Origin of the sequence: Streptomyces sp. TRM68416 (genome assembly GCF_014596915.1) — a bacterium.
In the GTDB taxonomy this organism is placed as follows: domain Bacteria; phylum Actinomycetota; class Actinomycetes; order Streptomycetales; family Streptomycetaceae; genus Streptomyces.
Window position 1 is genome coordinate 1 of record NZ_JACVWU010000033.1, and the last position, 56214, is coordinate 56214.

Annotated in this window: 51 protein-coding genes, 1 tRNA gene and 2 pseudogenes (1 of these 54 only partly in view); 26 read left to right on the forward strand and 28 right to left on the reverse strand. The window is 72.2% G+C overall.

The window, feature by feature from the left end; translation table 11 throughout:
• Nucleotides 1-222: pseudogene (locus tag ICC28_RS40880) on the reverse strand (ribonuclease BN); the annotation flags it as partial.
• Between the two features lie 160 nt (nt 223-382).
• On the opposite strand from ICC28_RS40880, the gene ICC28_RS35895 reads away from it, so the two are divergent.
• From ICC28_RS35895 to ICC28_RS35910, 4 genes are all read left to right on the forward strand, one after another.
• Nucleotides 383-739 (forward strand): PRC-barrel domain-containing protein, encoded by a 357-nt coding sequence (locus ICC28_RS35895; RefSeq protein WP_188293019.1) that lies wholly within the window; start codon nt 383-385, stop codon nt 737-739.
• 38 nt (nt 740-777) lie between these two features.
• Nucleotides 778-948 (forward strand): hypothetical protein, encoded by a 171-nt coding sequence (locus ICC28_RS35900; protein WP_188293020.1) that lies wholly within the window; start codon nt 778-780, stop codon nt 946-948.
• Between the two features lie 171 nt (nt 949-1119).
• A tRNA-Arg gene (locus ICC28_RS35905) sits at nt 1120-1195 on the forward strand.
• A gap of 65 nt (nt 1196-1260) precedes the next feature.
• The gene (locus ICC28_RS35910; protein WP_188293021.1) at nt 1261-2220 is read left to right on the forward strand and encodes a D-2-hydroxyacid dehydrogenase family protein; all 960 of its coding nucleotides are present in this window, start codon (nt 1261-1263) and stop codon (nt 2218-2220) included.
• A gap of 75 nt (nt 2221-2295) precedes the next feature.
• On the opposite strand, the gene ICC28_RS35915 is transcribed toward ICC28_RS35910, so the two are convergent.
• Entirely contained in the window at nt 2296-2829 is a 534-nt protein-coding gene (locus ICC28_RS35915) for a DUF2087 domain-containing protein (protein ID WP_188293022.1), read from the reverse strand.
• A gap of 203 nt (nt 2830-3032) precedes the next feature.
• Here ICC28_RS35915 and ICC28_RS35920 point away from each other — a divergent pair, with 203 nt between their 5' ends.
• Nucleotides 3033-3314 (forward strand): chaplin, encoded by a 282-nt coding sequence (locus ICC28_RS35920; protein WP_188293023.1) that lies wholly within the window; start codon nt 3033-3035, stop codon nt 3312-3314.
• A gap of 82 nt (nt 3315-3396) precedes the next feature.
• Here the strand turns inward: ICC28_RS35920 and ICC28_RS35925 are convergent, their stop codons facing one another.
• From ICC28_RS35925 to chpG, 8 genes are all read right to left on the reverse strand, one after another.
• Nucleotides 3397-4266 (reverse strand): tyrosinase family protein, encoded by an 870-nt coding sequence (locus tag ICC28_RS35925; protein ID WP_188293024.1) that lies wholly within the window; start codon nt 4264-4266, stop codon nt 3397-3399.
• On the reverse strand, nt 4250-4726 hold the full coding sequence (locus ICC28_RS35930) for a tyrosinase family oxidase copper chaperone (protein ID WP_188293025.1): 477 nt from the start codon (nt 4724-4726) through the stop codon (nt 4250-4252). Before ICC28_RS35930 ends, ICC28_RS35925 begins: the two co-directional genes overlap by 17 nt.
• Before the next feature lie 129 nt (nt 4727-4855).
• Nucleotides 4856-5368, reverse strand: coding sequence for a hypothetical protein (locus tag ICC28_RS35935; RefSeq protein WP_188293026.1), 513 nt, complete (start codon nt 5366-5368; stop codon nt 4856-4858).
• Nucleotides 5369-5484: 116 nt separating this feature from the next.
• Nucleotides 5485-6069 carry a vitamin K epoxide reductase family protein gene (locus ICC28_RS35940; RefSeq protein ID WP_188293027.1) on the reverse strand — a complete coding sequence of 195 codons (585 nt, stop codon included), beginning with the start codon at nt 6067-6069 and terminating at the stop codon, nt 5485-5487.
• Nucleotides 6069-6566 (reverse strand): DUF5949 family protein, encoded by a 498-nt coding sequence (locus tag ICC28_RS35945; RefSeq protein WP_188293028.1) that lies wholly within the window; start codon nt 6564-6566, stop codon nt 6069-6071. Before ICC28_RS35945 ends, ICC28_RS35940 begins: the two co-directional genes overlap by 1 nt.
• A 189-nt stretch (nt 6567-6755) precedes the next feature.
• Nucleotides 6756-7037, reverse strand: a complete 282-nt coding sequence (locus ICC28_RS35950) for a hypothetical protein (RefSeq protein WP_188293029.1) — start codon at nt 7035-7037, stop codon at nt 6756-6758.
• A gap of 168 nt (nt 7038-7205) precedes the next feature.
• Entirely contained in the window at nt 7206-8111 is a 906-nt protein-coding gene (locus ICC28_RS35955) for a hypothetical protein (RefSeq protein WP_188293030.1), read from the reverse strand.
• A 240-nt stretch (nt 8112-8351) separates the two neighbouring features.
• Nucleotides 8352-8591 carry a chaplin ChpG gene (chpG, locus tag ICC28_RS35960; protein WP_188293031.1) on the reverse strand — a complete coding sequence of 80 codons (240 nt, stop codon included), beginning with the start codon at nt 8589-8591 and terminating at the stop codon, nt 8352-8354.
• A gap of 260 nt (nt 8592-8851) precedes the next feature.
• On the opposite strand from chpG, the gene ICC28_RS35965 reads away from it, so the two are divergent.
• The 9 genes and pseudogenes from ICC28_RS35965 to ICC28_RS36000 all read left to right on the forward strand — a co-directional run bounded on the left by ICC28_RS35965 (nt 8852) and on the right by ICC28_RS36000 (nt 18456).
• Complete coding sequence (locus ICC28_RS35965) at nt 8852-9103, forward strand: hypothetical protein (RefSeq protein ID WP_188293032.1); 252 nt, start codon at nt 8852-8854, stop codon at nt 9101-9103.
• Between the two features lie 51 nt (nt 9104-9154).
• Nucleotides 9155-10315 (forward strand): glycosyltransferase, encoded by a 1161-nt coding sequence (locus ICC28_RS35970; RefSeq protein ID WP_188293033.1) that lies wholly within the window; start codon nt 9155-9157, stop codon nt 10313-10315.
• Nucleotides 10312-11727, forward strand: a complete 1416-nt coding sequence (locus tag ICC28_RS35975) for an exopolysaccharide biosynthesis polyprenyl glycosylphosphotransferase (RefSeq protein WP_188293034.1) — start codon at nt 10312-10314, stop codon at nt 11725-11727. The genes ICC28_RS35970 and ICC28_RS35975 overlap by 4 nt, the downstream gene beginning before the upstream one ends.
• Nucleotides 11728-11731: 4 nt before the next feature.
• On the forward strand, nt 11732-13030 hold the full coding sequence (locus ICC28_RS35980) for an O-antigen ligase family protein (RefSeq protein WP_188293035.1): 1299 nt from the start codon (nt 11732-11734) through the stop codon (nt 13028-13030).
• Nucleotides 13027-14685, forward strand: a pseudogene (murJ, locus tag ICC28_RS40885) (murein biosynthesis integral membrane protein MurJ); the annotation flags it as partial. The gene ICC28_RS35980 and the pseudogene murJ, both read left to right, overlap by 4 nt.
• A gap of 312 nt (nt 14686-14997) precedes the next feature.
• Complete coding sequence (locus ICC28_RS40890; protein WP_223190411.1) at nt 14998-15576, forward strand: polysaccharide deacetylase family protein; 579 nt, start codon at nt 14998-15000, stop codon at nt 15574-15576.
• Entirely contained in the window at nt 15573-16727 is a 1155-nt protein-coding gene (locus tag ICC28_RS35990; RefSeq protein WP_188293037.1) for a glycosyltransferase, read from the forward strand. Before ICC28_RS40890 ends, ICC28_RS35990 begins: the two co-directional genes overlap by 4 nt.
• Nucleotides 16724-17368, forward strand: coding sequence for a lipopolysaccharide biosynthesis protein (locus ICC28_RS35995; RefSeq protein ID WP_188293038.1), 645 nt, complete (start codon nt 16724-16726; stop codon nt 17366-17368). The genes ICC28_RS35990 and ICC28_RS35995 overlap by 4 nt, the downstream gene beginning before the upstream one ends.
• The gene (locus tag ICC28_RS36000; protein ID WP_188293039.1) at nt 17365-18456 is read left to right on the forward strand and encodes a GNAT family N-acetyltransferase; all 1092 of its coding nucleotides are present in this window, start codon (nt 17365-17367) and stop codon (nt 18454-18456) included. Before ICC28_RS35995 ends, ICC28_RS36000 begins: the two co-directional genes overlap by 4 nt.
• A gap of 22 nt (nt 18457-18478) precedes the next feature.
• On the opposite strand, the gene ICC28_RS36005 is transcribed toward ICC28_RS36000, so the two are convergent.
• Complete coding sequence (locus tag ICC28_RS36005) at nt 18479-19747, reverse strand: glycoside hydrolase family 26 protein (protein WP_188293040.1); 1269 nt, start codon at nt 19745-19747, stop codon at nt 18479-18481.
• A gap of 148 nt (nt 19748-19895) precedes the next feature.
• Here ICC28_RS36005 and ICC28_RS36010 point away from each other — a divergent pair, with 148 nt between their 5' ends.
• Complete coding sequence (locus tag ICC28_RS36010; RefSeq protein ID WP_188293041.1) at nt 19896-21170, forward strand: ATP-grasp domain-containing protein; 1275 nt, start codon at nt 19896-19898, stop codon at nt 21168-21170.
• Nucleotides 21171-21273: 103 nt separating this feature from the next.
• Here the strand turns inward: ICC28_RS36010 and ICC28_RS41375 are convergent, their stop codons facing one another.
• From ICC28_RS41375 to ICC28_RS36025, 3 genes are all read right to left on the reverse strand, one after another.
• A complete protein-coding gene (locus tag ICC28_RS41375; protein WP_188293103.1) occupies nt 21274-22089 on the reverse strand; it encodes a chaplin family protein in 816 nt (271 codons plus the stop codon).
• Between the two features lie 129 nt (nt 22090-22218).
• Nucleotides 22219-22446: a chaplin ChpD gene (gene chpD, locus ICC28_RS36020; RefSeq protein WP_188293104.1), complete on the reverse strand. Its 228-nt coding sequence runs from the start codon at nt 22444-22446 to the stop codon at nt 22219-22221.
• Between the two features lie 320 nt (nt 22447-22766).
• Entirely contained in the window at nt 22767-23180 is a 414-nt protein-coding gene (locus ICC28_RS36025; protein WP_188293042.1) for a rodlin, read from the reverse strand.
• A gap of 285 nt (nt 23181-23465) precedes the next feature.
• On the opposite strand from ICC28_RS36025, the gene ICC28_RS36030 reads away from it, so the two are divergent.
• The 3 genes from ICC28_RS36030 to ICC28_RS36040 all read left to right on the forward strand — a co-directional run bounded on the left by ICC28_RS36030 (nt 23466) and on the right by ICC28_RS36040 (nt 25504).
• On the forward strand, nt 23466-23867 hold the full coding sequence (locus ICC28_RS36030) for a rodlin (protein ID WP_188293043.1): 402 nt from the start codon (nt 23466-23468) through the stop codon (nt 23865-23867).
• Between the two features lie 76 nt (nt 23868-23943).
• Nucleotides 23944-24972 carry an LCP family protein gene (locus tag ICC28_RS36035; RefSeq protein WP_188293044.1) on the forward strand — a complete coding sequence of 343 codons (1029 nt, stop codon included), beginning with the start codon at nt 23944-23946 and terminating at the stop codon, nt 24970-24972.
• Nucleotides 24973-25093: 121 nt separating this feature from the next.
• Complete coding sequence (locus ICC28_RS36040; protein WP_188293045.1) at nt 25094-25504, forward strand: rodlin; 411 nt, start codon at nt 25094-25096, stop codon at nt 25502-25504.
• 77 nt (nt 25505-25581) lie between these two features.
• Here the strand turns inward: ICC28_RS36040 and ICC28_RS36045 are convergent, their stop codons facing one another.
• From ICC28_RS36045 to ICC28_RS36060, 4 genes are all read right to left on the reverse strand, one after another.
• Nucleotides 25582-27501 (reverse strand): AMP-dependent synthetase/ligase, encoded by a 1920-nt coding sequence (locus tag ICC28_RS36045; RefSeq protein ID WP_188293046.1) that lies wholly within the window; start codon nt 27499-27501, stop codon nt 25582-25584.
• Between the two features lie 244 nt (nt 27502-27745).
• A complete protein-coding gene (locus ICC28_RS36050) occupies nt 27746-29263 on the reverse strand; it encodes a vWA domain-containing protein (RefSeq protein WP_188293047.1) in 1518 nt (505 codons plus the stop codon).
• A 147-nt stretch (nt 29264-29410) separates the two neighbouring features.
• Complete coding sequence (locus ICC28_RS36055; RefSeq protein ID WP_188293048.1) at nt 29411-30265, reverse strand: ABC transporter permease; 855 nt, start codon at nt 30263-30265, stop codon at nt 29411-29413.
• Entirely contained in the window at nt 30262-32901 is a 2640-nt protein-coding gene (locus ICC28_RS36060; RefSeq protein WP_188293049.1) for an alpha/beta fold hydrolase, read from the reverse strand. Before ICC28_RS36060 ends, ICC28_RS36055 begins: the two co-directional genes overlap by 4 nt.
• 337 nt (nt 32902-33238) lie before the next feature.
• Here ICC28_RS36060 and ICC28_RS36065 point away from each other — a divergent pair, with 337 nt between their 5' ends.
• Nucleotides 33239-34612, forward strand: a complete 1374-nt coding sequence (locus ICC28_RS36065; RefSeq protein WP_188293050.1) for a condensation domain-containing protein — start codon at nt 33239-33241, stop codon at nt 34610-34612.
• 122 nt (nt 34613-34734) lie between these two features.
• Here the strand turns inward: ICC28_RS36065 and ICC28_RS36070 are convergent, their stop codons facing one another.
• The gene (locus ICC28_RS36070; RefSeq protein WP_188293051.1) at nt 34735-36165 is read right to left on the reverse strand and encodes an APC family permease; all 1431 of its coding nucleotides are present in this window, start codon (nt 36163-36165) and stop codon (nt 34735-34737) included.
• A gap of 353 nt (nt 36166-36518) precedes the next feature.
• Between ICC28_RS36070 and ICC28_RS36075 the strand changes: the two genes are divergently transcribed.
• The gene (locus tag ICC28_RS36075; protein WP_188293052.1) at nt 36519-37067 is read left to right on the forward strand and encodes a hypothetical protein; all 549 of its coding nucleotides are present in this window, start codon (nt 36519-36521) and stop codon (nt 37065-37067) included.
• 51 nt (nt 37068-37118) lie between these two features.
• Here the strand turns inward: ICC28_RS36075 and mmsA are convergent, their stop codons facing one another.
• The 5 genes from mmsA to iolC are packed head-to-tail and all read right to left on the reverse strand — an operon-like array spanning nt 37119 to nt 43324.
• On the reverse strand, nt 37119-38621 hold the full coding sequence (gene mmsA, locus ICC28_RS36080) for a CoA-acylating methylmalonate-semialdehyde dehydrogenase (protein WP_188293053.1): 1503 nt from the start codon (nt 38619-38621) through the stop codon (nt 37119-37121).
• A gap of 21 nt (nt 38622-38642) precedes the next feature.
• Entirely contained in the window at nt 38643-40520 is a 1878-nt protein-coding gene (iolD, locus tag ICC28_RS36085; RefSeq protein WP_188293054.1) for a 3D-(3,5/4)-trihydroxycyclohexane-1,2-dione acylhydrolase (decyclizing), read from the reverse strand.
• Nucleotides 40517-41329: a 5-deoxy-glucuronate isomerase gene (gene iolB, locus ICC28_RS36090; RefSeq protein ID WP_188293055.1), complete on the reverse strand. Its 813-nt coding sequence runs from the start codon at nt 41327-41329 to the stop codon at nt 40517-40519. The genes iolD and iolB overlap by 4 nt, the downstream gene beginning before the upstream one ends.
• Before the next feature lie 7 nt (nt 41330-41336).
• The gene (locus ICC28_RS36095; protein WP_188293056.1) at nt 41337-42218 is read right to left on the reverse strand and encodes a deoxyribose-phosphate aldolase; all 882 of its coding nucleotides are present in this window, start codon (nt 42216-42218) and stop codon (nt 41337-41339) included.
• The gene (iolC, locus tag ICC28_RS36100; protein ID WP_188293057.1) at nt 42215-43324 is read right to left on the reverse strand and encodes a 5-dehydro-2-deoxygluconokinase; all 1110 of its coding nucleotides are present in this window, start codon (nt 43322-43324) and stop codon (nt 42215-42217) included. The genes ICC28_RS36095 and iolC overlap by 4 nt, the downstream gene beginning before the upstream one ends.
• A 123-nt stretch (nt 43325-43447) precedes the next feature.
• On the opposite strand from iolC, the gene ICC28_RS36105 reads away from it, so the two are divergent.
• Together ICC28_RS36105 and ICC28_RS36110 are read left to right on the forward strand one after the other, a co-directional pair.
• On the forward strand, nt 43448-44374 hold the full coding sequence (locus ICC28_RS36105; RefSeq protein WP_188293105.1) for a sugar phosphate isomerase/epimerase family protein: 927 nt from the start codon (nt 43448-43450) through the stop codon (nt 44372-44374).
• Nucleotides 44375-44722: 348 nt separating this feature from the next.
• Complete coding sequence (locus ICC28_RS36110) at nt 44723-44923, forward strand: helix-turn-helix transcriptional regulator (RefSeq protein ID WP_188293058.1); 201 nt, start codon at nt 44723-44725, stop codon at nt 44921-44923.
• Between the two features lie 46 nt (nt 44924-44969).
• Here the strand turns inward: ICC28_RS36110 and ICC28_RS36115 are convergent, their stop codons facing one another.
• Nucleotides 44970-46013: a zinc-dependent alcohol dehydrogenase family protein gene (locus ICC28_RS36115; RefSeq protein WP_188293059.1), complete on the reverse strand. Its 1044-nt coding sequence runs from the start codon at nt 46011-46013 to the stop codon at nt 44970-44972.
• A 32-nt stretch (nt 46014-46045) separates the two neighbouring features.
• Nucleotides 46046-47245: a cation:proton antiporter gene (locus ICC28_RS36120; RefSeq protein ID WP_188293060.1), complete on the reverse strand. Its 1200-nt coding sequence runs from the start codon at nt 47243-47245 to the stop codon at nt 46046-46048.
• A 54-nt stretch (nt 47246-47299) separates the two neighbouring features.
• Here ICC28_RS36120 and ICC28_RS36125 point away from each other — a divergent pair, with 54 nt between their 5' ends.
• The 3 genes from ICC28_RS36125 (at nt 47300) to ICC28_RS36135 (ending at nt 50815) form a co-directional block, all read left to right on the forward strand.
• Complete coding sequence (locus ICC28_RS36125) at nt 47300-48277, forward strand: PrsW family intramembrane metalloprotease (RefSeq protein WP_188293061.1); 978 nt, start codon at nt 47300-47302, stop codon at nt 48275-48277.
• A 74-nt stretch (nt 48278-48351) separates the two neighbouring features.
• The gene (locus ICC28_RS36130; RefSeq protein WP_188293062.1) at nt 48352-48567 is read left to right on the forward strand and encodes a heavy-metal-associated domain-containing protein; all 216 of its coding nucleotides are present in this window, start codon (nt 48352-48354) and stop codon (nt 48565-48567) included.
• Between the two features lie 16 nt (nt 48568-48583).
• On the forward strand, nt 48584-50815 hold the full coding sequence (locus tag ICC28_RS36135; RefSeq protein WP_188293063.1) for a heavy metal translocating P-type ATPase: 2232 nt from the start codon (nt 48584-48586) through the stop codon (nt 50813-50815).
• A gap of 707 nt (nt 50816-51522) precedes the next feature.
• On the opposite strand, the gene ICC28_RS36140 is transcribed toward ICC28_RS36135, so the two are convergent.
• Together ICC28_RS36140 and ICC28_RS36145 are read right to left on the reverse strand one after the other, a co-directional pair.
• Nucleotides 51523-52812 carry a citrate synthase gene (locus ICC28_RS36140; protein WP_188293064.1) on the reverse strand — a complete coding sequence of 430 codons (1290 nt, stop codon included), beginning with the start codon at nt 52810-52812 and terminating at the stop codon, nt 51523-51525.
• Between the two features lie 344 nt (nt 52813-53156).
• Nucleotides 53157-55421, reverse strand: a complete 2265-nt coding sequence (locus ICC28_RS36145; RefSeq protein ID WP_188293065.1) for an ATP-dependent RecD-like DNA helicase — start codon at nt 55419-55421, stop codon at nt 53157-53159.
• 750 nt (nt 55422-56171) lie between these two features.
• Between ICC28_RS36145 and ICC28_RS36150 the strand changes: the two genes are divergently transcribed.
• On the forward strand, nt 56172-56214 hold the 5' portion of the coding sequence (locus ICC28_RS36150) for a LacI family DNA-binding transcriptional regulator (protein ID WP_188293066.1). Its footprint extends 995 nt past the window's final position; 43 of the gene's 1038 nt are visible here — the first part of the coding sequence; the start codon lies at nt 56172-56174; its stop codon lies beyond the right edge, outside the window.

The following is a 56214-nucleotide window of genomic DNA, read 5'->3' on the forward strand; positions in this document are numbered from 1 at the left end:
CCGAGCCGGGCCGGCCCGGGTGAACAACTGCTCGACCTGCCGCATGGAGGCCCTTGACACGCCGATCCCTTCCCCCAGCCACTGTGCGGACCCCCGCCCGTGCTCGGGATCGGCAGAGGAAACAATGATCAGCAGCGGCACCAGCGTGGAACGGCTGATCATATGGCGCAGCGGCCCGAACCGAGATGAACGGTCCGCGGCACCGGAAGGCTTGATCGGCATGCCTGTCGACTACCACGTTCGGAACCCTTGCCGTGCGAGGGTGCAACGCAGAGATTCCTGGATAACCTGGAAGAACAAAGGGCTACCGGGCTCAGCGGGCTGCGACTGCCCGAGGGGGCGGCTCGTACCGGCCCGGATCAACGGCTCAGGAGGCAAGGCCATGATCCATTCAGCCGATATCCGCGAGTGGCGCAACCGCAGCGTCGTCGACCCGAAGGGCCACAAGATCGGCGTGCTCGAAGCGGTCTACGTCGACACCACCACCGACGAACCGGCCATGGCCACGGTCCGCACCGGACTCCCCACCCGTCATCACCTGGCCTTCGTCCCCCTCGACGAGGCGACCCTCGGACCGGACTACGTCAAGGTCTGCTACACCAAGACGCTGGTGAAGAAGGCGCCCTCGGTCGGCACGGACGACATCCTGCCCGCCGAGTCGGAGGAAGCGATCTTCCAGCACTACGACATGCCCTACCAGACGGGCGCAGGCGGCGAGCGGCAACTCGCGCGCCGCTGATCGCCCACGCTCAGCCACCCAAGGGAGGCGTACGTGTCATGGCCCTCTTCCTGTTTCTCCTTCTGGTCGCCGTCGTGCTGGGAATCATCGGAGTGGCCGCAGAAGGGGTGGGATACCTGCTGATCATCGGCATCGTGATCCTTGTAGCTGCGCTGGGCCTCATCGCCGTCCGCTGGTCCCAGCGCACCGGTCACCGCCCCCTCCGATAACTGACGACACCCTGTTCCCCCGTGGGGGCCCAGCCGTCGGGAGCCGTTCGGGGCCGACCCGCTCCCCGAGCCCCCCACCGCACAAGACCCACCGAACTCAACGCCCTTTGGCCCGTTCCCGAGAACGCCGGAAAAGTACCCTGCCAACCGGTCAGGACAACGCGTAAGGGCAGGTCAGAGGCACAGCAGACGCGCCCCGACCAGGCGCCTTCTAAGCGCTTGGCCGCAGGTTCGAGTCCTGCCGGGGGCGCCCTACTCACGGGCCGTTCGGTCGCCCGGCGGTATTCGGCCCGTCCCGCGGAAAGGAACCCCGTGCCGCTGCGCTGTGCCGTGCTGGACGACTTCCAGAAGGTGGCGACGGAACTCGCCGACTGGACGCCGGTCGCGGACGACGTGGAGGTCGTCTCCTTCACCGAGCACATCGCCGACGAGGACGAGCTGGCCGCCGCGCTCGGCGGGTTCGACATCGTCGTCACCCTGCGCGAACGCGTCGCCTTCCCGGCCTCGCTCCTCACGCGCCTGCCCCGGCTGAAACTGATCGTCGCCTCCGGGATGCGCAACAGCGTCATCGACTACGCCGCCGCCGAGGCGCGCGGCATCACCGTCTGCGGTACGGCCAGTTCCTCGACCCCGCCCGTCGAACTGACCTGGGCCCTCCTGCTGGGCCTGGCCCGCGGCATCGCCCCGGAGAGCAACGCGCTGCGCGCGGGCGGCCCTTGGCAGTCCACCGTGGGCGCCGACCTGCACGGCCGCCGGCTCGGGCTGCTCGGTCTGGGGAAGATCGGCAGCCGGGTGGCGCGCGTCGGCCTCGCCTTCGGCATGGACGTCACGGCCTGGAGCCAGAACCTCACCGCGGAGCGTGCGCGGGAGGTCGGCGTCCACCTGGCCGCCACCAAGGAGGAGTTGCTCGCGGAGAGCGACTTCGTCTCCGTCCACCTCGCCCTCGGCGACCGCACCCGCGGCTTGCTGGGCGCCCCCGAACTCGCCCTCCTCAAGCATACGGCCTACCTGGTCAACACCTCGCGCGCGGCGATCGTCGACCAGGACGCGCTGCTCGCCGCCCTGCGCGAGGGACGCATCGCGGGCGCGGGCCTCGACGTGTTCGACATCGAACCGCTGCCCGCCGACCACCCGCTGCGCACGGCCCCCCGCCTCCTGGCCACCCCCCACCTCGGTTACGTCACCGAGGCCAACTACCGCACGTACTACGGCCAGGCGGTCGAGAACATCCGGGCCTACCTCGCCGGCACCCCCGTACGCCGGCTGCCCTGACACCTCAGAAGCATCCCGGGCGCCCCCGTACGCCCGCCGCCCCGCAGCGCAGACGGTGCAGGCCCGCCTACCGCCTCAAGCAGCCAGCGCAGTCCGATAGACCCCCGCGCTCCGATGCAGATGGTGCAGGTCCACGAGATAGCGCCGCAGCGTCACATGGTCGACCTCCCCGTCCTCCTCGCACCAGGCGCGCAGCCGGTCGTCGACGGCCCGCTCCGGGTACTCCACGCCCGGTTCGAAGCTCTGCTCGGCGATGTGCCGGAGCACGAGCTTCTTACGGGTCCACTGCCGGGGCAGTCGCACCAGCCGGCCGTCCCGCACGAAGGTCCGCAGGGTCGGATCGCCACCGGCGTCCGGGGCAGCCTCCTGCGCCGCCCGCGCCCTGACCCGCTCCCGGAACGCGTCGTAGGCGACGCCCAGGGCCCCGCCGTCCCCGTCGGTCACCACGCCCTGCTCGCGCAGCCGCCGCAGGGCCGTCGCGGCCTCCCGCACCGTCAGGCCGGCCGTCTCGGCGGCCTCGGCCGGGGTGGCCGCCCCGAGCGCCACGGCGGCGAAGACGCGCGCCCGCTTCTCGTCGGTGAACAGGCGGATGAGTTCGTCGGTTGCCATGGCGCGGAGGCTACGGGACACCGCCGCACGGCCTAAAACGAATTTCCGGCCCACCCGCCGCCACCGGCCCGTTGCCGCCCTTCGACGTCCGGCGAGGGTGATCCGCGACCGGCCGCCCGTGACCACCGCTGAGCGGCGGCGTTGAAGGGAAAGTGCGGCGGCACGTCCTGCCGTCGCGCTCACCGATTCAGAAGGAGAACGTGATGTCTCGCATCGCGAAGGCTGCCGCAGTCGCCGTCGGCACCGGTGCCATGGTGGTCGGCGGGGCCGGCCTGGCCCTGGCGGACGCGGGCGCCCAGGGCAAGGCCGTCGGCTCGCCCGGCGTGCTGTCGGGCAATGTCATCCAGGTCCCGATCCACATCCCCGTCAACGTGTGCGGGAACACCGTCAACGTGATCGGTCTGCTGAACCCGGCCTTCGGCAACACCTGCGCCAACGTCAGCGACGGCCAGGACAAGAGCGGCGGCTACGGCTACGGCGACTGACCCTCGTCGACCGCACCCGTGAGCCCCGGCACTCCCCGAGCGCCGGGGCTCACCCCTGTGCCGGTCCCCGCCGGCGAACACCTCAGCCGTATCGGTAGATCCGCCCGACGTCCTCCAGCGCGTCCGGCGTCACGTCCCACGGCGGCAGCCTCTCGTGCCGGGCGACGACCCGGCCCCGCTGCCTGCTGCCCAGGGCGGGCGGTTTCGCGGGCAGATAGCGGGCCTGCGCCCCGTGCCGCCGCTGCCAGCGGCTCCACAGCAGGTCGACGAAGGCGTGGTGCAGCCAGAAGACCGGGTCGTTGACGGAGGCGCCGCCGACCATGTCCCCGCCGACCCAGCGGTGCACCCGGTTGTGGTTGCGCCAGGCGACCGGCCCGCGTCCGGCGCCCCACCCCTCCAGCTTGTTGCGGAACCCGTCGCGGACGGTGGAGTCCCAGGGCTCGGCGTCGTAGAGCGGATCGGCGAGCGCCCACTCCACGTCGTCCTCGGTCGGCAGCTCGATCGGATCGCGCACCCGCCCGAGGTCCCGGGCGAGGAACTTGCCGTCCGTGACGCTCTCCTTGATGGTCCAGTTGCCCTCCGCGTAGGCGAACGGCCCGGTCATCACCTGGCGGTCCGAGCGCCGCCCGGTGCCGCCGAGGAGGTCCGCCGTCCAGGGCGCGGACTTGGTGGTGCGGTCCTTCGTCCAGTCCCAGTACGGCAGGGTCACCGAGGAGTCGACCCGGCGCAGCGCCCGCTCCAGCTCCAGCAGGAACTGCCGGTGCCAGGGCAGGAAGGAGGGCGCCATGTGGGCCGTACGCAGTCCGCCCTCGCCGTCGGAGACGTAGTAGTCGATGTGCATTCGCACGAACTCGTCGTACTCGCCCCGCCGTTTGATCTCCAGCAACGCGTTGACGAAGCGCCGTCGTTCGGCGCGGGTCAGGGTGCTGACGTCCTTACGGATGTAGGCCATGGTCTCCCCCCGAGTGCGGATGTTCCGTTCCCGTCTCGCGCAGCCGCTCCCCCGGCCCGAGTTCGTCGACCGCCGCCCGGACCGCCTCCAGGGGGGTGTCGTACGAGCGGTAGTGGTCGACCATGCTCAGCCAGGTGCCGTCCGCGCGGCGCATCAGATGCAGCCGGCGGCCGTCCACCGTGATGTGCCACTCGGCGGGGCCGAGGGAGCGGGCCGCGGAGCTCTTGACGCCGCGGATGCGGCGGCCCCGGTAGGTCTCGTCGAAGACGAGGATTCCGGGGCTGTCCTGCGGGCGTGCGGGCCGGGAGGCGGCGACGACGGGCGCGAGCGCGAGGGCGCCGACTGCGGCGCCCAGTCCGCGCAACAGGTCCCGCCGCCGGCTGCGCACCGGACCGGGTCTCGCCTGGCCCTGCGCTCCGGGTTCCGCCCCCACTGCCAATCCGCCGACGCTGACGACCATCGTGTGCTCCTCGTCCGGTTCGGGTGTCCGTAGCGGTAACCGCCCGGCGGCCCGGACGGTGACGGAACGTGCTCCGAAAAGCCGACGGGCCCGGGCGTGGCGCCCGGGCCCGGTCCGCCGCCTGGGCCGCTACAGGCCCGGCCCCGTCACCAGCTCGGCGCCCGGCACGGTCTGCAGGACCGGCGTGAGTACGCCCACCTGCGGCAGCTTGGTCTCCGGCAGGCCGAAGCCCTCGGGGTTCGGCGGGGTCAGCGGGGCGTCCAGGGTCAGGCCCGGCGAGAGCGTGCGCAGGTCGGAGGCGGGGGCCTGGAGGCCGACGTGGTCGAAGTCGTCGCCGAGGACGTGCGGCAGCGGGGCGCGCAGCCCGGCGCCGGGCAGACCGCCGCTGACCGGCAGCTGCGGGATCACCCGCTCGGGGAGGAGCCGGCCCTCGACGTACTGCGGGCCCTCGGGCGCGCCGGGCATCGGCACCGGGATCTCGCCGCCCAGCTTGGGCAGTTCGATGTTGAGGGACTTCTCGACCCCGTCCAGCGGCACGGGGACGGGGACCGTGCTGACCGCGGCGGCGGGGGCGGCGGCGGCAACCGCGGCCGCGACGCCCGTGACGACGGCGGCAAGGGTTCCTCGGGTGGTCGGCTTCATCTCAGGTACGGTCCCTTCCAGGGTTCGGTGGATCGACGTCCGTACCGCACAACGACTCCGCAATCGCCACCAGCGCACAATTCGCCCGACTGCCGCAGTAGTACGACCTACGCCGGTCAGCCCGTCCAGAAGTCCCACCAGCGCGTCAGGACCAGCATCCCGACCACGCCGAGGTGCAGCACCGGCGGCACCCAGGTGAACTCGTCGAGGAACGACCGCAGCGGGCCGGGCACGGGCAGGAACCCCTGCCGTACGACGAGCGAGAGGACGTACCAGAACAGGACGATCGTGGCGACCCACGCCAGGCAGCACCACAGGCACGGCGCGTTGATCCGGTACAGCGACTCGAACTGCAGCCAGGAGACGAACCCGACCCCGAACAGGCAGCCGGCCAGGAAGGTGAGCCAGTACCAGCGGGGGAACGCCACCCCGGTGAGCAGGCTCATGCCGACGCAGATGACGATGCCGTAGGCGACCAGGCCCAGCATCGGGTTGGGGAACCCGAACGCCGAGGCCTGGTCGCTCTCCATGACGCTGCCGCAGGACACCACCGGGTTCAGGCTGCAGCCCGGGGTGAAGTCCGGGTCCTGAAGCAGCTTGAACTTGTCGATGGTGATGACCCAGGACGCCAGCAGCCCGGCGGCTCCCGTGATCACCAGCAGTGCGGCGAAGGCGCGACTGCTGCCCGCGGTGCGTGTCATCAGCCGCGCAGGCTGCGGGCGGGCAGGACGATGTGGGCGGCGGCGTCGAGGGTCTCCTCGGCGCCGGCGAAGGCGGCCAGCGCCTCCGGGGCGACCGGCTTGCCGGGCTCGGCCTCGGGCCAGGGGCGGGTGGTGAACACGAAGTAGGCGAAGCCGCGTTCCTCGACGGCGGCGAGCCACTCCGGCGGCGGGCTGCACTGGGCGTTGAAGCCGGGCATGTTGACGACGGCCGAGCCGGACTCGACGAGCAGGCTGACCGGCAGGCTGGGCCGGGCGGCGCCGTCGACGAGTTCGCCGCCGACGGGCAGGCCGTTGTTCTCCAGCAGCGCTTCGACGGCCTGGGCCGAGGCCTCCGGGCCCGCCTCGCCGTCGCCGAGGGTGTAGGCGAGGAGGTAGGGCATGTCGCCGTCGGGGGCCTCACCGCTCCAGGCCATCACGACGAGCGTGCCCAGGTCGGCGGCGCGGTAGGCGCGGGTTTCGCTTGAGGTTGAGGTCACCGCGCGACCGTATCGACTCCCCGGAAGGCCCCCGGGCCCGTTCTCACTCGACCGGGGGAGCGCCCGCGGCCTGTCCACACGAACGAGGGACGCCGCCTCGAACAGCGGCCGGGCCACGACGCCGAGGGCCGATTCCGCGTGTCACGGAATCGGCCCTTTCGGCGCGGGGCGCGGGAATTCGGGAGGAATTCAGCTCTGGAGGGGCAGCCCGCCGAGCAGGCCACCGCTGGAGTTCAGGGCGGTGGTGGCGCCCTTCACGGTGTTGAGCACGGAGTCCTTGTTCTCGGTGTCGAGCGCGTTGGACTGGTTCTGCAGCGGCATCACGTCCAGGGGCCCCTTGGTGAGCGTGTTCACGGCGCCGTTGAGGCTGGTGGGCGTGAGGTCGGCGGTGTTGTAGGCGAACGCGGGTGCGGCGGCACCGGCGATGGCCAGGGAACCGGCAACGACAGCGGCAGCCTTCAGGGACTTCATCGTGGTCCTTTCTTTCCGGCAACTCATGTCACCAGAGGGAATTCTGACGCCGTGCCTAACGACGTTCCCGCTGGCCGGAAACCCCGGGGCGCGTAATTGGGCTTTCATGAAAAAGCGTTGCGCCGGTCTCCGTGGGAGACCGGCGCGACGTTCTTCGCTGACGGCTGCTCAGCGGGTGGGCAGCAGACCGCCCGTGGGCAGGGCGGGCGGTGCCACCGGCAGGGCGGGCGGGGAGACGGGCAGGGCGGGCGGGGAGACCGGGAGGTCCACCGGCAGGCTCGGCAGCGGCGGCAGGCCGGGCAGGTCCGGTACGGGCAGTCCGCCGCCGAGGAGCGTGGCGGCGACGACGTTGACCAGGCCGGTGAGTACGCCCGTCACGGCCGGGACGACCTGGCCGACGTCCCCGGAGGTGACGGCGGCGAGCAGCGTGTCGACCGCCTTCTGGAGGGCGGCGAGGGCGTCGGCGACCAGGTCGGCGGGGAGCGCGGCCGCCGGCGCCTTGGAGTCGCCGCTCTTGGTGAGCGTGGGCAGTGCGGGCAGCGCGGCTACGGGGTCGGCGGGCAGCGCGGCCACCGGGTCGGCCGGCAGGGCGGCGACGGGATCGGCGGGGAGGGCCGGTGTTTCGGGCAGAGCGGGTGTCTCCGGGAGCGCCGGCGTCTCGGGCAGCGCCGGCGTCTCGGGCAGGGCCGGCGTCTCGGGCAGCGCCGGCGTCTCGGGCAGGGCCGGCGTCTCCGGCAGCGTGGGCGGGGTGACCGGTGCGGCCTCGGTGGCCTTGGCGATGGCCTCCTTCACGGCGTCGCCGAGCTCGGCCGCGTCCGCGGCCGGCAGTTGGCCGTCGTCGGCCTTGAGTACGGCTTCCACCAGGTCGGTGACCGGGGTGAGCACGCCGCCGACGTCGCCCAGGGCCTTGGCCTGGGCGAGGAGCGCGTCCGCGCCGGGGACGGGCGCGTTGGCCACCGCCTCGATGCGCTCGCGCTGGGAGTCGGCGGCGACCGCGGCGGGCGCGGCGAGTCCGACGAGGACGGCGGCGCTGAGTGCGGCGGACGCGATACGCCGTGCGGGCAGAGCACGCATGGGACATTACCTTTCGGTGTGGGACAAACCTGTCCCCACCGTGAAAGCGTCCAACGCGCTCCGCAACCGAACGAACCCGCTGAGTGACCATCCGTCGTCCGCGTCGCCGCTGGTGGGACGGCCTGTCAAGCGCCACACGCCCCTTCGGCTCCCCCATCCCCCATTCGGGGCAACGCGAACCGGCCGCTCCGCCGTGATGGAACCACGGGGGAGCGGCCGGGAAAGGGGCTCGCTGCGACGTCAGTCGTTGACGCAGGTGTTGCCGAACGCCGGGTTCAGCAGGCCGATCAGGTTGGCGGTGTTGCCGCAGACGTTGACCGGGACGTGGACCGGGACCTGGGCGACGTTGCCCGACAGCACGCCCGGGGAGTGGGCGGCGGCGGCGTGCGCGTCACTGTCGGCGGCGGCGACACCGGCGCCGCCCGCAACGGCCGCGGCGGCAACGGACGTAAGGACCAGGCCCTTCGCGATACGCGACATGGAGAGGTGCTCCTTGGGGTTGACACAAACACCCGGGCGGGGATGCCCGGCGCTGTGTCAACGCGCGGCGCCCACCGGGGTTGTGCCGCCAATGGGGTGATCTGCCGACGGGCCCGGCTTCACCAATCCGACACACTTGTCATCTTTCGCCGGATTAATACGGATAGCGACTAGAGTTGCGGACCTCCTGACGCACCCCTATTGCAAGCAAATCGCACCTTTTCCGAATCGCCATCCGTTCCGAAAGGGCACCGCCGGTCATGCGCCATTCCCCGGGTCCGCCGTCGCGCCGCGCGACGGCGGACGTCCCGAACTCGACGACCGGCGGGCCGGGAGCGGCTCCGGCGGAGCGTGCGCCCGCGCAGGAGAACATCCCCGGCCACGACCGCGACGTGTTCGAACGGGAACCGGCGCTGCGGTCCGGTGGTGACCAGCCGGCCTTCCGGCTCGTTTCCCAGCAGGACGCGGCGTGGACCGGCGGGCACTTCGTCGCCGTCGACGCCCAGCAGTGAGGCGCGTTCCCGCCCGTCCCGAGCGACATCCGTGAGCGAGGAAACCGCGCAATGCACCTGTCAGCCACCGACCCTCCGCCGCGGGTCCTGCACCTCACCCAGCCCGTGGACGGCGGGGTCGCGCGGGTCGTGACCGATCTGGCCCGGGCCCAGCTCGCGGCCGGTCTGCACGTCACCGTCGCCTGCCCGGACAGCGGTCTGAGCGCCGCGCTGCGGGCTCTGGGCGCCGACGTACGGCACTGGGCCGCGACCCGGTCCCCGGGCCCGACACTCGTTCGAGAGGTACGTCGTCTCGCGCGCGTGATCGAGGACGTGGGGCCCGAGCTGGTGCACGCGCACAGCGCCAAGGCCGGTCTCGCCGGGCGGCTCGCCGTGCGGGGCCGGATCCCGACCGTGTTCCAGCCGCACGCCTGGTCGTTCGAGGCGGTCGGCGGGCCCATGGCGGCCCTCGCCCTGAACTGGGAGCGGCGCGGGGCGCGTTGGGCCTCCCGGACGGTGTGCGTGAGCGAGGCGGAGCGCGCGACCGGGCTGCGCGCCGGGATTCGCACCGAGTGGTCGGTGATCCCCAACGGCATCGACCCGGAGCGCTACCACCCCGCCGCCGACGGCACCGTACGCACCGGGCTGCTGCCGGACGTCGACCCGCGGGCGCCGTTGGTGGTGTGCGTGGGGCGGCTGTGCCGGCAGAAGGGGCAGGACCTGCTGCTCCAGGCGTGGGCCTCGGTGCTGCGCCGGGTTCCCGAAGCCCGTCTGGTACTGGTCGGCGACGGTCCGGACCGGGCCGCGCTGAAGGCCCGCGCGCCCCGGTCGGTGCTGTTCGCGGGGGCCGTCGCCGACGCCGCCCCCTGGTACCAGGCCGCCGACCTGGTCGTCCTGCCCTCGCGCTGGGAGGGCATGGCGCTCGCCCCGTTGGAGGCCATGGCCTGCGGGCGGCCCGTGGTGGTGACGGACGTGGACGGCGCCCGGGAGAGCCTGCCGCCCTCCCTCGCGCCGCACTGCCTGGTGCCGCCGCGGGACCCGGCGCGGCTGGCCGACGCCGTCGCCGGGCTGCTCGGCGATCCGCTGCTGTGCGAGTCGCTCGGCCACCAAGGACGCCGGCACGTCCTGTCCACGCACGACGTGCGGCACACCGCCGAGCGGGTCGCGGGCGTCTACCGCGACCTGCTCGGACGGGAAGTGCCCACCGAGTACAGGGAGTCCATCCACTCGTGACCGCCGAAAGCACCGTCCCCTCGCCCGGCGGGCAGCCACGGGATCTCGGTTTCTCGCCCGTCTCGGTCATGCCGTCGCGCCGCACCGCAGCCGGCTTCCGCTTCCCCGCGCGCAGACCCCGCCCGCGCCCCGCCTCGCCGCTGCCGCTGCTCGCCGCCGACGGCGCCGCCGCCTGCGCCGGCGCCCTGGTCCTGGGCCGCCCGGTCCTGGTCGGCCTGCTGGTGGCCGCGTCGCTGCTGCTGCGCCCGCACCTGCCCCGGCCCACCACCGGCGTGCTCGACGAACTGCCCGCGGTCTGCGGCCGGATCGTCGTCGCCTGGCTGGCGCTGGCGGCCGCGGTGGCCGCGTACGCACCCCAGCAGGCGCTCTCCGCCCGCACCCTGGCCCTCGGCGTCCTGCTCCAGTCGACGGCGAGCTGCACGGGCCGCGGCCTGGTGCACTGGCGGCGGCGCGTCGTCCTGCGGGACCGCCCGCGCGCCGCGCTCGTCGTCGGACCGGCGGCGACCGCGCAGCGCGTGGCCGCCGCGGTGCTGCGCCATCCGCGCTGCGGGGTGCGCCCGGTGGGCGTCGTGGCCGAGGACCCGGACGGCGCCGAGGGCCTGCCCGTGCTGACGACCGGCGGGGAGGTCGAGCGGGCGCTCATCCAGAACGGCGTACGCGACGTGCTGGCCGTGCATCCGTCCGTACGGTCCGAACAGGCGCCGCTGCTGCGGGCGCTGGCCGAGTCGGGCTGCACGGTGTGGGAGGTCGACGCGGACTCCCCCGCCTACGGCAGCCGCGCCCAGCTCGCCGGGTTCGCCTGCCGGCGCCTGGACCTGGGGACGGCACGGCGGCGCGGCAGTGCCGGCAAGCGGCTGCTGGACGTGACCGTCTCGGGGACGCTGCTGCTGCTGGTCAGCCCGCTGCTGCTGGTGTGCGCGCTGGTGCTGCGGCTGACCGGCGGACCCGGCGTGGTCTTCCGGCAGGAGCGCATCGGCAAGGACGGGCGCCCCTTCACGCTGCTGAAGTTCCGCACCCACCGCCCGGTCGACGAGCACGAGGCGGCGACCCGCTGGAGCGTGGCCGGCGAGGTCCGCATGTCGTGGTTCTGCCGCTTCCTGCGCCGCACCTCGCTGGACGAGCTGCTCCAGCTGTGGAACGTCCTGCGCGGCGACATGAGCCTGGTCGGCCCGCGCCCCGAACGCCCGTACTTCGTCGCGCAGTTCGGCCAGACCTACCCCGGCTACGCGGCCCGCCACCGGATGCAGACCGGCATCACCGGCCTGGCCCAGATCCAGGGACTGCGCGGTGACACCTCCATCGAGGACCGGGCGCGGTTCGACAACGCCTACATCGACAACTGGTCGCTGTGGCAGGACGTGTGCATCCTGCTGCGCACGGCGGCCGCGCTCGTGCGCCCGACGGGGAGCTGAACCGATGACCAGCCTCGCACTGACCGCGCCGCGCGCCCGGTCCCTCTCCCCGGTGCTGCCGGTGGCGGCCGTCATCGCCGTGCTCGGGCTGCCGCTCGGGCCCGGCGGCGAGGGCGGCGCCGGCCCGGCCGACGCGCTCTCCGCGCTGGCGGTGCTGTACTGCGCGATCCGGCTGCTGCGGGACCGGCGGCGCCCGCTGTCCCGTACGGCGGCCGTGGTGCTGGGCCTGCCCGTGGTGGGGCTCGCGGTCGCGGCCGTGGGGGCGTCGTCTCCGGGGGCCGGACTGGCCGGGATGGGCCGGTACCTCCAGGTGTTCGTGCTGGTCCCGGCGGCCGTGCTGCTGCTGGTCCGGCACCGCGCCGACTTCCGGCTGCTGGCCTGGACGTTCGTGGGGCTCGCCGGCTGGCAGGGGGCCGTCGGCGTGCACCAGTACGTCACCGGGACCGGCGCCTCCTACCAGGGCGAGACGATCCGCGCGGTCGGCACCTTCGGCGCGCAGGACGTGATGGGGATGGCGACGGTCGTCTCCTTCGGGCTGGTGTGCGCGGTGGGCCTGGCGCTGGGCCACGCGCCGCTGCGGCAGCGCGCGGTCGCCGCCGCCTGCGCGGTGGCGCTGCTGCTGCCGCTCGCGCTGTCCTTCAGCCGGGGCGCGTGGATCGCGACCGCGCTCACGTGCACGGTGCAGCTCGCGCTCGCCGGGATGCGCCGCGCGCTGAAGGTGGGCGCGGTGGTGGCGGCGGCCGGGGTGATCCTGGTGGGCGGGTTCGGGATCGGCACGGCGATGCTCCAGGAGCGGATCAGCAGCATCACCCAGGTCACCGACGCGCCCGACCAGTCCGTCACCGACCGGTACACGATGTGGGCGGCGGCCGTCGGCATGTGGCGCGAACAGCCGCTGACCGGCGTGGGGTTGAAGGGCTTCCCCGAGCACCGGGACGCGCACGCCTCGCTCGCGCTGTCCTCGGGCAGCGACACCGAGGGCGCGGGTGCCGCGTACGTGAAGCAGCCGCTGCTGTCCCCGCACAACATGTACCTGCTGATCCTCGCCGAGCAGGGCCTGATCGGCCTGCTGGCCCTCGCGGGCGGCTGGCTGGCGCTGCTGGTGTGCGCGCTGCGCAAGGTCGTGCGGCGCGCCCCCGGCCTCGACTGCGGCCTCGTCGCCACCGGCCTGCTGACCTGGCTGCTCGTCGACTTCGCCTACGCCGACATCGGCGGCCCCTCCACCGTGCTGACCGCGGTCTGCCTCGGCCTGGCGGGGTGGTGGGGGCTGAGCGGCACCTCGGGCGAGGCCGCGGCACGATGACGGTGACGCCTCCTCGGACCGGCGCCGACGGTGCGGTGACGCTGCCGCCGGCGCGTTCCGGTGACCCGGGGCCGGTCCAGGACCACGCCGAACTCGCCCCCGTGTCGCGCAAGTTCCTCGCCCGCGCCACCCTGGTCACCGCCGTGCTGTCGATCGCCGGCGCGCTGCTCGGGCTCGCCCGGGACCAGGCGCTGGCCCGGCTGTTCGGGGCCGGGAGCGAGACGGACGCGTTCCTCGTGGCGTGGACGGTGCCGGAGTTCGCCTCGACGCTGCTGATCGAGGACGGCCTCGCCTTCGCGCTGGTCCCGGCGTTCAGCCTGGCGCTCGCCCGCCGCGCGCAGGGCGCCCCCGGTGATCCGGTGCGGTCCCTGGTCGCCACCACACTGCCCCGGCTCACGCTCGCCCTGGTCGGCGCCGCAGCCCTGGTCGTCGCGGGCGCCCCCTACCTGGTCGAGGCGCTCGCCCCCGGGCTGCCCGATCCGGCGCTCGCCGTGGACTGCACCCGGCTGACGGCGACCTGCGTGCTCAGCTTCGGTCTCGCCGGGTACTGCAGCGCGGCGCTGCGGGCACACCGGCGGTTCCTGGCGCCGGCCGCGATCTACGTGGCGTACAACACCGGCATCATCACGGCGATGTTCGTCCTCGGCGGCCACTGGGGCGTGCGCTCGGCGGCCGTGGGTGTCGCGGTGGGCGGCGTCCTGATGTTCGCCGTTCAACTCCCCTTCCTGCTGAGGCAGTTGCGGCGCAAGGCGGCCGTGACCGAGCAGCCGGGCCCCGCGGACGGGCAGGCCGTCACCCTCGCCCTGGTCGCGACCGTGCTGCTGTTCGCGCTCTGCCGCCAGTCCCAGGTCCTCATCGAACGCTTCCTCGCCTCCACCCTGCCCGCCGGGTCCATCTCGCACCTGAACTACGCGCAGAAGGTGGCCCAGATCCCGATGACGCTGTCGCTGATGCTGTGCACGGTCACCTTCCCGGTGGTGGCGCGGGCGCTGGCCGAGGGCGACGTGGAGCGGGCCCGCACCCGAGTGGAGCGGGATCTGGCGCTGGCCGCGTGCGTGGTGCTGGTGGGCGCCGCGACGGTGATCGCCTGCGCACCGCAGATCGTCGAAGTCCTCTTCCAGCGCGGCGCGTTCACCGCGAAGGACACCGCCGCGACCGCGGGCGTGATGCGCGTCTACGCCCTCGGCCTGCTCGGCCAGACCCTGGTCGGCGCCCTGGTCCGCTCGTACTTCTCGGCGGGCCGCCCCACCTGGTTCCCGGTCGCGGTGATGACCGTCGGCATCGTGGTGACGTCCTGGGTCGGCGTCTGGACCGTGCGCCCCTGGGGCGTCTGCGGGATCGCCGCCGCCAACGCCGCCGGCATCACCGTCACCGCCGTCCTGCTGCTCGCGGGCATGGGCGAGCGGCGCAGCGTCCCGATCCGCGTCCGTCGGGTGCTGCACGAGCTGAGCCGGCCCGTGCGCGCGGCGGCGGTCGCGACGGTGGCCGGGGCCTTCGTCGCCGCCCGCTTCGACTCCGCCCTGCCCGGTCTCGCCGCCGGTGGAGCGACGGTGGTCGCCGTCTTCGTCCTGCTCGGCCGGGCCCTCGGCGCCCAAGGGCTGGGCTCTGTCACCGCACTCCCGTCCGCCCTGCGACGCCTGGCCCGCACGCTCTCCGCGCTGCCGATCCGTCCGCGCGGCTCCGCCGGGAGAACGGCCCGGCGTCCTGCGGCCGGGCGACGCGGATCCGGCACCCTGCCCCCGCACCCGCCCTCGACTCCGTACGCACCGTCACACGAAGGCTCTGCCATGTCCGTTTCCGTTGAGACCGGCCCCCGCTCCGGGTCCCGTCCCGGCCCGGTCCCCTGGGTGGCGATGTACCACTCCGTGGGCGACTGCTCGGACGACCCGTACCGCATCACCGTCACCCCCGACCGCCTCGACGAACAGCTCGACCGGCTCGGCCGGCGCGGCCTGCGGGGCGTGTCCATGGCCGACCTGCTGGCCGCCCGCGCCCGCGGCGAGGGCCAGGACCTGGTCGGGCTCACCTTCGACGACGGGTACGCCGACTTCGTCGCGGGCGCCCTGCCGGTGCTGCGCCGCCACGGCTGCGGTGCCACCCTCTTCGTCCTGCCCGGCCGCCTCGGCGGCGACAACGACTGGGACCCGCTGGGCCCGCGCAAGCCGCTGCTGACCGCCGACGGCATCCGGCGGGCGGCCGAGGCGGGCATCGAGATCGGCTCGCACGGCCTCACCCACATCGACCTGACTCGGGCGGACGACTCCGCGCTCCGCGCCGAGACCGTCGAAAGCAGAGCACTGCTCTCGGAGTTGACCGGTGCTCCGGTCGAGGGCTTCTGCTACCCCTACGGCCGGGTCGACCAGCGGGCCGTGGACGCCGTGCGCGCCGCCGGATACACCTACGCCTGCGCCATCGACCCCGGCCCGCTCAGCAGCCTGCACGCCCTGCCCCGGGTGCACATCGGCCAGAACGACACCGCCGTACGCCTCTATCTCAAACACCGGCTGCACCGGCTGCGCCGCCGTCCCGTGGCAGGCCTGCGATGAGGGCGCTGCACATCATCACCGGCCTCGGCGTGGGCGGCGCCGAACAGCAACTGCGGCTGCTGATCCGGCACCTGCCCGTCGACTGCGAAGTCGTCACGCTCACCAACCCGGGCGCGGTCGCCGACGGCCTCGCCGCCGACGGGGTGCGCGTCGTCCACCTCGGCATGACCGGCAACCGCGACCTGGCCGCCCTCCCCCGGCTTACCCGCCTGATCCGCGCCGGCGGCTACGACCTGGTCCACACCCACCTCTACCGCGCCTGCCTCTACGGCCGCCTCGCCGCCCGCCTGGCCGGGGTGCGGGCGGTCGTCGCCACCGAACACTCCCTCGGCGACTCGCAGATGGAGGGCCGCAGGCTCAGCCCGGGCGTGCGCGGCCTGTACCTGGCGGGCGAGCGGCTCGGCCGGATGACCGTCGCCGTCTCCCCCACGGTCGCCGACCGCCTCAAGCGCTGGGGCGTGCCCGCGCAGCGCATCGAGGTCGTCCCGAACGGCATCGACCTCGAACGGTTCCGCTTCGACCCGGTGCAGCGCCTGCGTACCCGCCGCCGCCTGGGCCTGCCCGAGGACGCGTACGTCGTCGGCGGCATCGGCCGGCTCACCGCGGGCAAGGACTTCGGCACCGTGATCCGGGCCCTCGCCCAGCTCCCCGCCGACTACTGGCTGCTGCTGGTCGGCGGCGGCCCCGAGGAGAACGTCCTGCGGCGCATCGCGCACGAGGCGGGCGTCGCCGACCGGGTCCTGTTCACCGGCGAGCGCCCCTACGTGCCCGACGGCACCCCCGGCCCCGACCTGCCCGCGCTCACCGCCGCGATGGACCTGCTCGCCTCGCCGTCCCCGGAGGAGGCCTTCGGCCTGGCGGCCGTGGAGGCGCTGGCCTCCGGCCTGCCGGTGCTCTACGTCTCCTGCCCGGCCATCGAGGACCTGCCGCCGCACACCGCGCCCGCCGCGCGCCGGGTGCGGGGCGGCACCGAGGAGTTCGCCCGCGCGCTGGCCGCGGCCCGCGCCGAGGGCCCCCGCCCGCGCACCGCGCCCGAGGCCGCCCTGCACTACGGCATCACCCGCAGCGCCGACCGCCTGATGGACGTGTACACGGCCGTCACGACCGCACCCGCTCTGTCCCCGTCACCCCAGGGAGCCAGTCCGTCATGACCCAGACCCCCCGCCCGCGCACCCCCCTGACCCGCGCCAAGGCCCTGCCGCCCTGGTCCCTGCTCGCCGCCGGTGTCCTCACCGGCGGCATGCTCGGTGGCGCCTACGGCGTCGTCAAGACCCCGACCTACGCGGCCACCAGCTATGTCGTCGCCGTCCCCACGGAGAAGTCCGACCCGGCCTCCGCCCTCGGATTCGCGCAGGCCTACGGCCGGGTCGCCACACAGCTCGCGGTACTCGGGGACGCGCAGGTGTGGGCGGGCGTGCCGGTGAAGACGCTCAAGGAGAGCGTGCAGACCGCGACCTCGCCGGACGCCCCGATGGTCGCCGTCACCGCCACCTCCTCCCGCGCCGACCTCGCCGCCGACATGGCCAACGCCGTCGCCCGCGCCCTGACCCGGCACGCGCAGGACGCCGAGAAGTCCACCAACGTCGAGCTCCAGCAGTTCGCCCGCGCCACCGAGCCCACCGAGCCCTCCTCGGCCGGGCCCGCGGTGACCGGCCTGGTCGGCGCGAGCGCGGGCGGCCTGCTGGGCGGCCTCCTGCTGCTGGTCAGGCCGCGCCGGACCGCCGAGGCGCCCGGCCGCCCGGCCGCCGTGCCCGGCCCGGCCGTCGCCGCCGACGCCCACGGCCAGCTGTGACGTACACGGCGGAACTCGTCCGGGACGACACGGTCTTCGCCGACCTCGCCCCCAACTGGGCGCGGCTGTACGGCAGGTGCGCCACCGCGACCCCGTTCCAGAGCCACGCCTGGCTGCACTCGTGGTGGCTGTCGTACGGCCGTCCGGGCCGGCTGCGGCTGTTCCTGGTGCGCGACGGCGGCGAACTGGTCGCCGCCGCGCCCCTGATGCGCGTCCACCGCCCCGTTCCGTCCCTGGTGCCGCTCGGCGGGGCGATCTCCGACTACGGGGACGTCCTGCTGGACGACGAGCGCGGCGACGAGGCGGCGGCCGCGCTCACCGAGGGGCTCGCCGCCGCGGCCCGCACCGCGCTGGTCGACCTCCGTGAGGTACGGCCGGGCGGCGCGGCCGAGCGGATCTACGACCGCTGGACCGGGCCCCGGCAAGCGGTGGCCGACTCGCTCTGCCTGGAGCTGCCCGCGGTGCCGATGCCGGAGCTGGTGGCCCGGCTGCCGTCGGCCAAGGCACAGCAGCGGGTGCGGGCCAAGCTGCGCAAGCTGACCGCGCTGGGCGTCGAGCGGCACGTCGTGGCCCCGGACGAGGTCGACAAGGCGCTGCGCCGGCTGCTGGAGCTGCACGAGCTCCAGTGGCAGGGACGGAAGGTGACCTCCGAGCATCTACGGCCGCGGTTCCGCGCGCACCTGGTGCGCGCGGTCGAGCCGATGGTGCGCCGCGGCGACGCCGTGGTCACCGAGTTCCGGCTGGCCGACGACGTGGTGGCCGTCGATCTGACGCTGCTGTCGGGGCGACTGACGGGCGGCTACCTGTACGGCGCCCACCCGTGCCTGCGGGAGCGGAAGGCGGACGTGGCGGTGATGCTGCTGGAGGCGTGCACCGAGCATGCGCAAGGGACGTTGAGCCTGCTGCGCGGCAACGAGCCGTACAAGCACCACTGGCGTCCCGAACCGGTCGTCAACCGGCGGCTGCTCCTGGCCCGGCGGCGCACCGCCCCGCTGCTGACGGCGGCGCTGTGCGATGTCGCCGCGCGGCGGCGGGGCAAGGAGCTGGTGCGCCGCTGGAGGGAGCGCGACGGTGGCGGCAGGTCCTGACGGTCCTGCCGCCACCGGGGGTTCACCTGCTGCGCGACCACCAGTCGAAGCGCAGGCACAGCTTCCCGCCGAGCCAGTACTCCACCCAGTCGCCCAGGTCCAGCGGCGAGCAGTTGGGCGGCGTGGTGGGCTCGACCGGCGTCGGAGTCGGCGTCGGTGTGGGTGTCGGAGTCGGTGTGGGTGTCGGAGTCGGCGTAGGTGTCGGGGTCGGTTCGTCGGTACGGCCGAACAGGACCGACCGGTAGACCTCGGACGAGGCGGGGTTGTCCTCGCACTGCCACACACCGTGCGGGCAGTAGTCGGTCAGCGTGTTGTACAGCGGCTTGTGCTCGTCCATCCAGGCGAGCATGCGCCGCATGTACTCGGCGTTGTCACCGTTGCGGAACAGTCCCCATTCGGGATAGGAAATGGGCTTGCCGTGGGATTTGGCGAAGTCCACGTGTTCCTGAAGTCCGTAAGGTTCTTTCACCTGTTCGTCGAACGCCATTCCACGCGGCTGGTCGTACGAGTCCATTCCGATGATGTCGACGGTGTCATCACCCGGATAGCAGCGCGTCCAGGGAACGGCGTCCCGGCCACGGGTCGGCGTGAAATCGAAACGGAATTCCTGGCCCGGCACCGAACGCATGGTGGTGACGATCCTGTTCCAGTACTTCTTCCAGGCCTCCGGGTCCGGCCCGCACCGATGGGTGTACGTGATGCCGTTCATCTCCCAGCCGAGCACGATCACCGTGTCCGGCACCCCCAGCGCCACCAGCCGTTCGGCCAGGGCGCGGTAGTGGTGGTCGAACCGGCCGGCGGCCCCCTGACGCAGCAGCAGCCGGACCTCGGCGTCGGAGACGCGGGCCTCGTTGCGCTCCAGCATGGGGACGTTGAGGACGAGCATCCGGTCGTCCCGCTCGCGCCGCCAGTCCGCCCACACGTCGAGGAACCCGGGGGCGCCCTCGATGTTGCTCCACCGGTCGCCCGGCAGGTAGGTGTGGCCGACGCGCAGTTCGGCGCCGCCCAGCCACTCGCTCAGCTCGGCGATCCGGGCCACGCCCCGGGCGCCGTAGTCGAGGTAGGCGCCGAAGGCCGGGGCGTCCTTCGCCGGCTCCTCGGGGGGCGCGTCGGGGGCCGGTTCGGCCTCCGCGAGGACCGCGGGCGACGGAGCGGGAGGATCGGCGACCCGCGCCACCCCCGCGCCCGCGGCGAATCCAGGACCGGACGCCAGGGCGGCGGACGCGGCGACCATCACCGCGACACATGCCAGCCGCCGCCGGGACCGTGCCGGTCGCTGCTGTGGGGTCATGCCTGCTCCTTTCTCCACTCTCGCTCGGACACCGATGACTGAATTCATTGCCGAGACCTACTGACACTCAGTCATATGAACAGGAATTACGCCACCGCCGTTACGGCTTTCGGGTGGCGCACTCGCCCGACCGAAGGAATGTGAAGACGTGTCACTGTTCGACACCCGGGTCCCCGCGGTGCTGCTGCGGATCGACCGGAACCCCTTTCACCACGGCACGCTGGGTGCCGTGCGTTCCCTCGGCAGGGCGGGCGTGGACGTGCACGTGGTCGCCGACTGCGCGGCAAGTCCCGTCCGCGCGTCCCGGTTCGTGACCCGGCTGCATCCCCCGCCGCCGCCCGGCGCCGCCCTGGACGACATCGCCGTCGCGCTGCTGCGGGTGGCCGCCCGGATCACGCGTCCGGCGGTGCTGATCCCGATGGACGACGCCGGTGCCGTAGCGGTGACCCGGCTGCGTGAGGAGCTGGCGCCCGCCTATCTGCTGCCGCAGCAGCCCGGCCCGCTGCCCGAGCGGGTGGCCGACAAGGCGGAGCTGGCCGAGCTGTGCGCGGCCGCGGGCCTGCCCCAGCCGCGGACCGTCGTCCCGGACAGCGCCGACCGGGCCGCGCGGGCCGCCTGGCGGCTGGGCCTGCCCGTGGTCGCGAAGTGGAGCCGCCCCTGGCTGCTGCCCCCCGGCAGCGGGCTGCGCAGCACGGTCGTCGTGCGCTCGGCACAGGAGGCGCGGGAACTGTACGAGCGGTCCTCGGAGGCGGGCAGCCGGCTGCTGCTCCAGGAATTCCTGCCGCCGACGCCGGACGGCGACTGGTTCCTCCACGGGTACGCCGACCGCTCCGGCGCGCTCCGCGGCGGCGGCACCGGCGTCAAGCAGCTGTCCTGGCCGCGCGGCGCGGGTCTGACGGCGGTGGGCCGGTGGACGCCCAACCCGCAGGTGGGGGCGCTCGCCGAGCGGCTCGTCGGCGAACTCGGCTACCGCGGCATCCTCGACCTGGACTTCCGTCGCTGCGCCACGACCGGCCGGTACCACCTGCTCGACTTCAACCCGCGCCCCGGCGCCCAGTTCCGGCTCTTCACCGACACCGCCGGCCTGGACGTCGTACGCGCCCAGCACCTGGATCTGACCCACCGCCCGCTGCCCGAGGGGGCGCCCCTGTCCGGGCGGGTCTTCGTGGTGGAGAACTACGCGCCGCTGACCGCGCTGCGCCCGGCGCCGGACGGCCGCGAGGCGGCCTGGTACGCGGGGGACGACCGCGCTCCCGGCTGGGCGATGTGGGCCCTGTGGACGGCCCACGTGACCCGTCGGCTGCTGGCCCGGCTGCGCCGCACCCCGGCGCCGGACCGGGCCCACGCGCGCGTGGTCCGCCAGGCCCCGCCCGCCCTCGACACCGACGTGACGACCGACGACGAGAAGGCGAGCAGCCACTGAGGTACGGCCGATGGGCGGCGGTGGCGGCTGCGGGAGGGAGCCGCGCGGTGCGCAAGCGGCGCGGGTGCCGGACACGTGCAGCGTCCGGCACCCGTCGCACAGCTCACCGACGGGACGCGGCTCGGCCTCGTCGGTACAGCACCGCTCCCGCGGCGATCAGCGCGGCACTGGCAGCGGTCGCGGCCAGCATGGCCTCGCCACTGCCGGTGTCGGGCAGGGTGGGCGGCTTCCCGTTGTCCGGCGGCGGGCTCGTCGGGGGCTGCGTGGTCGGGGGCTGCGTGGTCGGGGGCGGCGTCGTGTACGGCGGCGACGTCGGCGGCTGCGACGTGTGGGGCGGATGCGACGTATGCGGCGGCCCTGACGTCGGCGGCTGCGACGTGTGCGGAGGCTGCGACGTGTGCGGCGGCCCCGACGTCGGCGGCTGCGACGTGTGCGGGGGATGCGACGTATGCGGCGGCCCCGACGTCGGCGGCTGCGACGTGTGCGGAGGCTGCGACGTGTGCGGCGGCCCCGACGTCGGCGGCTGCGACGTGTGCGGAGGCTGTGACGTGTGGGGCGGATGCGACGTGTGCGGCGGCTTGGTCGGCGTGTCCCCGTAACCGCCGTGCGAGTCACCGCCGTTGCCGTGTCCGGAGCCGGGCGAGCCGTCGTCGGAGCCGTAGCCGTCGTCCCCGCCGTAGCCGTGCGTCTTGCTCGAACTCGACGCATTGGCACAGGAGTTGCCGAACGCCGGGTCGAGCGCGGCGATCAGGTTGACGGAGTTCCCGCAGGCATTGACCGGTACTTCGATCGGCGCCTGGAGGGTGTTGCCGGACAGGACGCCCGGCGAATCCTTGGCGGCCCCACTCGCGCCGGAGTCGGCGAGGGCAGGACTGCCGCACAGGGACAGAATGCCTGTCGCGGCGGCGGCCGCGACCATTCCCCTACTCAGGGTCTGTCGCAATCTCGTTGTCTTCCTGCTCGAAGAAGTGGGAAAAGCCGGCCTTGAACGGGGAGAAGTTGTCCAAGGCCGGCCGTGACACAGCCGAGCGGCTGGTGCGTTACGTCGTCAGTCGTTGACGCAGGTGTTACCGAACGCCGGGTTCAGCAGGGCGATCACGTTGACGGTGTTGCCGCACACGTTGACCGGAACGTGCACGGGCACCTGGATCACGTTGCCCGACAGAACACCGGGGGAACCGACGGCGGCACCCTGGGCGCCCGCGTCGGCGAACGCCGGCGTGGCCATGCCCATGGCCAGGATCGCGCCCGCGACGACAGCAGCGCTCTTCTTCATGAACTTTCCCTTCTCTGCGGTCATGCCCCTATGTCGGCCGAAACCGAGCGAGCACAGCTTGAACGGCTCGCACCATGACCGGCAGTTGTAGAACGAGGAATAGACAGCCGAAGAAACTACGGAACGTGGGTCGCCGGTTAATTCACTCGAACGCCTTCGCAGAATTGACACCAAAGATCCACAGACACGCTCTCCGCGGAGTTGAAACGCTTCGCCCGGGTGAAGAGAGGCAAATAGAGGTGTCGAAACGTCAGAAAACCGCCCGGGCGGCCCGCTTGGAAGGCGGGCGCGACCCGGACGGTTTCCGAATCGGCGACGGATCAGCCGTTGGCCACACCGTTTCCGGACAGCGCGGAGATGTCGCTGAGGATGTGCGACAGCGGCTCGTCACCCTTGGCCTGGGTGGAGTTGTCCGCACACTGCTGGTTCTGCGCGGCGGACAGGACCGGCACGTCCTGGATGACACCGACGGCGGCGAGGCCGACGATTCCCTGGGCGTTCGCCTTCAGCGGCAGACCGAGGCAGAGCTTGTTGGCCGTGCCCTGGACCAGCGTGGCCTGCGGGCTCATGTGGCCCTTGGTCACGGAGTTGCCGAACTTCGAGTGGGCGTGGTTGCCGCTGGCGGAGGTGGTGCCGCTGTCGTCGCCGATGGCAAGCGCCTGGGGGGCGGCCGCGGCCGAAGCACCGACTACGGACGCGGTGACCGCCGCGGCGGCCATTGCCTTCTTCAGCATTTTCGCTTTCCTTTCCTGGGGCAGGAGGCGTCATGGGGCCGGACGCACCCTGAGTGAGACGCGTGCCCTGCCCTGGCATCAACCCGTAGCGCGGGGATTGGTTTCGACGCTTCACCCGAACGGGCCGTTCGCGGCGGTGAATTCACGGAATCCGCCGGGCCGCCGCTGCGCCGGTCACTCCGCTCCGCCTGTGGGCCATCGGAGTGAATGGCAGCAACCAAGCGGCTCCGCCGCAGTTGACCAGGGCGCTCCGGTGGACGGGGTTTCTCCAGAAGGGACTAGCAAGTGATCAAGAAGGTTTTGGCATCCGCCGCGGTCGCCGCGTCCGTCGTCGGCGCCGCCTCGCCCGCCATGGCTATCGGCAACGACAGCGGCACCACCTCCGCCAGCGGCAACGGCGCGATGCAGTCGTACGGCAACTCGGCCACGTACGGCAACATGAGCCCGCAGATGGCGCTCATCCAGGGCTCCTTCAACAAGCCCTGCATCGGCCTGCCCGCGAAGGCGAACCTCCAGGGTCTCGTCGGCCTCGCCGCCGTCGGCGTGCTGCAGGACGTGCCGATCCTGTCGGCCCCGCAGAACCAGCAGTGCGTCGAGAACTCCACCCAGGCCAAGGGCGACGAGCCGCTGTCGCACATCCTGGACGACATCTCCGTCCTCGCCGGCAACGGAGCGGGCAACCACTGAGGCACCGGGCTGCAATCTGAGCCCCCGTCAGCGGGCCGCCGGATCATCGGCGGCCCGCTGGCTTACGTTTCCTCGCGTGACGAAGAAGAGAGCCCTTTCTTCCCTGACCCTGTCCGGAATCGTCCTGGCCGCCGGGGCCACCCTGCTCGGCAGCTCCGCACTCCCCGGCCGGCCGCAGGCTCCGCACGGTCTGAACATCCTGGTGATGGGCACCGACGGCCGGAGCACCATCACCGCCGAGGAGAAGCGCAAGTTCTACGCGGGCGGCGTCGCCTGCGAGTGCGCGGACATGCTGATGCTGGTCCACCTCTCGGCCCGGCGCGACCGGGTCAGCGTGGTCAGCCTGCCGCGTGACTCCCTCTCCGAGCTCCCCCCGTACCGCGACGAGGCCACCGGCCAGGAGCGGCCGCCGCGCCCCGTCAAACTCAACGGCGCCTACGCCGTGGGCGGCGCCGCGCTCACCGTGCACACGGTCGAGGCAATGACCGGGGTACGCGTCGACCGGTATCTCCAGGTCGACTTCCGGCGCTTCATCGACACCGTGAACCAGGTCGGCGGGGTGGAGGTGTGCACGCCGCGGACCTTGAAGGACGAGGCCACCAAGCTCCATCTGAAGCCCGGCAAGCACCGGCTGCGCGGCGGACCCGCGCTGCAGTACGTGCGCTCGCGGAAGGTGGACCGGGCCGCCGACCTCGGCCGGATCCAGCGTCAGCAGCGGTTCCTGCTGCAGGCGTTGCGCGGCACGAAGGCGAGCGGGCTGCTCACCGACCCGGTGGCGATGGGGCGGGTGGCGGGCACGCTGCTCGGTGCCCCGCGGGTCGACCAGGGCATCGGGGCCCGTGAGCTGGTGGAGCTGGCGGCGGCGCTGAAGCGGGTGCCGGCCAAGTCGACGGAGTTCGCAACCGTCCCGATCGCCGGGTTCAACCCGGTCCGCGAGGGCGTCGGCTCGACGCTGGCCTGGGACTGGCCCAAGGCGCGGGCGATGTTCAAGAAGCTGCGCGAGGACCGGCCGCTGCTCAAGGCCGACGCCCGTCCGCGCCCGTACGACCCGCCGCGCATGACGAAGTCGGTCACGGTGCGCGGGAGCGCCTATGCCTGCAAATGAGGGCGCTCGCGGTGGTGGTGCGCGCTGGGCCGATCGGGGCAAACCCCGCAACCCCGGTGCGGCTGCGGGCGTTGACGATCACGCAGCTCCCCCCGGAGTCCGCCTTTCGAAGGGAACGAACATGAAGAAGCTGTGGGCAACCGCGGCTGTCGCCGCCTCCGTCGCCGGCCTCTCGGCCGCCGCTGCCGCCCCGGCGCTCGCGATCGGTGACGACAACGGCACTACGTCTGCCAGTGGCAACGGCGCCAAGCAGGAGTTCGGCAACTCGGCCACGTTCGGCGACATGAGCCCGCAGCTGTCGCTGGTCCAGGGTTCGCTGAACAAGCCGTGTGTCGGCCTGCCGGCGAAGCTGAACCTCCAGGGTCTCGTCGGCGTCGCCGCCGTCGGTGTCCTGCAGGACGTGCCGATCCTCTCGGCCCCGCAGAACCAGCAGTGTGTCGAGAACTCCACCCAGGCCAAGGGCGACGAGCCGCTGTCGCACATCCTGGACGACATCTCCGTCCTCGCCGGCAACGGTGCGGGCAACGGCTGAGCCTGAGACTCCGCCGCGGCGGGCCACCGGGTTTCCCCCGGTGGCCCGCTTCTTTGCTGTCGTGCCCTCTCCGTGCGTCAGCGGCGGTAGAGCGCCTCGATCCGCTCCTCGTAGGCCCGCAGCACCGCGTGCCGCTTGACCTTCAGGGACGGGGTGAGCAGGCCGTTGTCCTCGGTGAACTCGCCCTCCACCAGGGCGAAGGCGCGGATCGACTCGGCGCGGGAGACGGCCTCGTTGGCGTAGTCCACGGCCTTCTGGACGTCGGCTCGCATGCGGGCGTCGCCGACGATCTCGGACAGGGGGGTGTCCGGTGGCAGTTTGCGGACCGAGAGCCAGTGGGCGACCGCGTCGGGGTCGAGGGTGATCAGGGCGGCCACGAAGGGGCGGTTGTCGCCCACGACAATGCACTGGCCGACGGGCGGGCGGCTGCGCAGCCGGTCCTCCAGGACGGCCGGGGAGACGTTCTTGCCGCCGGAGGTGACGATGATGTCCTTCTTCCGGCCGGTGATCGTGAGGTAACCGTCCTCGTCGAGGGAGCCGAGGTCGCCGGTGGCGAACCAGTCGTCCCGGAGCACGGCATCGGTGGCGGCCGGGTTGTTCCAGTACGCACCGAAGACGATGCCGCCCTTGACGAGCACCTCGCCGTCGTCGGCGATCCGGACGGCGGTGCCCGGCACCGGGGTGCCGACGGTGCCGGGGCGGGGGCCGAGCGGCGGGACGATGGTGGCGGCGGCGGTCGTCTCGGTCAGGCCGTAGCCCTCGTAGACGATGATTCCGGCGGCGTGGAAGAAGAGGTTGAGGTTGCGGTCGAGGGGGGAGCCGCCGCTGATCGCGTAGCGCATGCGGCCGCCGAGTTCCTTGCGGATGCGGCGGTAGACCAGCAGGTCGTACAGGGCCCAGGCGGCGTAGAGGGTGGGGCCGGGGCCCTTGCCCCGGTTCAGGAACTTGTTCAGGTACGCCTCGCCGAAGCGGACGGCGATGCGGTCGGCGCGGTCGAAGGACGCGCCGCGGCCGATCTTCTCCGCGGTGGCCCGGCCGGTGTCGTGGATCTTCTCGAAGAGGTACGGGACGCCGACGAGGAAGGTGGGGCGGAACTCCTTCAGGGCCGGGCGGAGTTCGTCGGGTCTGACGCTCGGGCAGTGGCCGACCTCGATGCGGGCCATCAGGCAGGCGATCTGGAGGGTGCGGCCGAGGATGTGGGCGAGGGGGAGGAAGAGGAGGGTGGACGGTGTCCGGCGGGTGACCTCCCGGAAGATCGGCAGGAGCAGCTCCACGGTGTTGGCGGACTCGGCGTGCAGGTTGGCGTGGGTGAGGACGCAGCCCTTGGGTTGTCCGGTGGTGCCGGAGGTGTAGCAGACGGTCGCGGGGGTGTCGGGGGTGAGGGCCGTGCGGCGCTTGGTGACCTCCTCGTCCGGGACGTTCACCCCCTCGGCGGCGAGGGCGGTGAGCGCGCTGTCGTCCAACTGCCGGATGCGGGGGGCGTGTTCGTGGCCGGCCGTGGCGGTTCTGACCGTCTCCGTGTTCTCGGGTGTCTCCGTGACGACGAGGGCTGCGCCGGAGTCACGGATGATCCACTCGACCTGTTCGGCGGAGGAGGTGGCGTAGATGGGGACGGTCTGGCCGCCGGCGGCCCATACGGCGAAGTCCAGGACCGTCCATTCGTAGCGGGTGCGGGACATCAGCGCGACGCGGCCGCCGGGTTCCAGGCCGGCGGCGATCAAGCCCTTTGCGGTGGCGGTGACTTCGCGGGCGAAGGCGGTGGCGGTGACGGGGTGCCAGGTGTCGCCCCGCTTTCGGCGCAGGACGACCGTGTCGGGGGCCTCGGCCGCGTTGGTGAAGGGGATGTCTGCGGTGGTGCCGGTGGGGTGGAGGGGGGCGAGGGGGGTGGTGCGGGCCTCTCTTACGAAGCCGTTGTCGTCCCTGGTGATCTCGACCCTGGTGCGGTTCATCAGGTCGGTGCGGCGCTTCGCCCGCCGCAGATCCTTGCGTACGCCCATGACGGCTCCCGGTGCCAGTCGGACTTACCGGGGGGTCAACTTACTCATGCGTAGCGTCTGGTCAATGGGTGCGGCAGGATTCGGGGGCGGTGGGGTGGGACGCGCAACCCGGCGCCAACGGGGTGCCGCCTGCGCCCACCCGTGCCGCCCCAGGCGGCACGCATGCCCGCAGGCTGGACGGCTGAGCGCCCCGACAGGGGCGCGGGGAACTGCGCGACCAGCCCCCGCCGGGCCGCAGGTCAGGTCAATGGGGCAGGTGGGAGGCCTGGTTGATGGCCTGGGAGAGGTCGTGGAGGGCTTGGTCCTCGGTTTGGGTGGCCAAGTCGGCCGCTCGGGTGCGGAGTTCTTGCCAGGTGGGGGCCGCGGGCAGGGGCGTTCGGTCCCCGGATCCCGCGCGGAGCGCGTCCGCGAAGTACGCGGCTACCGCTGCTACCTGGAAGCGAGGGGATGCCGACCAGACGGAGTCGCGCAGGGAGGCCGTCTCCAGCCGGCCCGACTCCTCGTGGGGGACGCGGGTTTCGGGGTCCAGCCAGCGGACGCTCGCCGTGGCCAGGCGGCCGGAGGCGCCCGGGACGGTGCGGACGGCGTAGAGGGCGGTGACGGTGTGGCCGGGTCCGACCTCGCCGCCGTCGACGCTGTCGTCACGGAAGTCCTCGTCGGCGACGCGGCGGTTGTCGTAGCCGATCAGGCGGTGCTCCGACACCGTCCGCGGGTCGAAGGCCACCTGGGCCTTGGCGTCGCGGGCCGTCAGGTCGATGTTCCGCGGGAGTTCCTCGACGAAGACCTCACGGCCCTCCTCCTCGTCGGACACGTACACGGTGTGGCCGTCTCCCTTGTCGGCGAGGCGTTCCATCAGGGCGTCGCCGTAGTCGCTGCCGACGCCGACGCCGAAGAGGGTGATGCCGTACTCCTCGCGGGCGCCCGAGATGCGTTCCAGGATGGTGTCGGCGTCGGTGTCGCCGGTGTTGGCGAGCGCGTCGGAGACCAGGACCACGCGGTTGGTGGCGCCCTCGCGGCGGCCCTCGACGGCCGTCGCGTAGCCGGTCTCCACGCCCGCGCCGAGGTTGGTCGACAGGCGCGGTTCCAGTGCGGCGATCGCGCCGTGGATCTCGTCGCGGTTGCCGGCGAGGCGGGTCATCGGCAGGACGGTCTCGGCCTCGTCGCTGAAGGTGACGATCGCCACGGAGTCCTCGTCGCGCAGGCGGTCGGTCATCGCGCCGAGCGACTTGCGGGCGAGGTCGAGGCGGCCCGGTTCGTCCATCGAACCGGAGACGTCGATGACGAACGTCAGGGCGGCGGGCGGGCGTTCGCGGTCGTCGTCGGCGGGGCGCGTGGCCAGGCCCACGCGGACCAGGGACCAGTCCCGCTCGTCCGTGCGGGCGCCGTCGACGGTGACCGTGAAGCCGTTGCCGTCGGGGCGCTCGTAGTCCTGGCGGAAGCTGTTGACGAACTCCTCGGGGCGGATCGTCCGCGGGTCGGGGCGGCGGCCGTCGGCGAGGGCGCGGCGGGCGTAGCCGTAGGAGGCCGTGTCGACGTCGAGGGCGAAGGTGGAGAGGTGGCCGGGTGCGGGGTCCACCTCGCGCGACTCCCCGTCCGGGGCGGCGGAGTATCCGTCGGGCGGGGCCGGAAGGACGTGGTCGCCGCGCCGGCGGTCGGTGGTTTCCTTGGCCCGGCTGTCGGCTCCCTCTCCGCAGCCGGTCAGCAGCAGCCCTGCCGCCGCCGTGAGCGCGAGGATCGCCCCGCGTATGCGGTACCGCTCCATCTTCCGTTCCCCCTTGGACCGTTGACGTCGCCTTCTGCGACTGTGACGGGCGAGGGGGACGGAACGTGCGGCACGGTGCGTTGCGGATGTGTCTCGAAGCGGCCACAACGGGGGGCCGTCGAGACCGGTGGGTGACCCTCCGTTGACCTACGACACCACGTCCTTGCGCAGGAAACCGCGGAAGGCCAGCGCGAACAGCACGAGGGCGTACGTTACCGAGACGGCGGTGCCCTGGATCATGCCGGACCACTCGGGGGTGGGCTGGACGGCGTCCGCCCAGGCGAACTGCCAGTGCGCGGGCAGGAAGTGACGCCAGTCGCCGAGGGCGGTCACCGCGTCCAGGACGTTGCCGACGATGGTCAGGCCGACCGCGCCGCCGACCGCGCCGAGCGGGGCGTCGGTCCTGGTCGACAGCCAGAACGCGAGCCCCGCGGTGACCAGTTGGGAGACGAAGACGTACGCCACCACGATCACGAGCCGCTGCGCCGCCGTACCCGGGCCGAGGGAGCCGCCGGTGGGGAGCTCCAGCGGGCCCCAGCCGTAGGCCGCGGTGCCGACGGCGAGGGCGACGACGGGCAGCAGGATCATCGCGGCCAGGCTGAGGGACAGCCCGACAACGAGCTTGGACCACAGCAGGCGGGCGCGGGGCACGGGCGCCGCGAGCAGATAGCGCAGGGAGGACCAGCTCGCCTCCGAGGCCACCGTGTCCCCGCAGAACAGGGCGACCGGGATGACCAGGAGGAAGCCCGCGGAGACGAAGAGGTTCACCGCGGCGAAGTTGGCGCCGGACGCGGTGGCCGTGTCCATCAGGGTGATCCGGTCGTTGCGCCCGCCCGGCTCGCCGCCGATCGCGAAGGCGGCCAGCAGGACGAAGGGCAGGGCGGCGAGGATGCCGCCCATGACCATCGTGCGGCGGCGCTTGAGCTGGCGGGCCAGCTCCACGCGCAGCGGCAGGGTACCGCCCGCCCGGTAGCCGGAGGCGACCTCGGTGAGGGCACTCATGCGGAACCTCCGATCAGGGTGAGGAAGGCGTCCTCCAGGCGGCGGTGGGGACCGAGCGAGGCGACCGGGACTTCGAGACGCACCAGTTCGACGAGCAGGCGGGCCGCGGCGTCGGGGCTGGAGCCGGCGAGCCGTACCAGCAGGCCGTCGTCCGTGCGCGTCGCGGACTCGACGTCCGGGAGGGCGGCCACCTTGTCCAACAGGGGGTCGGGGACGTCGGTGGTCAGGCCTACGAGGAGGGTGTCGCCGGAGCCGGTGATGTCGGCGGTCGGGCCGGCCTGGACCAGGCGGCCGCGGTCCATGACCACGAGGTGGGTGCAGGTCTGCTCGACCTCCGCCAGCAGGTGGCTGGAGACGATGACCGTGCGTCCGGCGGCCGCGTAGCGGATCATCACCTCGCGCATCTCGCGGATCTGGGGCGGGTCGAGGCCGTTGGTGGGCTCGTCGAGGATCAGCAGGTCCGGCAGGCCGAGCATGGCCTGGGCGATGGCCAGGCGCTGGCGCATGCCCTGGGAGTAGGTGCGGACCGCGCGGGCGAGCGCGTCGCCGAGGCCCGCGATCTCCAGCGCCTCGTCCAGGTGGGCGTCGGCAGCCGGGCGGCCGGTGGCCCGCCAGTACAGGTCCAGGTTCTCGCGGCCGGACAAGTGCGGCAGGAAGCCTGCGCCCTCGACAAAGGCGCCGACGCGGGAGAGCACGGGGGCGCCGGGGCGGATGGCGTGGCCGAAGACGCGGATCTCGCCCTCGTCCGGCTTGATCAGGCCCATCAGCATGCGCAGGGTCGTGGTCTTGCCCGCGCCGTTGGGCCCGAGGAGGCCGAGGACCTGGCCCTTCTCCACGCGGAAGGAGAGCTCGCGGACGCTGTAGCGGTCGCCGCCCGCGTACTTCTTGCTCAGGCCGGTGATCTGGAGCGGGACGTCGGCCAACGCCGGGTCGGGGGCCGGGGCGGCCGTGCGGCGGCGGCCGGTCAGCAGCAGGGCGAGGCCGATCGCGGCGCCCGCGAGGGGCAGCCACCACACCCACGCGGGCAGCGGCGCGGCCGCGGTGCCGACGCCGGGGGCGGTCGGCACCGACAGGTCGCCCTTCAGGGAGACGGTGTACGTCGCCGGCGCGGACGGCGAGGCGTAGCCGAGGTCGGTGGAGGCGACGACCAGGCGCAGCCGGTGACCCTTGTCCACTTCGTGGTCGACGGCCGGGAGCGTGAGCGTCACGTCCTTGCCGGACTCGGCGCCCTCGACGCGGACCGGGGCGACGAGTTGGGCGGGCAGCACCTGCCCGGAACCGTCGGGGCCGACGTCGTAGACCTTGGCGAACAGGACCGCGTCCCGGCTGGTCGACTTCACGTGGACGGTGACCGTCGGGGAGCCGGTGATGCGCAGGTCGTCGGTGAGCGGGGCGGAGTCGAAGCGGGCGTGCTGGCCGGGGAAGTCGAGGGAGACGCCGACGCCGAGCGAGGAGAGCTGGGCGAGGCCGCCGCCGCCGAGGCCGGGCAGGGCGGAGACGGCGGGCGGGCTGGCGCCGGCCGGGTTGGCGAAGCGCTGCTCGCGGCCGGTCAGGGCGATCTTCCGTGGGCCGCTCTCCAGGCCGGGGTAGGTGTCCGCGCTCGCGCCGCGCAACTGGGCTGCGCCGTCGGTGGAGTCGATGCCTCCGGTGCGGGTGACGCGGAACGCGGGGCCGGTGTCGGCGGACTCGTCCTCCTTGAGGTACCGGTCGAACCAGTCCCGTACGCGCGCCTGGACGCGGTCGGACTCCAGGTCGCCGCCGTCGTGGCCGCCCGCGATCCAGTCGACGTCGACGGGTGCGCCGTTGGCCCGGATCGCCCTGGCCGCCCGGTCGGCCTGGTCGAGCGGGAAGAGGGAGTCGGTCTGCCCCTGCACGAGGAGCGTGGGGACCTTGATGCGGTCGGCGACCGCGGACGGCGAACGCTCCTCCAGCAGCCGCCGCGCCTCGGCGTCCGGGGTGCCGGACTCGGCGACCCGGTCGTACATGCGGCACAGCTGCCGCTCGAACCGCTCGCAGCCGCCCGCGGTGTTGACGAAGATGCCGGCCCACAGCTTCTTGAAGACGCCGTTCGGGAAGAGGGCGTCGGCGAGGTTCCAGTACGTGACGGCGGGGGCGATGGCGTCGACGCGGTCGTCGTACCCGGCGCCGAGCAGGCTGATCGCGCCGCCGTAGGAGCCGCCGGCCATGCCCACGCGCGGGTCGCCCGCCTTGTCGAGCCGGACCTCGGGCTGTTTCGCCAGCCAGTCGATCAGCGCGGAGACGTCGGCGACCTCGGCCTTCGGGTCGTTCAGCCCGACCTTGCCGGTCGACCTGCCGAAGCCGCGGGCCGACCAGGTCAGCACCGCGTACCCGTCGGCGGCCAGGTCCTCGGCCTGCTGCCGTACGTCCTCCTTGCTGCCGCCGAAGCCGTGCGCGAGCAGGACGGCGGGGCGGCGGCCGCCGCCGGAGGCGGTGAAGTACGAGGTGTCGATGCGGGCGCCGTCGACGGACATGACCCGTTCGGTGGCACGCACCGCGGGTGCCTCGTCGGAGGCGACGGCCGTCCAGGTGCCGGCACCGGCGAGCACGACGACGGCGGCCCCGGCGGCCAGCAGTCGCCGGGGCCGCCGTGACGGCCCGCGCAGTCGAAGATCCATGGTTCAACGGTACGGGCCGAACCTGTCGACGAGTTATCGACCGGAGGCCGAACCTGCGCCCCTCCCCCGGGCGTACGCGGCCCTTCCCGCATACCGCGGTCGTGGTACGAGGACCGCGGTGCGAGGACCGGAGTGCGAGGACCACCGTTCGCGGACCACCGTTCGCGGACCGCTGCACAGGACCGCTGCACAGGACCGCTGTTCGAGCCGCCACCCGAACCGCTGAAATACCCCACTCGTTCCGCTGAAATACCCGCGGAACAACGGGAAATCGCAGTTCCCGGCGCCGGGCGCGGCGGATCCTCGAAGGTCCGCCCCCTGCGAACGGAGACGCCCTGTGCGTATGACGGACATCCAGCGCTGCGAGGCCCGGCCCGGCCGGCTCGTCGAGTTCACGCTCAGTCCGGCGACCGTGGAGGCGGCCGCGGCACTGCCGGACGACGCCCGGCCACCGGCGTACATCCAGGAGTCGCACATCAGGACGGCCCGTTCCGTGCGGGCGGACGGGCTGACCGTGCCGACCTGGATCGGCACCGTCTTCGACCTGCCAGGACCGGTCGACCTCGACGCGCTGGAGGACGCCCTGCGCGGCTGGACCCTGCGGCACGAGACGCTGCGCAGCGGGTTCCGCCCGGCCGGCGAGGAGCTGCGCCGGTTCACCCTCGCCCCCGAGGCCGTGTCCCTGCACCGCGAGGTGGTCGGGGACTTCACCGACGCGGCGGAGCTGGTCAGCCGTCTCCAGGACCGCTTCGACGTGGCCGCGGACGCGCTCGGCTGGCCGAACCTCATCTACGCGGCGGTCGTCCGGCCCGACTCCACCAGCGTGTACATGGCCTTCGACCACAGCAACGTCGACGCCTACTCCATCCTGCGGATCCCCGCGGAGATCCACGAGCTGTACGCGGGCCGCGCGGTCGGCGGGGCGCCGGTGCAGAGCTACATCGACTTCTGCGCGCTGGAACGGGCGGACGCGGACCGGATCGACGAGAGCCACGAGACGGTCGCCCGCTGGCGGGAGTTCATCCGGCGCTGCGACGGCACGCTGCCGTCGTTCCCCGTCGACCTCGGCCTGGAGCCCGGCGGCCCGCTGCCCGCCCAACGGCTGATGCGCGAGATGCTCGTCGACGCGGAGGACGCCGCCGCCTTCGAGGCGTACTGCCGGCCCTACGGCGGCAGCCTGGTCGGCGTGCTGGCGGCCACGGCGCTGATCGTGGGCGAGATCGGCGGCGCCTCCGTCTACCGCACGGTCGTGCCCTTCCACACCCGGGCGAAGTCGCGGTGGTCGGACTCCGTGGGCTGGTACGTCGGCGGCGCGCCGATCGAGGTGCCGGTCCCGGCGGACTTCCCCGCCGCCCTGAAGGCCGTACGCGCCCAGCTCCAGGCGGCGAGGCCGCTGGCCCGGATGCCGTTGGCCCGCGTGCTGCACCTGCTGGGCGCCGACTTCCGGCCCACGTCGCCCGACCTGTACTCGATCGTCTCCTTCCTCGACGCCCGCGGGATCCCCGGCTCCGCCGACTGGGCCGCACAGTCGGCCTACGGCCTGGTCCGGGTCTCGTACGGCGACCAGGTCTGCGTCTGGCTCAACCGCCTGCACGAGGGCCTGTGGCTCACCGGACGGCACCCGGACACGGACGTCGCCGGCAAGAACATGCGGCTGTACGTGGAACGGCTGCGGGACATCGTGGTGTCGGTGGCCAGGGACAGGCGGTGAGCGCTCCGCCGGAAGTGCCGTGAGGTGTCGTCGTTCGGCTGCGGGCGCGTCGTGGCTGGTCGCGCAGTTCCCCGCGCCCCTTTGGGGCGCTGCCGCACCGGAGTCGCATTCGCCAGGTCCGCTTAGTCCCACTCTCCCTCGGGGACCGACACAAGCCACCGTGTGTCACGCCGCGGACGCAGGTACAGCGCCCAGTACAGGGTGGCTACGAGCGTGATGCCGCCCGTCCACAGCAGGTACCGCGTCTCCTGCTGGGTCAGGATGTAGGCCAGGACCAGGATCAGCAGGACCGGCATGGCGGGCCACAGCGGCATGCGCCAGGCCGGCGCGTGCTGGTGGGCGCCGCGTCGGGAGAGCAGGGCGGCGACCGCGACGAGCAGGTACATGCCGGTCACCGACACGCCCGTCACGCCGTACAGGGTGTCCAGGTTGACGAAGCACAGGGCCGCGCCGGGCACGCCGACGGCCAGGGTGGCGACCCACGGGGAGCCGAAGCGGCCGAGCCGGGCGAAGACGTTGTTGACCGGCTCGGGCCAGGCCTTGTCGCGGGCGGAGGCGAACAGCACCCGGGAGTTCTGGATGACCATGACGATGCCCGCGTTGATGATCGCGAGGGCGACGCAGAGGCTGACGAAGGTGCCGACGGCGGAGTTGGACCAGGCGGTGACCATGGCGCCGATGTCGCCGCCGGTCAGCGCGGCGAGGTCGGAGGCGCCGAGCGTGATGCCGACGACCGGCACCAGGATGATCACGGCGGAGATGCCGAGGGTGGCGAGGACGGTGCGGGCGACGTTGCGGCGCGGGTTCTCCAGTTCCTCGGAGAGGTAGACGGCGGTGGAGAAGCCCTGGGTGACGAAGAGGGCGATGGCGAGGCCGGAGACGATCAGCAGGGCGGTCACGGTGTCGGTGCCGCCGTCGGCGCCGGTGACCTGGAGCGAGGTGAGGCTGGCGGGGCCGCGCTCGGCGTGGGCGAAGCCCAGGACCGCGACGACGGCGGCGGCGACGACCTCCAGGACCAGGAAGACGCCGGTGATCCAGGCGTTGGCGCGCAGGTCGAGCAGTCCGGCGAGGGTGGCCAGCAGCATGACTCCGGCGCCCGTCATCGCGGGGTCGAGGTCGACGATCGGGGCGAGATAGTCGGCCGTGCCCATGGCGATCACCGGCGGCACGATCATGACGACCAGCAGGGAGAGGACGAAGACCAGCCAGCCCGCGAGGCGTCCGGCCAGCGTGGAGACCATCGCGTACTCGCCGCCCGCGCTCGGGACGAGGGTGCCGAGCTCCGAGTAGCAGAAGGCGACGGCGACGCAGAGCAGGGAGCCGATGGCGATCGTCAGGGCGGTGGCCGTGCCGAGCGAGCCGAACAGGTCGGGGACGACCACGAAGAGGGTGGAGGCGGGCGTCACGCAGGAGAGGGTGAGCAGGGTGCCGCCCACGACTCCGATGGACCGCTTCAGCTTCGGCGACGCGGGCGAAGCTGACGAGGCGGGCGAGACGGGCGAGACGGCTGAGACGCCGTCGGTGACGGCGGACTTCTGCAGCGTTTCGGTCATGCGGCGGTTCCGATCGGCTCGTGCGGTGAGGGTGCGGGCGGGAGCGTTATCGCCTCCGGCGGCTTCGGTTGTCGTACGTGCTGTTCCTCACTCCCGGCGCTGCATGAAATCCGACGAAAACCGATGCGTCAATGGCTGAATGTCTTCGGATTTCGTGGTCAAAACGCCTCGCCGATCGCGAACTCGGCAGTACGACGTAAGCCGTTCCGCTTCCTTGCCCTGTGCGGGAACCGCAGCGAGCGGGGCGAAAAAACTGCCGGGGTCCGGCATACGGACGTGTCAGTGCCCCCCAGTAGAGTCACGCGCCACAGCAGAGGCACAGCGAGGGGTGGGAACACACCGCCGCCGCCCAGATGCAGGCGCTCCAGGACGACCCGACGATCCGCACCCTGCTCGTCGACGGCGTGTACTACTACGACGTCGACCCGCAGGCCTCGGGCCCGCTCGCGGGCAAGGAGTGGATGAAGATCGACTCCTCCGCCGTGTTCGGCGACAGCGGCAGCGAGGCGTTCAAGTCGGGCGGCGCCGGCGGCAACCCGGCGGACTCCCTGAAGGGCCTGAAGTACGCCAGTGACGTCGAGGACCTCGGCACGTCGACGGTGAACGGCCGGAAGGCGACCCACTACCGGGCCGTGCTCGACCAGAAGGACATGGGCAAGTTCGAGCACGCCTACAAGGGCGAGGACAGCGCGATCAACTCGCTCACCGGTGGTGCCGACTCCATGACCATGGACATCTGGGTCGACGACAAGGACCTGCCCGTCCGGCTGAAGCAGGTGATGGGCCCGATCAAGGTCACCATGGACTTCGGCAAGTTCGGGGCCACGGCCGGGATCGAGGCCCCGCCGGCCGCCGAGACCGCCGACATGACCGAGGCGATCAAGGAGGCCAACGGGCAGTAGGCACGGCTGAGCCCCGGGCACCTGGACAGGTGCCCGGGGCTCGGTGGTGTCTCAGTGGTTGCGCGGGAAGCCCAGGTCGACGCCCGCGGGGGCCTCGGACGGGTCCGGCCAGCGGGTGGTGACGACCTTGCCGCGGGTGTAGAAGTGCGTGCCGTCGTTGCCGTAGATGTGGTGGTCGCCGAAGAGCGAGTCCTTCCAGCCGCCGAAGCTGTGGTAGCCGACGGGGACCGGGATCGGCACGTTCACGCCGACCATGCCGGCCTCGATCTCCAGCTGGAAGCGGCGGGCGGCGCCGCCGTCCCGGGTGAAGATCGCGGTGCCGTTGCCGAACGGCGAGTTGTTGATGAGGGCGACGCCCTCGTCGTAGGTGTCCACGCGCAGCACGCACAGCACCGGGCCGAAGATCTCGTCCTGGTAGGCCTTGGCGGACGTCGGCACCTTGTCGAGGAGCGAGATGCCGATCCAATGGCCGTTCTCGTGGCCCTCGACCGTGTAGCCGGTGCCGTCGAGGACGACCTCGCAGCCCTCGGCGGCCGCGCCCGTGACGTAGGACGCCACCTTGTCGCGGTGGACGGCGGTGATGAGCGGGCCCATCTCGGAGGCCGGGTCGTTGCCGGGGCCGATCTTGATCTTCTCGGCGCGCTCGCGGATCTTCTCCACCAGCTCGTCGCCGATCGCGCCGACCGCGACGACCGCGGAGATGGCCATGCAGCGCTCGCCGGCGGAGCCGTAGGCGGCCGACACGGCGGCGTCGGCGGCCGCGTCGAGGTCGGCGTCCGGAAGCACCAGCATGTGGTTCTTGGCGCCGCCGAGCGCCTGGACGCGCTTGCCGTTCGCCGACGCGGTGGTGTGGATGTAGCGGGCGATCGGGGTCGAGCCGACGAAGGAGACGGCCTTGACGTCCGGGTGCTCCAGCAGGCGGTCCACGGCCACCTTGTCGCCGTGGACGACGTTGAAGACGCCGTCGGGCAGACCGGCCTCGGCGAGCAGCTCGGCGATCTTGATCGAGGCCGAGGGGTCCTTCTCGGACGGCTTCAGCACGAAGGTGTTGCCGCAGGCGATGGCGATCGGGAACATCCACATCGGGACCATCGCCGGGAAGTTGAACGGCGTGATGCCCGCGACGACACCGAGCGGCTGGCGGATCGAGGAGACGTCCACGCGGCTGGCGACCTGCGTCGACAGCTCGCCCTTCAGCTGCACGGTGATGCCGCACGCCAGGTCGACGATCTCCAGGCCACGCGCGACCTCGCCGAGGGCGTCGGAGTGCACCTTGCCGTGCTCGGCGGTGATCAGCTCGGCGATGGCGTCCCGGTTGGCGTCCAGCAGCGCCCGGAACTTGAACAGGATGGACGTGCGCTGGGCCAGCGAGGACTGGCCCCAGGTGACGTAGGCCTCCTTCGCGGCCTGCACCGCCGCGTCGACCTCGTCGACCGAGGCGAACGCGACCTTGGTGGTGACCGCGCCGGTCGCCGGGTCGGTGACCGGCCCGAACGTGCCCGACGCGCCTTCGACGGTCTTGCCGCCGATCCAGTGGTTGACGATCTTCGTCATGGCTGAACTCCAGTCAATCCTTCACAGAGGGCGGCGTCGGGTCGACACGTGCCGGTCGTACTCATCGCGGGCCTTGACCGCCGACGGGCGGGTCGCGGTCTCGGCCACGGGAACATCCCACCAGGCCTGCGCCGGAGGCGCGCCCGACACTGTGTCTGCGGTTTCGGTCTCCACGTAGACACATGTGGGAGTGTCGGCGGCCCGCGCCTCGGCGAGCGCCTCGCGCAGCTCGCGGACGGTCTTCGCGCGCAGGACGCGCATGCCGAGGCTCGCGGCGTTGGCGGCCAGGTCCACCGGCAGCGGCGCTCCCGTGTAGGTGCCGTCGGCGGCCTGGAAGCGGTACGCGGTGCCGAACCGCTCGCCGCCGACCGACTCCGACAGGCCGCCGATGGACGCGTACCCGTGGTTCTGCACGAGCAACATCTTGACGGCGACGCCCTCCTGCACGGCCGTCACGATCTCGGTCGGCATCATCAGGTAGGTGCCGTCGCCGACCAGCGCCCACACGGGCCGGTCGGGGGCGGCCATCTTCACGCCGATCGCGGCCGGGATCTCGTAGCCCATGCAGGAGTAGCCGTACTCCAGGTGGTACTGGTCGCGGGACCGGGTCCGCCAGAGCTTGTGCAGGTCGCCGGGGAGGGAGCCGGCCGCGTTGATGATCACGTCCGTCTCGTCGACGATTGCGTCCAGGGCGCCGAGGACCTGCGGCTGGGTGGGGCGCACGTCGGGTTCGTCGGCCTCGTAGGCGGCGTCGACGCGCTGCTCCCAGCGCTCCTTGTCCTCGGTGTACTCGGCGCGATAGGCGTCGGTGACCCGGTGGGCGTGCATCAGGAGCGCCTCGGTGAGCTCCGCCAGGCCGCTGCGGGCGTCCGCGACGAGCGGCATGCCGGCCATCTTGTGGCCGTCGTAGGGCGCGATGTTGAGGTTGAGGAAGCGGACGCCCGGCTGCTGGAAGAGCGTGTTGGAGGCGGTGGTGAAGTCGGTGTAGCGGGTGCCGACGCCGATCACCAGGTCGGCCGTGCGGGCGAGTTCGTCGGCGGTCGCGGTGCCGGTGTGGCCGATGCCGCCGACGTCCTGGGGGTGGTCGTAGGTCAGGGAGCCCTTGCCGGCCTGGGTGGAGGCGACCGGGATGCCGGTGGCCTCGGCGAACTCGGCGAGGGCCTCCTCGGCACGGCTGTGGTGGACGCCACCGCCGGCCACGACCAGCGGCCGCCGGGCCGCCCGGACGGCCGTCACGGCCTCGGCCAGCTCGGTCGGGTCGGCGCCCGGTCGGCGTACGACCCAGGTGCGCTCGGCGAAGAACTCCTCGGGCCAGTCGTACGCCTCCGCCTGCACGTCCTGCGGCAGCGCGAGGGTGACCGCGCCCGTCTCGACGGGGTCGGTGAGCACGCGCATGGCGTTCAGGGCCGCCGGGATCAGCGCTTCCGGCCGGGTGACGCGGTCGAAGTACTTCGACACCGGGCGCAGGCAGTCGTTGACGCTGAGGTCGCCCGCGTACGGCAGTTCGAGCTGCTGGAGGACCGGGTCGGCGGGGCGGGTGGCGAAGATGTCGCCGGGCAGCAGCAGGACCGGGAGGTGGTTGATGGTGGCGAGGGCGGCGCCGGTGACCAGGTTGGTGGCGCCCGGGCCGATCGAGGTGGTGACCGCGTGCGTGGACAGGCGGTTCGACTGGCGGGCGTAGCCGACGGCCGCGTGCACCATGGACTGCTCGTTGCGGCCCTGGTGGTACGGCATGACATCGCCGTACTCGACGAGTGCCTGGCCGAGTCCGGCGACGTTGCCGTGGCCGAAGATGCCCCAGGTCGCGCCGATCAGCCGCTGTCGGACGCCGTCGCGTTCGGTGTACTGCGCGGCGAGGAAACGGACCAGCGCCTGTGCGACGGTCAGCCGGGTGGTCATCGGTAACCCTCCGTGTGGTCGGGGTGGAAGCAGATCCGCCACTCCCGGGTCTCGCCCGGTCCTGCCATGACGTTGAGGTAGTACATGTCGTGCCCGGGCTGGGCGATCGACGGACCGTGCCAGCCGTCGGGGACGAGGACGGCGTCGCCGGAGCGGACCTCGGCGAGCACGTCGGCGCCGCCCTCCCGGGAGGGCGACACCCGCTGGTAGCCGAAGCCGTGCGGGCCGTCGATCTCGAAGTAGTAGATCTCCTCCAGCTCCGACTCCTCGCCGGGCCGGTGCTCGTCGTGCTTGTGCGGCGGGTACGAGGACCAGTTGCCGCCGGGCGTGACCACTTCCACGGCGATCAGCTTGGCGCAGTCGAAGGCGTCGGCGGAGGCGAAGTTGCGGACGTGGCGGGTGCGGTTGCCGCTGCCGCGCTGCTCGACGGGGACCTCCGGCGCGGGGCCGTAGCGGGCGGGGAGTCGTCGCTCGCACCTTGCTCCTGCCAAAGCAAAGCGGCCACCCGCGCCGGAGGCGATCTGTGCCCGGGCGTCCCGGGGGACGTACGCGAAGTCGGAGACTCCCGCGAACACGTTCTCCCGGCCCAGGAGTTGGAACTCGTCAGCATCTACTTGCACCGTACAACCGCCGTTGAGGGGCAGCACGATCCATTCGCTGTCCCCCGCGGTGAGGGTATGACTGCCGCCCGCCTCCAGTTCGACGATCCGCAGACTGCTGTGGGTCCAGCCGGCCCGCTCGGGGCCGATGTCGAGGACGTGGTGGGCGTCGGCGGTGGTGCCCTTCGGGATGTACAACTCGTGGCTCATGCGGTCCTCACAGCAGTCCTACGGCGGTGTCCACGGCCGCGGCCACATCGCCGTCCGCCGGGTACAGCAGCGAACGGCCCACGACCAGGCCCCGCACGGTGGGAAGTTGGAGGGCGCCGCGCCACTTCTCGTAGGCGCCCTCCTGGTCCTCGCCCACCTCGCCGCCGAGCAGGACCGCGGGCAGCGTGGAGGTCTCCATCACCTGGGCCATGTCGTCCGGGTTCTCGGTGACCGGGACCTTGAGCCAGGTGTAGGCCGAACTTCCGCCCAGGCCGGAGGCGATGGCGATGGACCGGGTGACGGCCTCGGCGGAGAGGTCGTTGCCGAGTCTGCCCTCCGGAGTGCGGCGGCTGATGAACGGCTCGACGAACACCGGGAGTCTGCGGGCCGCCATGTCGTCGATGGCACGGGCAGTGGACTCCAGGGTGTTCAGGGAGCCCGGGTCGTCGTAGTCGATACGGAGGAGCAGCTTGCCCGCGTCGAAGCCGAGGCGCTCGATGTCCTCGGGGCGGTGGCCGGTGAAGCGGTCGTCGAGTTCGAAGCGGGCGCCTTGCAGGCCGCCGCGGTTCATGGAGCCCATGACGACCTTGTCGTCGAGGACGCCGAGCAGGAGGAGGTCGTCGAGGATGTCGGCGGTGGCGAGGACGCCGTCGACGCCGGGGCGGGAGAGGGCCAGGCAGAGACGTTCCAGGAGGTCGGCGCGGTTGGCCATGGCGAGCTTGCGGTCGCCGACGCCGAGGGCTCCGCGGGCAGGGTGGTCGGCGGCGACGATCATGAGGCGGTCGTTGTCGGCGAGCAGGGGCCTGCGGCGGCGGCGGGCTGCGGCTTCGGCGATCGCCTCGGGGTGGCGGGTGCGGGTGCGGGTCAGCTCCGCGGGGTTGATGGTCACTTCGTCGCCTCGGCTTCGCCTTCGGCGTGTGTGTTCCCACCCGCACCACCCGTGCTGCTTTCGTCGTCGGGTGCGGGTGGCCCCTGTGGGGCGGGAGCGCCGTCGGCGGGTGCGGGTGCGGGTGGGGTTTGGGGGGCGGGGGCGCCGTTGGTGGGTGCGGGTACTGATCCTGTTGTCAGGGCTGTCTTGATTTCGTCGCTTGTCGGCATCGCCGAGCTGCACTCCAGGCGGGAGGCGACGATGGCGCCTGCCGCATTGGCGTGGCGCATGATCGTCTCCAGGTCCCAGTCGTTGAGGAGGCCGTGGCACAGGGAGCCGCCGAAGGCGTCGCCGGCGCCGAGGCCGTTGAGGACGTGCACGGGAAGGGGCGGGACCTCGGCCTGCTCGCCCTTGCGGTTGACGGCCAGGACGCCCTTCGGGCCCTGCTTGACGACCGCGAGTTCGACTCCCGCGTCCAGCAGCGCCCGCGCCGCCGCGTGCGGTTCGCGCAGGCCGGTGGCGACCTCCACCTCGTCGAGGTTGCCGACGGCGACGGTGGTGTGGCGCAGGGCCTCGGCGTAGAAGGGGCGGGCGGCCTCGGGGTCGGCCCAGAACATCGGGCGCCAGTCGAGGTCGAAGACCGTGGTGCCGGACTTGGCCCGGTGGGCGAGGGCGGCGAGGGTCGCGGTACGGCTGGGCTCCTCGCTCAGGCCCGTGCCGGTCACCCAGAAGACGCGGGCGTCACGGACGGCGTCGAGGTCGAGCTCGTGGGCGTCGATCTCCAGGTCGGGGGCCTTGGGCCGACGGTAGAAGTACAGCGGGAAGTCGTCCGGCGGGAAGATCTCGCAGAAGGTGACCGGGGTGGGCAGTCCCCGCACCGGGGTGACCCAGCGGTCGTCGACGCCGAAGTCCCCGAGGGCCTGGCGCAGATAGGTGCCGAAGGGGTCGTCGCCGGTACGGCTGATGAGGGCCGTACGCCGGCCCAGCCGCGCCGCGGCTACCGCGACGTTCGCCGCCGAGCCGCCCAGGAACTTGCCGAAGGATGTGACCTGCGGCAACGGGACGCCCGTCTGCAGCGGATAGAGGTCCACTCCGATCCGCCCCATGGTGATCAGGTCGTACGCCATCGCGTTCCCTTCGTATCGGCTCTCCCGGATTTCTAGCCCCGAGCGTGGAGCCCTGTCAATGTTTTGTCCAGACATTCGGACGAGACCTTGACAGGGGTGCGGCACGCGCCGAAGCTGGCCGCCATGACGCCGTTGTCACCTCAGTCATCCCAGTCCTCACTGTCACGCATCCGGATCGGATCGGCCCCCGACTCCTGGGGCGTGTGGTTCCCCGACGATCCCCAGCAGGTGCCCTGGCAGCGCTTCCTCGACGAGGTCGCCGAGTCCGGCTACGAGTGGATCGAGCTGGGGCCGTACGGGTACCTCCCGACCGATCCGGCCGTGCTCGCCGAGGAGACGGCCCGACGTGGCCTGAAAGTGTCGGCCGGCACGGTCTTCACCGGGCTGCACCACGGCACGGACGTGTGGGACAAGACCTGGGCCCACGTCGCGGACAACGCGGTGCTCGCGCAGGCCATGGGCGCCTCCCACCTCGTCGTCATCCCCTCCTTCTGGCGGGACGACAAGACCGGGGAGGTGCTGGAGCCCTCCTCACTGACGCCGGAACAGTGGCGCAACCTCACCTCGCTGACCGAGCGGCTCGGGCAGCGGGTGCGGGATGAGTACGGCCTGCGGATCGTCGTCCACCCGCACGCCGACACGCACATCGACAGCGAGGAGAACGTGGTGCGGTTCCTGGACGGGACCGACTCCTCGCTCGTCTCGCTGTGCCTGGACACCGGGCACTACGCCTACTGCGGCGGCGACAGCGTCAAGCTCATCGAGACGTACGGGGAGCGGATCGGCTACCTGCACCTGAAGCAGGTGGACCCGGAGATCCTGGCGGACGTGCGGGCGAAGGGGACGCCGTTCGGGCCGGCGGTGGCACAGGGCGTGATGTGCGAGCCGCCGGGTGGCGTGCCCGCGCTGGGGCCCGTCCTGGAGGCCGCGCAGAAGCTGGACGTCGACCTGTTCGCGATCGTCGAGCAGGACATGTACCCGTGCGATCCGGACAAGCCGCTGCCCATCGCCCAGCGGACTCGGGCGTTTCTTAGGTCCTGCGGAGCGTAAGCGCTCCGCAGGGGGCGCGATATTCGTCTGCGGCACCGTTGGGGCTGGTCGCGCCCCGCGGCGGAGCCGCATATCCGACACAGCCCCGCGCCCCTTCGGGGCGCTGTCAATGCGCCGCGCCTTCACTCCCGCGTACGCCTTTGCCTCACCTGTGTCACAAACGCCCCCCTTGTGTCACGCATGTCGCGTGTACGCGGGTCCTGCGTCACACCCGGTGCACAGGCCCTGCCCGGGCGTCGGGCGCCGTCGTTCACGGGGCACAGGCTTTGTGATCGCCAGCGCAGCGCCCGGTACCCCCGACGGCCACCCCCCGGCCGCCGCCGCGGCGCGCGCAGGGAGGTGCCACTCATGACCGACCGACGGCTCTGGTCCTACAAGGAGATCGCGGCGCACATCAGGGTGCAGCCCGACACCGTGCGGTCCTACCGCAAACACGGGCTGCTGCCACCGCCCGACCACGTGGAGGGCGGTAAACCCTTCTGGTACGCCGACACCGTGCGGTCCTGGGTGGCGTCCCGGCCGGGCAACCGGGGGCGCAGGGCGGACTGACCGCCGGGCGGCGCGGCGCCTGTGCCCCCGTCCCCCGGGGCACAGGTCAGCCCCACGGCTCGATGACCGTCACCCCCGAGCCGGGCGCCGTGCCCATCGCCGCCAGGGCGGCCGGGGTCGCGTCCAGGGTGATCGTGGAGGTGACCAGGAGGTCGGGGCGCAGCACGCCGGAGCGGACGAGTTCCATCATCGGCGGGTAGGTGTGCGCGGCCATGCCGTGGCTGCCGAGGAGTTCGAGTTCCAGGGCGACGGCGCGGGCCATGGGGACCGGGGTGGTGCCGTCCGGCGAGGGCAGCAGGCCGACCTGGACGTGTCGGCCGCGGCGGCGCAGGCCGTTCACCGAGGCGGCGCAGGTGGCGGGCGAGCCGAGGGCGTCGAGGGAGAGATGGGCGCCGCCGCCGGTCAGCTCCTGGACCGCCTCGGCCGTGTCCGGCGCATCCGACGCGTCCACGCACTCCGCGGCTCCGAACTTCCGCGCCAGGTCGAGGGCGCGCTGCGATACGTCGACGGCGACCACCCGGGCTCCCGAGGCCGCCGCGATCATCACCGCCGACAGGCCCACCCCGCCGCAGCCGTGCACCGCGACCCACTCCCCCGCCGCGACCCGGCCCTGCTGCACCACCGCGCGGAACGCCGTGGCGAACCGGCAGCCGAGGGAGGCCGCGGTGGCGAAGGACAGGTCGTCGGGGACGGCGACCAGGTTCACATCGGCGTGGTCCAGCGCCACGTACTGGGCGAAGGAGCCCCAGTGGGTGAAGCCGGGCTGGGTCTGGCGCTCGCAGACCTGGTGGTCGCCCGCGGCACAGGACGCGCAGCTTCCGCAGGCGCAGACGAAGGGGACGGTGACCCGGTCGCCGGGGCGCCAGTGGGTCACACGGGCGCCGACCTCCTCCACCACCCCGGCGAGTTCGTGGCCGGGGACGTGCGGGAGCGTGATGTCGGGGTCGTGGCCCTGCCAGCCGTGCCAGTCGCTGCGGCACAGGCCGGTGGCCATGACGCGTACGACCACTCCGTGGTCGGCGGGCCGGGGGTCGGGCAGGTCACGTATCGCGGCCGGCTCGCCGTACCGGTCGAAGACCACAGCTCTCATGTGCGCTCCTGTCGTCGTTGTCCGTGGGTACATCACCATGACTCCGGCTCTTTGGCCACGTCCCGCCGCGCCGCCCTCGCCCCCCTCAGCCGCAGCCCCGCCGACGGGAACAGCAGCACCGACAGCATCGCCGCGCCGACCAGCGCCGCCGCCTCGTCGGTGTGCAGGCTGCCCTCGTCGACGCCGATCGTCGTGATCGCCACGACCAGGGGAAGGGCGGTGGAGGCGAACAGGGCGAGGGCGCGCCGGTCGCGGGTGCCCAGGTCGGGCGGGGCCAGGGCGTACACCGGGAAGCCTCGCACGAGGAGGAACAGCAGGAGGAAGCCGGGCAGGAGCAGCAGGGCGCGGCCGCCGGACAGGAGCGCGTCGAGGTCGAACTCGATGCCGGTGACGACGTAGAAGACCGGCACGAGGAAGCCGAAGCCCATCGCCTCCACGCGTTCCACCACCGATCCCGCGCTCTCGGGGGCCGCGCCGTGCAGGACCAGGCGGGCGAGCATGCCCGCGGCGAAGGCGCCGAGGAGGGTGTCGAGGCCGAGGGCCTGGGAGAGGCCGAGCATGACGGCGAGGAGCAGCACCACCAGACGTACGGCGAACTGGCCACTGCTGTGCAGGGTCGCGGCGATCACCTTGGCGAACCACGGCGGGCGCGGCCGCATCGCCCACCACACCGCGCCCGCCGTCAGCAGGGCGAACGCGGCCAGCAGTGCCGTCGACTCGCCCCACGAACGGCCGCTCAGCAGCAGCGCGATGGCGATGATCGGCCCGAACTCCCCCACCGCGCCGACCGCCGACATCACCGAGCCGAAGCGGGAGCGCAGATCCCCGGCATCCCGCAGCATCGGCAGGACGACGCCGAGGGCGGTGCTGGTCAGCGCCGTACCGATGAAGACGCCGCGGTCGAAGCCCGAGAGGAGGGTGGCCAACCCCAGGCCCGCCGCGAGGGAGACCAGCCAGGCCGCCGCCGAGCGCTTCAGGGTGGCCCCGCGGATCTTGTCGAACTCGATCTCGTAGCCGGCCAGGAAGATCAGCATCGCCAGGCCGAGGTCGGCGAGCGCGTCGATGACCGCTCCGTCGCCCGCCCAGCCCAGCACGTCCGGGCCGACCAGGATGCCCAGGCCGATCTCGAAGATGACGAGCGGAACCGGCAGCCGACGGCTGATCCCGTGGGCGAGCAGCGGCGCGAGCACCGCGATGGTCATGATCAGGATGAGCGTCCCGGCCTGCGACATAGGGGGTGCTTACCATACAGTTCGGTCAAAACCGTCCAACACGAGGGATTTGCCGTGGCCGACTCCCCGTCCTCCCCGCCCTCCTCGTCCTCCCCACCCTCCCCGCCCTCCCCGTCTGCTCCTCCGCCTGCTGGTGCGCGACAGCAGGCGCCGTCGGCGTACCGGAGCGGGCTGTGGCGGCGGTGCCTGTGGGGCGGGCTGGCCCTGTGGACGCTGACCGCGCTCGTCACGTACGCCACGAAGAACACCACCCTGCTGCCCACCCTGATCCTGCTCGGCAGCTTCCTGGTGCCCGTCACCTTCGTGCTCTGGGCGTACGAACGGCACGGCCGCGACCTGGGGGTGGGCGTGATCCTCGGCTGCTTCCTGACCGGCGGCACGCTGGGCGTGCTCGGCGCGTCGGTCATGGAGTACTACCTGCTGCACCCGTCGCTGTGGATGTTCGTCGGCGTCGGGCTCATCGAGGAGGCGGTGAAGCTGGGCGCGCTGATGTTCGTGCTGCGGCGACAGCCCCGGATCCGCGGGATGAGGGCGGGGCTGGTGCTCGGGGCGACCGTCGGGTTCGGGTTCGCCGCCCTGGAGAGCGCCGGGTACGCGTTCAACGCGGCCGTCTCCACCGAGGGCATCGACCTGCGGGCCCTGCTGGAGACGGAGATCCTGCGCGGGGTGCTGGCACCCTTCGGACACGGGCTGTGGACGGCGATCGCCGGCGGCGTGCTGCTCGCCGACCGGCGCGCGGACGGACGCTTCCGGCTCGCCGGTCCGGTGGTCGCGACCTACTTCGGCGTCTCCCTGCTGCACGCCCTGTGGGACTCCACGCACGGCATCGCGGTCTGGCTGGTGGCGCAGCTGACCGCCACGGGCCTGGACCGGGAGCTGTTCGCCCAGGGGTATCTTCCGCACCCGACCGATGAGCAGCAGCACCTGTTCACCCTGTTCTCGGTCGGGGGCCTGGTCCTGGTCGCGCTCCTCGGGCTGGCCTGGGCGCGTTCGCTGGCCCGTAGCGACCCTTCTTGGAGAAATACCCCGTAGGGGTATAGCGTGGTAGGTGCGGGGTTCCCTCCCGGACCCCGTCGGCCCCACACGCCCCGACGAGGAGTAACGACATGAGCGTCAGCGCCACCTACAAGGTCAGCGGAATGAGCTGCGGACACTGCGAAGGTGCCGTCTCCGGCGAGATCTCCGGGATCCCGGGCGTCAGCTCGGTGAAGGCCGTCGCCTCCACGGGCGAGGTCACGGTCGTCTCCGACGCGGCGCTGAGCGAGGAGGACGTGCGGGCAGCCGTGGACGAGGCCGGCTTCGAGCTGGTCGGCGTCGCCTGACCCCGGAGCCCCGACCATGTCCGCCACCCAGGCCCCGACGACCCCCACCTCCGAGGTGGAGCTGCTCATCGGCGGAATGACCTGCGCCTCCTGCGCGGCCCGCGTCGAGAAGAAGCTCAACCGGATGGACGGGGTCACCGCCACGGTGAACTACGCCACGGAGAAGGCCAAGGTCAGCTACCCCGAGGGCGTCGAGGTCGCCGATCTGATCGCGACCGTGGTGAAGACCGGGTACACGGCCGAGGAACCGGCGCCGCCGGAGCCCACCCTCGTCGAGGAGGCGGCGACACCGGAGGACCCCGAGTCGGCGTCCTACCGGCAGCGGTTCACCGTATCCGCCGTCCTCGCGGTCCCCGTCATCCTGCTCTCGATGGTCCCTGCCCTCCAGTTCGACAACTGGCAGTGGCTGGCGCTCACCCTGGCCTCCCCCGTCGTGGTCTGGGGCGGACTGCCCTTCCACCGTGCCGCGTGGACCAACGCGCGGCACGGCGCCGCCACCATGGACACCCTGGTCTCCCTGGGCACGCTGGCCGCGTTCGGCTGGTCGCTGTGGGCGCTGTTCTTCGGCGACGCGGGCATGCCCGGGATGCGGGACAGCTTCCGGCTCACCGTCGGCGGCATGGACGGCGCCTCGACGATCTACCTCGAAGTGGCCGCCGGGGTCATCACCTTCATCCTGCTGGGCCGCTACCTGGAGGCCCGCGCCAAGCGACGCGCGGGCGCGGCCCTGCAGGCCCTGATGGAACTGGGCGCCAAGGACGTCGCCGTCCTCCGGGACGGACGCGAGGTGCGGATCCCGGTGGCGCGGCTGGCCGTCGGGGACCGGTTCGTCGTGCGGCCCGGGGAGAAGATCGCCACCGACGGCACCGTCGTCGAGGGCGTCTCCGCGGTGGACGCCTCCATGCTGACCGGCGAGTCCGTGCCGGTGGACGTGGCCGCCGGGGACGCGGTCACTGGGGCGACCGTCAACGCCGGCGGGCGCCTGGTCGTCGAGGCCACCCGGGTCGGCGCCGACACCCAGCTCGCGCGGATGGCCCGGCTGGTGGAAGAGGCGCAGAACGGCAAGGCCGAGGTGCAGCGGCTGGCCGACCGGATCTCCGCGGTCTTCGTCCCGGTCGTCCTGGTCATCGCCGTCGCCACCTTCGGCGGCTGGCTCGGCGCCACCGGTGACACCGTCGACGCCTTCACCGCCGCCGTCGCCGTCCTCATCATCGCCTGCCCGTGCGCCCTGGGCCTCGCCACCCCGACCGCCCTGATGGTCGGCACCGGCCGCGGCGCCCAGCTCGGCATCCTCATCAAGGGACCCGAGGTCCTGGAATCCACCCGCCGCGTCGACACCGTCGTCCTCGACAAGACCGGCACCGTCACTACCGGCCGCATGACCCTCCAGGAGGTCTACGTCGCCGAAGGCGCCGACGAACGTCAGGTGCTGCGCCTCGCGGGCGCCCTGGAACACGCCTCCGAGCACCCCGTCGCCCGGGCCGTCGCCGCCGGCGCGCAGGAGAGGGCCGGGGAGCTGCCGTCGGCCGAGTCCTTCGAGAACGTCCCCGGCCGGGGCGTACGCGGCCGCGTGGAGGGCCGTGACGTCGCCGTGGGGCGGCTCTTCGACGAGCTGCCGCCGGAGCTGGCCCGCGCCCGGGACAAGGCCGAGAGCAGGGGACGTACGGCTGTCGTCGTCGGCTGGGACGGGGTCGCCCGCGGGGTGCTCGCCGTCGCCGACGCGGTCAAGGACACCAGCGCCGAGGCCGTACGCGAGCTGCGCGCGCTGGGGCTCACTCCGGTGCTGCTGACCGGGGACAACCGGGCGGTGGCCGAGACGGTGGCGCGGGCCGTGGGGATCGAGCAGGTCGTCGCGGAGGTACTGCCCGAGGACAAGGTCGAGGCCGTACGGCAACTGCAGGGCGAGGGACGGGTCGTCGCCATGGTCGGCGACGGCGTCAACGACGCGGCCGCGCTCGCCACCGCCGATCTGGGCCTCGCCATGGGCACCGGCACGGACGCGGCGATCGAGGCCGGCGACCTGACACTGGTACGCGGCGATCTGCGCGTGGCCGCGGACGCGATCCGGCTGTCGCGCCGGACGCTGGCCACGATCAAGGGCAACCTCGTGTGGGCGTTCGCCTACAACGTGGCCGCGCTGCCGCTGGCGGCGGCGGGACTGCTGAACCCGATGATCGCCGGGGCGGCGATGGCCTTCTCGTCGGTCTTCGTGGTGACGAACAGTCTCCGTCTGCGGACGTTCCGTTGAGGTTTGCCGGGGAACCCCCTCTGGAGTCCGACGCGAGCCTCACATAAGCTCTTCACAAGGCTCGCGCATCATCCTTACGCAGAGGCCTCATCGGCTGTATCGGGGCCCTTGCGTATCTAACGGACATATGCAAGAGACGCAGATCACAGTGATGTGAACGTAACCATCGAAGGGGTTCGAAGGTCTAAGTTGACGGTGTCAGGAAGCGTCTTGGGGGGCGCCTACTGACATCTGGGGATGTCTTGGGGGACTTTCCCAGAGATGCGTTGCCGGGGCACGTACACCGGGGAGCTTTGAGCGGCCCTCCCGAGCGTGCGCTGTCCCGGCAGACCGCACACCGAGTAGTACGGCGATTTTTGCTCGTTCTGCTCAACGCAGTACGCAACAACAGCGATTCAGGCGCTGGTCTCCACAGACGCCCGGCCGGATCCCGTGGGGGGAATCCGCACCGGGACATGGGAAGGCGCCCTGGACGTCGGCCCGTGGGGGGACCGGCGCCAGGGCGCCTTCTTCTTTGCCTGTTCGGCGCTGCTTTGCCTGTTCGGCGCTGCATGTTCTTCGTTACATGTTTTTCGTTGCATGTCAGCGCGGGGGCCGCGTGCCGACCCAGGGGCGCGGGGAACTGCGCGACCGGCCACAGCCGTTCCGCAGTCGCCCGCGCGCCTTCAGTCCCGAGCTCTCAGGCGTCGGCGCCCCTCAACGGCAGGTCAACGCTGCTCGACCGGGACGAAGTCCCGCTCCACCACGCCCGTGTAGATCTGCCGCGGGCGGCCGATACGGGAACCCGGCTCCTTGATCATCTCGTGCCACTGGGCGATCCAGCCCGGCAGGCGGCCGAGGGCGAACAGGACCGTGAACATCTCGGTCGGGAAGCCCATGGCGCGGTAGATCAGGCCGGTGTAGAAGTCGACGTTCGGGTAGAGGTTGCGCGAGACGAAGTAGTCGTCGGAGAGCGCGTGCTCCTCCAGCTTGAGCGCGATGTCCAGCAGCTCGTCGGACTTGCCGAGGGCCGAGAGGACGTCGTGCGCCGCCGCCTTGATGATCTTGGCGCGCGGGTCGAAGGACTTGTACACCCGGTGGCCGAAGCCCATCAGGCGGACGCCGTCCTCCTTGTTCTTCACCTTGTTGATGAAGGAGTCGACGTCACCGCCGGCGTCCCGGATGCCCTCCAGCATCTCCAGCACGGACTGGTTGGCACCGCCGTGCAGCGGGCCCCACAGCGCGTTGATGCCGGCCGAGATCGACGCGAACATGTTGGCCTGCGACGAGCCCACCAGACGGACCGTGGAGGTCGAGCAGTTCTGCTCGTGGTCCGCGTGCAGGATGAGCAGCTTGTCCAGGGCGGAAACCACGATCGGGTCGAGGTCGTACTCCTGGGCCGGCACCGAGAAGGTCATGCGCAGGAAGTTCTCGACGTAGCCGAGGTCGTTGCGCGGGTAGACGAACGGGTGACCGATCGACTTCTTGTACGCGTACGCCGCGATCGTCGGGAGCTTGGCGAGCAGGCGGATCGTGGAGAGGTTGCGCTGCTTCTCGTCGAACGGGTTGTGGCTGTCCTGGTAGAAGGTCGACAGCGCGGAGACGACCGACGACAGCATCGCCATCGGGTGGGCGTCGCGCGGGAAGCCCCGGTAGAAGTTCTTGACGTCCTCGTGCAGCAGGGTGTGCTGCGTGATGTCGTTCTTGAACGTGCTCAGCTCGTCGACGGTCGGCAGCTCACCGTTGATCAGCAGGTACGCGACCTCCAGGAAGGTCGAACGCTCGGCCAGCTGTTCGATCGGGTAGCCGCGGTACCGGAGGATGCCCTGCTCGCCGTCGAGGTAGGTGATGGCGGATTTATAGGCGGCCGTGTTGCCGTAGCCGCTGTCCAGGGTGACCAGACCGGTCTGGGCGCGGAGCTTGCCGATGTCGAAGCCCTTGTCGCCGACGGTGCTGTCGATCACCGGGTAGGTGTACTCGCCGTCGCCGTACCGCAGTACTACAGAGTTGTCGCTCACGTCTTCCCTCACCGACGTTGTGCCTCTTCTTCGAGGTTGCCCTGACTGTCTCTACCATCCCCCATTTGGCGCAGGTGAGTGCACTCGGGGTCGACCATTGGGCCTATTGACGGCACTCAGTGCCGCCAACCTGCTCATCCTGCCCCCTCGACAGGGGGCTCCGGAAGAGCTGTGTGACCTTTCCGACTCGTTTGATCGATCAAATTTCACTCACCCCTCCAGGAGGCGTGGTGAGAGCCTGGCATTCAGCCCTCAAGGGGGCGTGGGGCGAGCATGGCGTGGGGCGAGCATGGCGTGGGGCGAGCGTGGCGTGGGGCGAGCGTGGCGTGGGGCGTGCTCGGGTGTCATGCGTCTGTCCTGCGCGGTGCGAGTCTGAAGTCGAGTGCCGTCCAGCGGCGGCCCGCCGACACCGTGCGCACCGCCTGGCCGATCGCCTTGCGCGAACCCACGAGGACGACCAGCTTCTTCGCCCGGGTGACCGCCGTGTACAGCAGGTTCCGCTGAAGCATCATCCACGCGCCCGTGGTCACCGGGATCACCACCGCCGGGTACTCGCTGCCCTGCGAGCGGTGGATCGTCACCGCGTACGCGTGCGCCAGCTCGTCCAGTTCGTCGAAGTCGTACGGCACCTCCTCGTCCTCGTCCGTCAGCACCGTCAGACGCTGGTCGACCGGGTCGAGCGAGGTGACCACGCCCACGGTGCCGTTGAAGACGCCGTTCTCGCCCTTCTCGTAATTGTTGCGAATCTGGGTGACCTTGTCGCCGACCCGGAAGACCCGGCCGCCGAACCGCTTCTCGGGCAGATCGGGGCGGCCGGGGGTGATGGCCTGCTGGAGCAGGCCGTTGAGCGTGCCCGCGCCGGCCGGACCGCGGTGCATGGGCGCGAGCACCTGGACGTCGCGGCGCGGGTCGAGGCCGAACTTGGCCGGAATCCGCCGGGCCGCGACGTCCACCGTGAGCCGGCCGGCCTCCTCCGTGTCGTCCTCGACGAAGAGGAAGAAGTCCTTCATGCCGTCCGTGACCGGGTGCTGCCCGGAGTTGATCCGGTGCGCGTTGGTGACCACGCCGGACTGCTGGGCCTGCCGGAACACGCGCGTGAGGCGGACGGCGGGGACGGGGCTGTCGTCCGCGAGGAGGTCCCTGAGCACCTCGCCCGCGCCGACCGACGGCAGTTGGTCGACGTCCCCCACGAAGAGGAGGTGGGCGCCCGGGGGGACCGCCTTCACCAGCTTGTTGGCCAGCAGCAGGTCCAGCATCGAGGCCTCGTCGACCACCACCAGGTCGGCGTCCAGGGGGCGATCCTTGTCGTAGGCCGCGTCGCCGCCGGGCTTGAGCTCCAGCAGGCGGTGGACGGTGGAGGCCTCGGCGCCGGTGAGTTCCGCGAGGCGCTTGGCGGCCCGGCCGGTGGGGGCGGCGAGCACGACCTTCGCCTTCTTGGCGCGGGCCAGCTCCACGACCGAGCGGACCGTGAAGGACTTGCCGCAGCCGGGGCCGCCGGTGAGGACGGCGACCTTCTCCGTCAGCGCCAGCTTGACGGCGGCCTCCTGCTCGGGGGCGAGGTCGGCGCCCGTGCGGTCCTTCAGCCAGGCCAGCGCCTTGTCCCAGGCGACCTCGCGGAAGCCGGGCATGCGGTCCTCGTCGGTGCGCAGGAGGCGCAGGAGCTGGGCGGAGAGGGAGAGTTCGGCGCGGTGGAAGGGAACGAGGTAGACGGCAGTGACGGGGTCCCCGTCCTTGCCGTCCGGGCCCGGCACCTTCTCCCGTACGACGCCGGGGTCGCCGGAGTCCTCGTCCGGCAGGGCCAGCTCCGCGAGACACTCGATGACCAGGCCGGTGTCGACCTGGAGCAGCTTCACCGCGTCGGCGATCAGGCGTTCCTCCGGGAGGAAGCAGTTGCCCTGGTCGGCGGATTGCGACAGGGCGTACTGCAGGCCCGCCTTGACGCGCTCCGGGCTGTCGTGCGGGATGCCGACGGACTGGGCGATGCGGTCGGCGGTGAGGAAGCCGATGCCCCAGACGTCGGCGGCCAGTCGGTAGGGCTGGTTCTTCACCACGGAGATGGAGGCGTCGCCGTACTTCTTGTAGATGCGTACCGCGATGGAGGTGGAGACCTCGACGGTCTGGAGGAAGAGCATGACCTCCTTGATCGCCTTCTGTTCCTCCCAGGCGTCGGCGATCTTCCTGGTGCGCTTGGGGCCGAGGCCGGGGACCTCGATGAGGCGCTTGGGCTCCTCCTCGATGATCTTCAGGGTGTCCATGCCGAAGTGCTGGGTGATGCGGTCGGCGAAGACCGGGCCGATGCCCTTGACCAGGCCTGAGCCGAGGTAGCGGCGGATGCCCTGGACGGTGGCGGGGAGGACGGTGGTGTAGTTCTCCACGGTGAACTGCTTGCCGTACTGCGGGTGGGAGCCCCAGCGGCCCTCCATCCGCAGGGACTCGCCGACCTGGGCGCCGAGCAGCGCGCCGACGACCGTGAGGAGGTCGCCGCCGCCTCTGCCCGTGTCGACGCGGGCCACCGTGTAGCCGTTCTCCTCGTTGGCGTAGGTGATGCGCTCCAGGACACCTTCGAGCACGGCGAGTCGCCGCTCGCCGCTCCCCGTTCCCCGATCCATGCCCTGACGGTACCGGGGGCCGCTGACAGTCGGGGGGCGGCGGGACGGCCGGGTGCGGTGGGGGTGCGTGTGGGGCGCCTGGGCCCGGGTGGATGCCTGCGGCGGCCTGCCCGGGTGCGGTGGGGGTGCGCGTAGCGCCTGGGGCGGGTGGGTGAGTCGGGGCCGCGCCGGGGGGTATCCGTCCTCGGTCCGGCGCCCCGCACGCCTACAGGTCCCCCACGTCAACGCCGGCCGCTGCGGGCGGACACCCCCCGACACGTCCCCTCCCCGCCGCGGGCGGCTGCGGGCCCGTCCGCCTTCCGGCACAGGACCAACTCGCAGTACAGGCCGACTCGCGACGCGCGGCCGTCTTCCCCCCTTGCCGGCCGTCGGCCACCATCCGCCTTCCGACGCAGGTTCACATCACGCAGCCCGTCACCTTCCGACGCAGGTCCGCATCATTCAGCCCGTCCGGCGTTTGAGGACGAGGCCCCTTCAGGGCCGATGGGGGTCCGGGGGCGGAGCCCCCGGGTGGGGTGCAGGGGCGGAGCCCCGTGGGGGTCTGGGAGCGGAGCCCCCTGGCGGGGTTGAAGGGGCGGCAGCCCCTGGGATGGGACGGGTAGGGGCGGCGGGGGCGGAGGACGTGGAGGGTCACGATCCGGTCTCAGGGGGTGGGTGAGGGGTTGATTAACGGACGTGTAATCGATTCCAATCCTCTCTACACGTCGATGTAATCGATTCCAGCAGTATCCACAAGGAGGTGGAACGGCGATGGCGAGCATCAAGGACGTCGCCCGTGAAGCGGGCGTCTCCG

Bases quoted from the DNA above. Each gene is read 5' to 3' on its own strand.
- ICC28_RS35990 (WP_188293037.1), top strand. From the start codon at position 15,573: ATGAGGGCGCTGCACATCATCACCGGCCTCGGCGTGGGCGGCGCCGAA.
- ICC28_RS36060 (WP_188293049.1), bottom strand. From the start codon at position 32,901: ATGGATCTTCGACTGCGCGGGCCGTCACGGCGGCCCCGGCGACTGCTG.
- ICC28_RS35930 (WP_188293025.1), bottom strand. From the start codon at position 4,726: ATGGTCGTCAGCGTCGGCGGATTGGCAGTGGGGGCGGAACCCGGAGCG.
- ICC28_RS36040 (WP_188293045.1), top strand. From the start codon at position 25,094: ATGAAGAAGCTGTGGGCAACCGCGGCTGTCGCCGCCTCCGTCGCCGGC.
- iolD (WP_188293054.1), bottom strand. From the start codon at position 40,520: ATGACCACCCGGCTGACCGTCGCACAGGCGCTGGTCCGTTTCCTCGCC.
- iolB (WP_188293055.1), bottom strand. From the start codon at position 41,329: ATGAGCCACGAGTTGTACATCCCGAAGGGCACCACCGCCGACGCCCAC.
- ICC28_RS35950 (WP_188293029.1), bottom strand. From the start codon at position 7,037: ATGAAGTCCCTGAAGGCTGCCGCTGTCGTTGCCGGTTCCCTGGCCATC.
- ICC28_RS35955 (WP_188293030.1), bottom strand. From the start codon at position 8,111: ATGCGTGCTCTGCCCGCACGGCGTATCGCGTCCGCCGCACTCAGCGCC.
- ICC28_RS36135 (WP_188293063.1), top strand. From the start codon at position 48,584: ATGTCCGCCACCCAGGCCCCGACGACCCCCACCTCCGAGGTGGAGCTG.
- ICC28_RS36025 (WP_188293042.1), bottom strand. From the start codon at position 23,180: ATGCTGAAGAAGGCAATGGCCGCCGCGGCGGTCACCGCGTCCGTAGTC.
- ICC28_RS36045 (WP_188293046.1), bottom strand. From the start codon at position 27,501: ATGGGCGTACGCAAGGATCTGCGGCGGGCGAAGCGCCGCACCGACCTG.
- ICC28_RS36005 (WP_188293040.1), bottom strand. From the start codon at position 19,747: ATGACCCCACAGCAGCGACCGGCACGGTCCCGGCGGCGGCTGGCATGT.
- ICC28_RS36115 (WP_188293059.1), bottom strand. From the start codon at position 46,013: ATGAGAGCTGTGGTCTTCGACCGGTACGGCGAGCCGGCCGCGATACGT.
- ICC28_RS36050 (WP_188293047.1), bottom strand. From the start codon at position 29,263: ATGGAGCGGTACCGCATACGCGGGGCGATCCTCGCGCTCACGGCGGCG.
- mmsA (WP_188293053.1), bottom strand. From the start codon at position 38,621: ATGACGAAGATCGTCAACCACTGGATCGGCGGCAAGACCGTCGAAGGC.
- ICC28_RS35980 (WP_188293035.1), top strand. From the start codon at position 11,732: ATGACCAGCCTCGCACTGACCGCGCCGCGCGCCCGGTCCCTCTCCCCG.
- ICC28_RS35940 (WP_188293027.1), bottom strand. From the start codon at position 6,069: ATGACACGCACCGCGGGCAGCAGTCGCGCCTTCGCCGCACTGCTGGTG.
- ICC28_RS36145 (WP_188293065.1), bottom strand. From the start codon at position 55,421: ATGGATCGGGGAACGGGGAGCGGCGAGCGGCGACTCGCCGTGCTCGAA.
- ICC28_RS35965 (WP_188293032.1), top strand. From the start codon at position 8,852: ATGCGCCATTCCCCGGGTCCGCCGTCGCGCCGCGCGACGGCGGACGTC.
- chpD (WP_188293104.1), bottom strand. From the start codon at position 22,446: ATGAAGAAGAGCGCTGCTGTCGTCGCGGGCGCGATCCTGGCCATGGGC.
- chpG (WP_188293031.1), bottom strand. From the start codon at position 8,591: ATGTCGCGTATCGCGAAGGGCCTGGTCCTTACGTCCGTTGCCGCCGCG.
- ICC28_RS36110 (WP_188293058.1), top strand. From the start codon at position 44,723: ATGACCGACCGACGGCTCTGGTCCTACAAGGAGATCGCGGCGCACATC.
- ICC28_RS35970 (WP_188293033.1), top strand. From the start codon at position 9,155: ATGCACCTGTCAGCCACCGACCCTCCGCCGCGGGTCCTGCACCTCACC.
- ICC28_RS35895 (WP_188293019.1), top strand. From the start codon at position 383: ATGATCCATTCAGCCGATATCCGCGAGTGGCGCAACCGCAGCGTCGTC.
- ICC28_RS35920 (WP_188293023.1), top strand. From the start codon at position 3,033: ATGTCTCGCATCGCGAAGGCTGCCGCAGTCGCCGTCGGCACCGGTGCC.
- ICC28_RS35915 (WP_188293022.1), bottom strand. From the start codon at position 2,829: ATGGCAACCGACGAACTCATCCGCCTGTTCACCGACGAGAAGCGGGCG.
- ICC28_RS36070 (WP_188293051.1), bottom strand. From the start codon at position 36,165: ATGACCGAAACGCTGCAGAAGTCCGCCGTCACCGACGGCGTCTCAGCC.
- ICC28_RS36055 (WP_188293048.1), bottom strand. From the start codon at position 30,265: ATGAGTGCCCTCACCGAGGTCGCCTCCGGCTACCGGGCGGGCGGTACC.
- ICC28_RS41375 (WP_188293103.1), bottom strand. From the start codon at position 22,089: ATGGTCGCGGCCGCCGCCGCGACAGGCATTCTGTCCCTGTGCGGCAGT.
- ICC28_RS36120 (WP_188293060.1), bottom strand. From the start codon at position 47,245: ATGTCGCAGGCCGGGACGCTCATCCTGATCATGACCATCGCGGTGCTC.
- ICC28_RS35935 (WP_188293026.1), bottom strand. From the start codon at position 5,368: ATGAAGCCGACCACCCGAGGAACCCTTGCCGCCGTCGTCACGGGCGTC.
- iolC (WP_188293057.1), bottom strand. From the start codon at position 43,324: ATGGCGTACGACCTGATCACCATGGGGCGGATCGGAGTGGACCTCTAT.
- ICC28_RS35900 (WP_188293020.1), top strand. From the start codon at position 778: ATGGCCCTCTTCCTGTTTCTCCTTCTGGTCGCCGTCGTGCTGGGAATC.
- ICC28_RS36075 (WP_188293052.1), top strand. From the start codon at position 36,519: ATGCAGGCGCTCCAGGACGACCCGACGATCCGCACCCTGCTCGTCGAC.
- ICC28_RS40890 (WP_223190411.1), top strand. From the start codon at position 14,998: ATGGCCGACCTGCTGGCCGCCCGCGCCCGCGGCGAGGGCCAGGACCTG.
- ICC28_RS36130 (WP_188293062.1), top strand. From the start codon at position 48,352: ATGAGCGTCAGCGCCACCTACAAGGTCAGCGGAATGAGCTGCGGACAC.
- ICC28_RS35925 (WP_188293024.1), bottom strand. From the start codon at position 4,266: ATGGCCTACATCCGTAAGGACGTCAGCACCCTGACCCGCGCCGAACGA.
- ICC28_RS36105 (WP_188293105.1), top strand. From the start codon at position 43,448: ATGACGCCGTTGTCACCTCAGTCATCCCAGTCCTCACTGTCACGCATC.
- ICC28_RS35995 (WP_188293038.1), top strand. From the start codon at position 16,724: ATGACCCAGACCCCCCGCCCGCGCACCCCCCTGACCCGCGCCAAGGCC.